Consider the following 57,671-nt stretch of genomic DNA (forward strand, 5'->3'; position numbering starts at 1 on the left):
GCCAAGACCACGACCAACGTTATCGCCGATAGCCTGCATCACCATGGCAGCGACCACTGCACTGAGCACGATGCCCTGCACAAAGTTTCGCGAGTACGAAAGTCCGAGGAACGTCTTTTCGTAAGTCCATGCAATCGTCGAAGACAGGACGAACGCGAGAATCAAGGTGTATGCAAGCGTAATAATCGTTGCGTTTGTTGAGCTGGACTGGACAGCAAGAAGGTCAAGCATAATAACTCCGTTAATTAATTCTTTTTTTAGCCCGTTTTCCCAAAATCTACTTAAAAACAAGGCTTTCACACTCGCTATTATGTAAATAATGGACTAACAAAAAAATTACAATCCGCTTGTGAATTTCGGATTTGGGCGAATTTCACCCAATTTTTTTATTCCAGGCTGTAGAACCCACGCTAAAAATAATAAAACTAGTTTTTTCGTTCTTGAAAAAAATAATTACATGTTGGTTACCACAACAACGCATTGAGTCAGTCGCAACGTATGTTTATTTTCGGTAACAGAAACGCGGTTTGTCGGCGGCAGATACCGGCAATTCGCTCGGCATGCGTTAATAGAAAGTTACAAAAAAGTCTCCGTGGAGCAATGGCGAACAGAATGGAGTGATTGAAGTATTTTGGAAGAAAAAATCATATATTTTTTGTAAGAGTTGGAGACGTTATGCGCAATGTATTCTTTTGTCTACTTATTGGGATTTTATTTTGGGGTTGTAGTGACGAGAATCCCTCTAGTTCTTTTGCAGAAAATTCATCATGTTCCGCTATTGAAGCTTTTTCTTCATCGATTGAAAACGTAGAATCATCGTCATCTGTTGTTGAATCAAGTAGTTCCGAAATCATAATTTCAAGTAGTTCCGGCATATCATACGGAGAACTTGTCGACGAGCGTGATGGACAAGTGTACAAAACCGTGAAAATCGGGGACCAATGGTGGATGGCGGAGAATTTGAATTATGCATATACAGAGCCCATTAAAGTTGGCTACACGACTATAGATTCTGCAAGTTTTTGCAATAACAATGAGCCCGATAGCTGCGCAAAATATGGAAGACTTTATGTTTGGGAGGCCGCAGTAGGTTGCACAAACGAAAACATAAAATCCAGAATGACCGATACAAAATTCAATTCCCGCGGAATTTGCCCTGACAACTGGCACATTCCATCAATTGACGAATGGGAAATTTTAATCGAATACACGAACAATTTGACAATGGATTTAAAGTCAACAAGCGGTTGGGAACACGAAGTAAATGGATCCGATACATGGGGATTTAGCGTGTTACCAGCCGGTCTTTACGATATTACCAACTCTAAAGAAATACACTTAAAATACAACTGGTGGTTCAACGAAGATGAGGTATGGAACCCTGCGGAATCCGCTGGTAAATACACATGTTTTGGAACGCATATGCCATGGACTCAATCATTGAGTTCTCATCATTATTGCAATCATTTTCAAGGTTACTATGCTGTCTGTTTTTCAAGTAAAGAATTCGATGTCATATACCCAGAAGAGATGGAAAAATTTTTTGCTTTTTCCGTTCGTTGCGTGAAGGATTCCACAGAAGCGGAATGATAAAAGTCCTCGCGGAGCGAGGACTTTTGGGGGTGTTAAGGAGTGAAATCTTTAAAGGCCGTTTTTGTTGAATAGCGTGTAGCCGCGAACGAGGCCATCTTGGAAAAGGCGAACAATGTAATTGCCGTTCTTGAGGCCTGCAATGTTGACGTTAAACTCGCTTGCGCCTGCGGGGAGCATTTGCGTGAGTTTCAGGCGCCCATCCATTGAATAAATTTTTACGTTCATCGTGCGGGCAAGAGCGCTCGGAGATGCGATTTGAAGCGTCTGACGGTCTGCACGCACGCGAAGGCCTTGTTTTGCAACCGCCACAGGCTTGATAGCGACTGGTTCCGGCTTTGGCTTGTTGCGCAGCAGGCGCACGCTATAGATGCCGCCCACCATTCCAGAGCTTGCCGAGAACGAGATGCGCACAATCTTTTTGCCCTTTACCATTTTGTCTGGAATCGGGTACGTGACGTTTACGAATTCATCCTTTTTCCAGCGATTCGAAATCGTCTCGGTCGTGAGTTTTTCATCGTCAATCGTGATGTCGAATGTGCGGGTGCAGCCTTCGTTGCCCCAATAGCGCACCATGAGGCTCAAGGAATCTTCGCTATTCGTCTCGAATTCGTAGCTGATGAGGCCGCCATCGCCGCCAGAGCACTTGCCTGCGTCGCGGTAGAATTCTCCGTTTGCCGTGCCCTTGGTGGAATTTTTCTCTTCCATCTTGTGATCGACTTCCGGCTGTTGCTCACCCGGTGCGACTTTATCAACCGTCTTTTCATCAAGCGCCAAGGCTTCTTTTTGCTCTTTTTCAAGGCGGTCGAGAATGCTCGGGTCCGTGAGCACCATCCAATACATCATGTAACGCGCATCGTGAACTTCGTAGAACGGCTGCAAAAGCAGGCTCGCGTCCTTTTGCTTTGCGAAGAGGTAAGGTGCCTTGAAGTGCAGCGGTTCGCCCTTCACCGGTTCCACCTTCGAGGGGATATCCTCTTTTTTGCTCGCGAGCATCGGCGCCTGATCGAGCGCTTCGAGCGCTCCGGACGCGATATGGCTCCAGCGGCCATCATCGGCAACAAGACCGTTCAAGTTCGCAGTACCCGTCTTTGCAGAGAGCACAATCGGACCGTGCAAAAGCGCCACGTAATCCGTCACGCCCGGCAAATCTTCGACATGCGTGTACATCGGGTAAAGCACTTCGACGACATCGCCCGACTTCCAAGATTTACCCGCAGAAACATAGCTCGACGGAGTCGACTTTTTCACGACTGTATCGCCATTGACAATGACTTTAAACGCATCTTCCTTGACCCAGTACGGATGACGGATTTGCATATCGAATTCGCCAGAGCCCGTAATCGTGAACTTGGAAGATTCACCCTTCGGGAAGGCTGTCTCTTGCTTGATTTTTACGCTCTTGTCTTTCCAGTTCAAGACGGAAGCCGCAAAGAGGTTCACGTAGAGAGCGTCCTTGTCTTTCGTATAAATAAACTGGTTGTACTTTGCCGGGTTTTCCATGCCCGAACCCACGCAGCACCACATGCCCGCATTGACCTTGGAATACACGCGGTAATGGCGCGGACGTGCCGGAGTAAAGTAAACGTAGCCGCCATGCGTCGGGTGAATGGTCGAAAGGATGTGATTGAAGAGGGCGCGTTCATAGAAGTCGGTGTAATGCGCATCGTGCTTGATGTTGAACAATCGTTCCGTCAACTTGAGCATGTTGTACGTATTACAGGATTCTGGTCCTTCACGTTCTTCGATGAATTTTTTGTGATTGTTGAGCGCCGGGAAATGTTCCGAAATGCTGTTACCGCCAATCGCGATACTGCGCTTGTTCACGACAGTCTGCCAGAAGAAATCGGAGCCCTTCTTGAAATTCTGATCGCCGGAAAGTTCAGCAATGCGGGCAAAACCCACAACTTTGGGTACCTGCGTATTGGCATGCACGTTCGTCAAGTTATCGTTGCCTTGCGACATCGGGTCCAAAAGCCACTTGTGCGACCACTTTTTCGCCGCATTCAGGTACTTCTCGTTTTTCGTGAGATAGTAAGCGTCCGCATAGACTTCGGGCATGCCACCGTGTTCCGTACCGAGCATCTGCTGCATCTTGGAATCGTTGAGACCGTCCGTAATCGTAATGCCCCAGTCGCAAAGCGCCAAGAACATCGTCTTTGCCTGTTCGTAGCCCGCATAAACGTAAGCATCACGGAGGCCCGCATAGAGCTTGTGGATATTGTACCACGGCACCCAATAGCCGTTCTGGGCGCCCGCATTGCCGCTCTTCATGCTGAGCCACATCTTTTTGCCGTTGGGAACGCCACTGATATAGCCCTTGAAATTGTTGTCCTTGGAATTCTGGTCCTGAATCGTCTTAAGTTCTTTCAAGATGTATTCGAGGCGATTCTTGACCTGGACGTCATCGTTATCGGCATAATGCATTGCCAAGGCGCTCAGATAATGGCCCAAAACGTGGCCATCGAGCCCCGCCCAGTTCGGAAACTTGCTCGCCTTCGGCTTCATGCCCGCTTCTTCGTAAAAAGGCGCGAGCAAGCGGTCCACATCGTAACTGAGGAGCGTTTCGACGTTCAAGTCCTGGCGTTCTTTGAGCACGCCGTCCAAAAGCTGTACATCCGACAACGCAAACATGTCGGGGTAAAGCACATCCTGTGAAAATCCGAGACCGCACGCAAGCCCCGTCAAAGCGAGAGCCGTGCGAAATTGTTTACCAAACCATCCTAACTTCATAAGAGCCACCTTTTTCTAAAGTGAGTCACGGGAACGCGCGGTTCCTTCCCTACCCTAGAAAATAGATTGGCGAGCGGGCATTAGGAATGGGGCTTAGGCAATTAGTTTTGCTGATTTGACAAAGGGCTAAATTCCAAAAGAATCGATATGGACGCTGTTGTCACCGCAGTTGGTTGTGGATTCGGCGGAAAAATCTTCCAAAAGAGTGTCGAAAACGGCAGACTCATCTACGTAAGCGCAATAAGCCTCGAGAGTTCCATTGTCATCGCAGGCGCCACTGAGTTCATCATTTGCGTTTTGCAGCAAGCAAAGACTCTTAAATTGCTCAAAAATTTCATCACAACCACTACCGAAATTTTCCAGTTTTACACTTCTTTCCATGCGGTTATTTCGACCAAGCTTAAACTGAGACGAGTACTTTTTTGCACCATTTTCACAAGAAGCCGAGGCACCTTTTTCTTCGGTGTACACATCTATTTGACCTTTATTTATTACAACCGCACCACCATCCGCTTGGACAATTGTATACGTTGCCGAAGCACTGTTTTTAAAACTCACACAGTAAGTTTCTTCTTTTTCAACGGCCCCAGCTTTCTGAGCCTCATATACAATGAAAATTTCACGGGCAGACGAACTACTACCAGAGTCGCCATCCGAGCCCGGCTCACCCTCAGCGGAGCTGCTCGAAGATCTGTCGTTTTCTGCAATTTGCGGGCCTGCATTCGGGTCCACCGTTCCGGTAGCATAGTTATCTCCAGAGCAAGCAACAAAAGCGAGCAATGAAAGGGTAATCAAGTATAAATTCTTAAGCATGGTTCTTCCCCGTTATTTTATCGGTGAGTGGGAAAAATTGAAAGTTGACTCGGCAGACTTGATCAAAATTACTGCTTTCATTGGCGATGGCAACGACCTTTTTGCAGCAAGCCTTGATTTCTTCAACGATTTTATTGTAGGCATCCTGATTGACGCTGAGAGTGGCACCGTTAAAGAAGCGTTCGCTTGTGGAATAGCGGTCTACGGCACGAGCCGCCATAATCGCCATTTCTTTGTGCATGGCACGGATGGCTATAGGGAGCGATTCCTTGGAACCGATAACGGTCTGTTCCGTTTGCACATAGCTTTTTTCGCCATCCTTTTTCAGGAACCCCGCCTTGACGAGAAACTCCAGAACGTCACGGATTTCTTCGGCAGAGACATATTCCTTGCACACTTCGGCAAGGTCACGAGGCGTTGCGCCAGGCATCATCGGAGCTAGCTCACGAATGACCGGGTATTTCCAGGATTCATAATACTGGAACGCATCCTTATCGACAACGCGGACCTGGTGTTCCAAGGAAATTCGTTGCATTTCAAGATACGCAGCCCGCTGTGCTTCGTTATTTTCGGCATTGCCAAAAGCGACAAGCTGGTAGAAGTATTCTTCTTCGTAATCGACGAGTCCCATCGATTTGGCCACCTGACTTGCCTTGATTTTGCTGAGCTTGCTCTGCCCCATGGAAACGAGTTTTAAAAAATTCGGGGACGAAAAGCCTGCCTTGCGGCAAAATTCGCGCCACGAGAAGGCTCCAAGACGTTTGCGTTCGTCGTAATAATCCTGCAAATAGAGATGGTAATCGCGGTACTCAAAAATCGACTTCATAATACATAAAATAAATTTTTACAATACAGAAGTCAATATCCGTATTATACGGGAAAAGTTATTTAGCGATCATTAAAGCAATATTTTTTAGTTTTTATAAGTTGCGAGGGCTATATTATACAAAACGTATAATAGCGAAAAAGGACGGTTTAGCACCATCCCTTTTAAAGAAGACGAGAACAATCCTACTTACTGCTGTAAGTCGCCCTAGAATCTCGTAATTCAAGAATTTTGCTTTCGGGCAAGTGCGAGTACTTGACGATTTTTTCAATCGGTTCATTGTCGGCGAGCATATCAAGAGCAACCGCCGTTCGTTCATCATCGCGACCTTCAACGCGACCTTCGGCAAGGCCCTCTGCGCGACCTTCGGCAAGGCCCTCGGCTCTAGCGTTTTTCTTTTCGACATAAAGTTCATAATTGTGATCGCTCATTTTCATAGCCTCGCTTACAATACACGAATCAATATACACTATTCAAAAAAAGTGGTAAAGGGGGCCTCTTGCCGGCGAAAAAAGACTGTAAAGAGTTCCCGGGAAAAAAAATAAAGGGGCGGTTTATGCCGTCCCTTATTATACCGAAGCAAAATTTAAACACCTATTCTTCGTCAGGATTGAAATGATTTTCGAAGCTTTTGAAAAGCGGACCCCAGTAATAATTATAAATATCATCAACCTTCACATAGGTTGCTTCGTTTTCGTTATTCCATGCCTTGTACTTGGTCACTTTTATGGTGCATGTTTTTTCATCGCCCTTCACATCAATATAATAGCGGTGCGTTATTTTGCCCATGCCTCCACTATAGTTAGTCACATTCCCTGTACGGTAGCCTGTATATGTGGCATAAACTAAAGCGTCATGACGTTCTGTCACAATTCGCCCGTTTTCGGCATCTTCTTTAGTCAGCGCAACCTTTTTCTCGGCAAACGCTCCTTTCACCGCATTGAAGCAAGTTCCAACAGGCTGGTTATAGCTTTTAGTGAGGTACTGGTCATAGAGATTGGGATCATCCAATTGCATGGTTTTAGCACATCCAGTGAGAAGCGCAAATACAACCGTCAAAACAGGAAAAAGGTTTTTCATAGGGGGCTCCCTCTTTATATTTGAATATCCTACAAAATAATATAAATAAATCCCCGCCGATGAGGCGGAGATTTTTATTCAAAACGATGTCAGGAAATATCCGCGGGGTGGTTTTGTTAGCGAATCTTGACTTGCAAAACACTATTCTTGCATTTGGCGATGTAGTTGCCTTGGCGGAGGCCATGCAGTTGCATTTCGACCTGCCCAGCGGACACGTTATTCGTGGAGCGGACAAGATTTCCGTTCATATCGAACAACATAATATCGCCGGATGCATAAAGCGTATTGCCGGCACGATGGAGATTCACTTGGGCACCCGCGAGAACAGTCGGCAAAGCGATGGTCACCGAGCTGCTGGACTGTGTAATTTCACTTGAACTTGAAACGGCTACGCTAGAACTGGAGGCGGGCGCGTCGTTACCGCCATTGATAAAGTCTTCAACGTGCGTGACACCATTGTTCACGTAATTGCCGAGGCTATATACACTACGCATAGCGTTGATAACGTCCGTTTCGAGGACCTTCCCCACCGGTGAAGATTGACGGCGGATGTAAGCCATATTGTCATAACCAGTATTGCTTTCGTTACCCATATCCCAAAGAATCGGGGTGAGCCCGTACTGCTTCGCCGCCGAGACGACATCCTTGTGCCACTGCACGCGGCCCTGCTTGTGGAGATTCAGGTCGGAACCGCTCAATTCCGGAGAGCGGACGTTTGCACCGAATTCGCCGACAATGACCGGGTAACCTTTGTCCACGTAATTCGTCTTCATCTTGGCGAACTGTTCCTGCGGATGCACGATGCTCCCAAGTTTGGAATCGACAGAGCCTGCCCAGGCGTTATAACCCGCATTGCGCTTGGGTTCGCTAGCCTTGGTGTAATTGCCATAGTAGTACTGCGGCTGAATCGGTTCACTAGCGCCCCAGTCCTGTTGGCTCGTCATAAGCGTGTACTGGTACGGATCGTAGTAGTGCACTTCGAACATCAAGCGGCCTTCGACCTTGTCTTTCGGGAAGGTGCTTACTGGAGCGTTTGCAACGGACTTGTCGATATCAGTGTTGAGGCCCTGGATAATCAAGGTACGGGTTTCGTTGTTGCCGCCCGTAGCGCGGACAGCATCAATAAACGTCTGGTAGTAGTGCATGAGCGTCTGCACATGCTGCGATGTCCACGTGTTCACATTCGGGCCGGGTTCATTTGCACCCGCAAAGAGCAACCGTTCGTTGTAATCCTTAAACTTGTTCGCAATCTGCGTCCAGTAAGTCTTCATCTTGTTATCGATGTTGCTATTGACGCTCGTGCCGATGTTGCTCTGGAACCAGCCACCTTCACCTTCGTGGTGGATGTTCAAAATCGTGTAGAGGCCTGCGCGCATGGCGTAATCAACGACCGTCTTCACGGAATCGAGCCAAGTTTCGGTGACCTTGCCGCCACTCGTGTGGCTATCCCAAGCGCAGGGAATGCGCACCGTGTTAAAACCTGCCGCCTTCACGGAATCAAGCAAAGCCTGAGTCGGGTAAGGGTTGCCCCACAAAGTCGGGTTGTTCGGCACTTCCATCGAGTTGCCGATATTGAAGCCCATGCCCATCTTGGCCTGAACATCCTTTGCGGTCGGAAGAGTCGCTGCAGAAACTGCACCTGCAAGCATCGCTACGCCACAGGCAATTCCAAAAAATTTTGATTGAACCATAACATCTCCTTAAATACCCCCACTATGAATATAATCAAAAGATTCGCAAAAAGGCGATGTCACAAAAAAGGAAGAATTGACAAAAAGGAACGAAAGCAAAAAAGGATGGCTGAAGCCATCCTCTTTTAAAATGCGTAAGGCGATTCCGGCACGGAGGCCGGAATGACAGTCCAAGCAAGAATTACTTCTTCAAGAACTCATTGATGCCTGCAGCAGCACGACGACCTTCGCCCATGGCGAGGATCACGGTTGCAGCGCCGAGCACGATGTCACCACCGGCGTAGACCTTTTCCATAAAGGTCTTGTTGGCGGTTGCATCTTCGAGAAGGATGTGACCCTTCTTGTCCACAGAGAGTTCCGGAGTGGTGTTGCTGATAAGCGGGTTGGAACCGTTACCGATAGCAACGAGCACGGTGTCGCATTCGATTTCGAAGCTTGCGCCTTCGACCTTGACCGGACGCGGACGGCCCTTTTCGTCGGGTTCGCCGAGTTCGTACTTGTCGACGAGCATGCCACGGACGTGACCGGCTTCGTCACCAAGAATCTTGGCCGGGTTCTGCAAGACGCAGAATTCGACACCTTCTTCCTGAGCGTGGAGAACTTCTTCCTTACGGGCCGGAAGTTCGTTCATGCTACGACGGTAAATGATGCGGACCTTTTCTGCACCGAGGCGGAGAGCCATACGGGCAGCGTCCATAGCGACGTTACCACCACCGAGGACGACAACGTTCTTGCCCGGCCACATCGGCGTATCGGCATTTTCCTTGTCGTAGGCGCGCATGAGGTTTGCGCGGGTGAGGTATTCGTTAGCAGCGAACACACCGACGAGGTTTTCACCTTCGATGTTCATGAACAACGGAAGACCGGCACCGGTACCGACGAACACAGCGTCAAAGCCATCCTTTTCGATGAGGTCCTTGAGCTTGCGGGTACGGCCAATCACAAAGTTCGTTTCGAACTTCACGCCCATAGCGGCGAGAGATTCAATTTCCTTGTCCACAATCTTCTTCGGAAGACGGAATTCAGGAATACCATAGCGGACCACGCCACCGAGCTTGTGGAAAGCTTCGAAGATGGTCACGTCGTGGCCTTCGCGGCGGACGTCAGCAGCGACGACCAAGCCGGCAGGACCGGAACCGATCACAGCCACCTTCTTGCCCGTTGCAGGCTTAACAGCCGGAACCGTAGCACCACCGTTGTTGCGTTCATAGTCAGCAGCAAAGCGTTCCAAGCGACCGATTGCGACAGCCTGGTTCACGTCCTTGTGCATCTTGCCCATGGTGCAGTTCATCTGGCACTGACGTTCCTGCGGGCAAACACGACCGCAGATAGCCGGGAGCAAGCTCGTTTCCTTAATCTTTGCAATAGCAGCCTTGAAGTCGCCTTCGGCAATCTTTGCGATGAAGGCCGGAATGTCGATGTGCACCGGGCAGCTTTCGACACAGAACGGCTTCTTACAGGCGAGGCAGCGGTTAGCTTCGACGATAGCCTGAGCTTCGGTATAACCCTGAGCCACTTCTTCCATCACGCGTGCGCGATAGGACGGTTCGAGCTGCGGCATCGGCTGAGCCGGGATAGCAGTCTTGTCCTTCGGCTTGAGCGGCTGCGGAAGAGCCTTAATCTTTTCAAGTTCCACCTTGGCGGCGGCGTCCAACTGTTCGCGAGTCATATGTTCAGACATTATTTGCTCTCCTTAGCCTTGGCATCAGCCATCTTGTCGATGTTGCACTTGTGACCGTCATTGGCACCGAAGCGGTGCAATGCTTCCTGTTCCTGGGGCTTGAAAGCGCCCATACGCTGGAGCATGTTGTTCCAGTCGACTTCGTGGCCGTCGAATTCCGGACCATCGACGCAGACGAACTTCGTCTTGCCACCGATAGTGACGCGGCAACCACCGCACATGCCAGTACCATCGACCATGATGCTGTTGAGGCTAACGACAGTCTTCACACCATACGGCTTGGTGGTGAGAGCGCAGAACTTCATCATGATCGGAGGACCGATAGCGATGACCATGTCCGGCTTGCCCTTGGTGTCTTCGCAAAGTTCCTTAAGCGGTTCGGTCACGAGACCCTTGCGGCCATAAGAACCGTCGTCGGTCATGAAAATGATGTTGTCAGCGAGAGCGGTCATTTCTTCCTTCATGAGGAAGAGGCTTTCGTTACGGGCACCCATGATGATGGTGACCTTGTTACCTGCAGCCTTGAGAGCCTGGACAATCGGGTGCATCGGGGCAATACCGACACCACCGCAAACGCAGACCACGTGACCAAAGTTGTCGATATGGGTCGGAGAACCGAGCGGGCCAACCAAGACCGGGATATCGTCACCGACTTCGAACTTGGAGAGTTCAGTCGTCGTCTTGCCAACCGTCTGGAAAATGAGGGTGATAGAACCTTCTTCAGTATCGGCATCGGCGATGGTGAGCGGAACGCGTTCACCATTGTCCTTGTTCGTCTGGAGGATGATAAATTGTCCTGCCTTACGTTCTTGCGCGATCAGCGGGGCGTGGACGCGGAATTGGAATACCGCGGGAGATAACTGCTTTTTAAAGAGAATTTTTGCCATAATGCGAGGCAATATAGAAATTTTTTTTGACCACTGATAGTAAAAAAATATGTAAAGGGAGGCTGTAGAGCTGAAAAAAGCCAACTAAAGTTGTAGGAAAAAATTTACAATAATTGTAATTATATGTATATTATGGTTCAAAGGAGTCAAAGAATCATGAGAGTATCTACGAAAGGTCGATACGCCATTCGCGTTATTATTGATATGGCAGAAAACGGCGAAGCCGAATTCCACCCACTGCACAACCTGGCAGAACGTCAGGGACTTTCCGAAAAATATCTCGAAGCGATTCTTGGAGTCCTCGTAAAGAACAACGTGCTCGAAGGCGCACGCGGCAAAGGCGGCGGCTACAAGCTTGCAAAGCCAGCGGCTGAACTCACGGTCTGGGAAATCCTGAGTGTCATTGAGACTTCCATTAGCCCGGTGGAATGCGTTGCTGACGGGAAAAACGGTTGCGACCGTGCAGACGTCTGCCCGACACTCCCAATGTGGAAGGACTTGGCCAAAATCATCAAGGACTACTTCACGGGCATTACGATCGAGCAATTGGCCCGCAAAGCCCCCAAAATTGCGCGCCCGCTCTGCAATGAAAAATAAAAAAGTGAAATCTAGTCACTTTCCGGACTGAACATCAGCGCTGCGCTCTGCGCTTTTTAATTTCGTCCAGAGAAATACCGGAAATAATAGCGATTTTTTCAATAGGAATATCATTAGCAAGCATCGCATCGACCATTTCAAATCGAGTCTCAATCTTGGCACCAGCCAAACGACATTCTATTTCTTCTTTTGCAATCATTTCTCGCTCCAGTTCGTTCAGAGTGGTTTTGTCCAAGTTTTCAATTTTGATGCGGTTCAAGGCGTCGTTGACGATTCCATTCCCAAAGTCAGGAAGCGGTTCGCCCTCATGCGCGTGTTTGAGCACATAGAGCCAAGCGTCAACAGGATCTTTTACCTCGTCTGCGGTTTTATTAAACTTCGGCAGACTTACAATAATATACTTATTTTTGGGGAATAACGTCTCGACGACTCCTCCATTCAACACTTCCTTGCTATAAATAGCCCATTCATCAATGTATTTTTCCATGCAGTACGGCAATTCAAAATCACAAATCCAAATGGATATTGTTTCGGGAATTTCATAACGCCGGTATTCCTTTTCTTCTTTTGTGAGCGTTTTAAATTCTTCTGATTTATCCATTTCATGCTTGCCTTTTATAATCAAGAACGCTTTGTACAATATGGTTCGGTCGATAAAGAAACTGTGGTCTGCCTTCTGCATTTCAATATTAAGGAAACGCTTAGAACCCGTAGTCGCGAAAGCATCCAAAATGACTTTCCGCTCTTCGGGAATCATAAATCTTAACGTATGTTCAAACGAGTAATTCAGATTCTTGATTTGGTCGTCGCCTTTCAGGTGCAAGATTCCATCAACGAAGTCCTTGATGGCATCCTTGCTAGCGAACAGGCTCTTGAATCCGGTATCGGTTCTCGGGTCGATGTAGGTTTTGCCTTTTAGCTTTTCAGGAATAGATTGATTCATAATTACACCTCCATTAAGTTTGGAGGTTCTAATCTACAATAGAGAATTTTCAAAAAGCGAAACTTTGCAAATTTTGCAAACAACCGTTAGCAAAATCGTTTATTTTGTCAACTATGGATTTCAACACTTCACTAGCAAAAAAGTACAAAGCCTCCCCAAAATTGGCCCAAAATACAAGAATCTATTCAATTTTTCTGATTTTTCCAAAGCAAAATCGTTTGCGAAGCCGCATAAAATAAGGTATATTCAGAAGCAGGTCTTATAGGGGCTCTTTTTGAGCGGAGTTAAAACCTATCTTTGCGCTCGGAGCCTTAGCTCAATCGGTTAGAGCGTCGGACTCATAAAAATTGTGGCACCAGCTTGAAAGAGCTGGATGCGAATGGGAAGAAATCGGTGAAACCTAACCAGCGGAAACGCTGCACGGCAACGCCGAGCCGAGCCAGGGGTACACTCCTGGAAGGTGTAGAGACTAGCGGAGCAGTAGAGCCTGCTTAATGACCGCACAAGCCTCCCACGTCTAAACCCGCAAGGGCATGGCGAAGACATAGTCCACGGAGGTGCGAAAGCATCACAAACGTAAACCCGTTGGTTCCCGGTTCAAGTCCGGGAGGCTCCACGAAAGAGGATGAGTTGGAAAACTCACCCTCTTTTTGTTTATCTTTAGGGTTGACCGAATCGGTTATTGGTGTTATATTATAAATAACCGATTCGGTTATTTCGTTGAAAGGCAGGGATCAAAGTGGAAAAATTTTTGGCGCTGACGGAAGAAAAGAAAATGACGATCCTGAACGCAGCACTTCAGTGCTTCGGAAAATTTGGTTATGAAAAAGCATCCGTCAATGATATTGCAGTGGCTGCTCATATCTCCAAGGCATCCATGTTTCAGTATTTCGGAAGCAAAAAACAGCTCTATATTTATCTGCTGGAATACTGTAAAAAGGTCATTGAAGAAATATTTGAAAAAGCACATCTGGATTCCAAAACGGATTTGTTCGACAGGATCCTGGCATCCAGCCGCATGGAAATGGAGAGCTTCCAAAATCAGCCCTTCACCCTGCAGTTTATTACCAGCGTCTGGGAAGAAACTTCTCCCGAAGTAGCCGATGCGCTGGTGATTCTGACAGAGGAAGCCTGCAGCTTCAGAAACGATATGGTTCTTCGGGAGGAGGACGCTTTGAAATTCAAAAACCCGGAGGATGCCCGGCCGGTATTTCAGATGCTGCTTCTGATGGGCGAGGGATATGCGGCCCGGTACCGTGGGGCAAATGCTTTTGACTTTGAGACCGTCATGGATGATTTTGAGAAGAACATCGCAATTCTGCGGAAAAATTTTTATAAGGAGGAGTATCTGAAATGAGCGAGCCAATCATTGTTTTGGAAAAGCTGACCAAGCACTATGGGAAACATCGGGGAATTGACGGACTTAGCTTCTCTGTTGACCAGGGCGAGTTTTTCGGCTTCATTGGCCCAAACGGTGCGGGAAAATCCACCACCATCCGCACCCTGATGGGCCTGATCCATCCCAGCGGCGGCAGCGCATCTATTTTCGGCCTGGACTGCCAGACCAAGGCCAGTGTCATTGCCAGAGATGTGGGCTATCTTCCCAGCGAAAACAGCTATTATGAAAACATGAAGGTGCGGGAACTGCTGCAATACAGCGCAGACCTGTACGGCATGAATTGCGAAACGAAAATGTATGAGCTCTCCGAGCGCCTCAATCTGGATCTGACCCGGAAAATCGCAGACCTGTCTCTGGGCAACAAGAAGAAGGTGGGGATCGTGTCTGCCGTCATGACCTCGCCCAAGCTGCTGATCATGGACGAACCCACCAGCGGCTTAGACCCGTTGATCCAGCAGGCTTTCTACGATATTCTGAAGGAGGAGAACAGCCGGGGAACCACCATTTTCTTCTCCTCCCATGTCCTCAGTGAGGTGCAGAAGCTGTGTGACCGGGTGGCGATCTTAAAAGAGGGCAAGCTCGTGGGCATTCAGTCCATCCGAGAGCTGCGGGAAAGCGGCTATAAAAAGGTCAGCCTTACCGCTGAAACGGCCATCCCCCGTGAGTTCTGGGGCCTGCCCGGCATTGCCAACTACACCGAGAGTCCTGACAAGACCTCTGTTTCCTTTGTGTATAACGGCAATATCACGGCGATCATTGACAAGCTTCACCTGCTGCATTTGGACGATGTGCTTTTGGAAGAACCCTCTTTGGAGGAGATCTTCCTGCACTACTATGCGTAAGGAGGTGTCAGGCATGGTCATTTTGAAATATGAACTGAGAAGGCATCGAACCTATATCCTGGGCTGGGCCATCGCCTTGGCTGCGTGCATCTTTTTCATGACACCGACTTATTACAGCTTTCTGGATGCGGCCTCCGTGGAACTCTTTGAAACCATGGGCACCACGGACTTTTACAGGAGCGTCGGCGTATCGATGGAATACCTGACCTCTCCGCTGGGTATTTACGGGTTCCTGACCAGCTTTTTCATGATTGCCTCCGGCGTTTTCGGGATGCACTTCGGCATTTCCATTCACACCAGAGAATGTACGGAAGGAACCTCGGAATACCTGTTTACAAAGCCCTTTCCCCGGAAAGCAATTTATTGGGCAAAGGCATGGACGGTGTTTGTCGGCGTGGCGATCGTGGGTGCGGCGTATCTGCTGGCTTCCCTTTTCGCCATGGCAACATTCCGTTCCGGAACTCCTTGGGGAGAGTTTTTCCTGATTGCCCTGTCCCTGACCCTTGTGACGCTGTTCTTCGCTGCAATGGGGCTGATGGTGGGAGTTTTGTTTTCCCGCAACCGCAGTCCGCTGCTGACTGCCGGTTTGGTTGTGTTCGTTGAGTATTGCATTACCAGCTTCTCCAACATCGTCAGTAACCGGGCTATCAGTTTTCTGTCTCCCTACTCGTTCTTCGGAGCCGCCGAGATCTCCAAAGCCGGCTTCTATGACCTCCGGTATCTTGGGTGGTGCGTGCTGCTGTTTGCCTTGTTTTTGGTGCTTTCTTACGGTGTCTTTCTGAAAAAAGACATTCAGTTCCGCAGCTAAGGAGGTGTGAACATGAAAACATTGATTAAAAATGAATTCCGCCAAACCAGAAGACTTTTGCTGATCTGGCTGGGAATCATGCTGCTTCTGTGCGGTTTCTGCTATTTTGAGCTTCTGTCCCTACGGGACAGTCTGGATGAAATGGCAGCGATGGTCAGCCAATTTCCGAGACTGATCATGATCATGTTCGGAGTCAAAGGCGACTTGACGACATCCACCGGCTGGTATGTGTGCATCTATTTCTGGGAGGGACTGCTGGCGTTTCCTTATGCCATGTCTTTGGGACTGTCCTGTGTGGCAAGGGAAAAGAAATTCGGAACATCGGAATACCTGTTCACAAAGCCTGTGAAGCGGAAAACCATTGTTCTGGCGAAGGTGATCGTTTCGGCAGTGAACCTGCTGGTGTTCGCCCTGTTCAGCGGCGTGTGTAATTATTTCACGATCGTTCTTCCTTTGGGCGGTCTGGATCAGCCGGGAGCGGTGCTTTCCACAACGATGGGAATGTTCTTTACCCAGACTCTCTTTTTTGCCCTGGGTCTGCTGTTTTCCAGTGTGCTTCGATCCTATAAGGCTGCGGTGCGGACAGGAACAATTTCCATGCTGGCTGCCTATGGGTTGGCCTTTACTGCCGAGTACACAGGAAATCATTTCCTGGACTACCTGACCCCATTGCGTTATTTTGATGTGTACGAGGTAGCACTGCACGGTTTCCACCTTCCCTATCTCGTCTTAACGATCGTTGTGGCAGGTATTTGTGTCGCAGCTGCCCTGGATCAGTGGAAACGGCGGGAATTGTGATGTTACATGAATCGTGTATCTTGAAAACAGCAGCTAACGATATATGGAGGAAATATTTATGTTACGGCCAAAAGAAATAGTATGTAAATGGGTAGATGCCTTTAACAACCATGATGTAGAGGCAATTATGAGCTTGTACCATGATAACGCAACCAATCATCAGGTGACCAATGATCCCGTGATTGGGATAGATGCAATCCGTGAAATGTTTACAGCAGAATTTGCCACTGCCGATATGACTGCCATTGTAGAGAATATCTTTGAAGATGGACAGTGGGCGATTTTAGAATGGAAGGACCCTCTGGGACTGCGGGGATGCGGCTTCTTCCATGTTGTGAATGGTAAAATTCTGTTTCAGAGAGGATATTGGGATAAGCTGTCTTTTCTGAAGCAGCATAATTTGCCTATTGAATCGTTGTGAAAAGGTGAACAGAGCACGAAGTTGAAGGAAGGGCGAAAATGGAGCGAGGAAGAATTATTGTAATTACAGGCCCTCCGGGAACTGGAAAATCGACAGTATGGATGCCATGGAAGGAATATTCTTCTTCGTCGATGCGGGCGGCTTCCTGAAGCCAAACATACAGGTCGTTGCTCTCTGGGTTACAAGGAAGCTCTGAACCACGCCTCTGACGATACAATGCGTACAAGAGAAAAGAGGGAAAGACCGCTGACAGCATTAAAAAAGATGCAATTTTTTCACAGCATACTTTCCGAACCATGTGTGGTGTATGGCACCGCATTTCTCAGCAACACAATATACCAAGTTCGAGGCGGAGAGTCTATTGAAATAAAAAAATCCGAGGAAGAGAATATCTCTCTGCCTCGGATTTTTCGTTTCATCCCTCAATCGGCTGGTGTAGTACCTTCAATTTCAAGATGTCCCTGTGCGGACACGCCCTTCGGTTGTCGCTTTTGATTACAGCAAAAAAATGATAGAATTGGCTAAAAGACGGCAATCACAATATGCAAAACAAATTGAATTTTGTGTGGCGGATGCGACCGATAGAAAAAGTATATTAGAATTAAAAAGAAATCGAGCCTTTACGAAAGCAGTTTCTAATATGGCAATTATGGATATTACGGATATTGAACCACTTCTTATGGCTGTTTATGAACTGTTGCAGGAAAGCGGAATTTTTGTCTTTGCAACGCAACACCCTTGTTTTGTCACGTTGACTGAAAAATATATGACACCGCACAGTTACTATGATATAGCGATTGAAGGGCAACCGAAAGAGCAGATTTATTATCATCGTTCCATACAAGGTATATATGGATAAAGACTTGGAAAAGCTCATGGAAAAATATAACGTTCCATGCAAAGTCAAGAAAGTCAAAAAGCAAACTTTAGACTTGAATCCTCAAGATAAAGTCATTGACTGCGATTATGTTGACCCGGCTGGTTTTCCCCATTGGGACAAAGATTAAATCTTGAATGTCATAAAGGCCCTTTATGCTAAAGAAATTTCTTTCAGTGTATCTCCTTTTATCTGCTTGTCTTTATGCAACGGATTATGAGTGCATAGAGCTTTATGGAGATTATAGAGTTGTAATTGAAGGGACTAAAAATACAGCGAATCAAGTCAGTACAAAACGTTATTCAAGCTATAAATCCTGCAATCGTGATTTGGAAAATTACCTAAATGGTAAAAAGACTCCTATCGCATACGAGTGCATAGAACTTTATGGGGATTACAGAGTCGTGCTCGAAGGAACTAAAAATCCAGCAAATCAAGTTAGCTCAAAACGCTACTCAAGCTATAAATCCTGCAATCGCGATTTGGATAATTACCTAAATGGTAAAAAGACTCCCGTTGAATATGAGTGCATAGAACTTTACGGGGATTTTAGAGTTGTGCTTGCGGGAACTAAAAATCCGGCAAATCAAGTTAGTTCAAAACGTTATTCAAACTATAAATCCTGCAATCGCGATTTGGATAATTACTTAAATGGCAAAAAGACTCCCGTTGAATACGAGTGCATAGAACTTTATGGAGATTTTAGAGTCGTGCTTGCGGGAACTAAAAATCCGGCAAATCAAGTTAGCTCGAAACGCTACTCAAACTATAAATCCTGCAATCGCGATTTGGATAATTACTTAAATGGCAAAAAGACTCCTGTTGCATACGAGTGCATAGAACTTTATGGGGATTACAGAGTCGTGCTCGAAGGAACTAAAAATCCAGCAAATCAAGTTAGCTCATTGCGTTATACCAGCTATGGGTCTTGCAATAAAGCCTTGAATGAATACTTGTCTAAGCAAAGACAATAATCTGCAACTAGAGCTTCTCCAGCTTGCCGTTTTTTATGTAAAAAACCTCTGTTCCGATGGATTTCCACTTTTGGGCGAAGCCTAGATACTTGGACTTCGCCTTTTCTGTTAGGTCGTAAGGGAACGTCAGCGACTCCACGCAATCGACCGTCACATCGCCGTGAAATTGCAGTTCAAGATAGCTGCTGATGTTGTCGCTGCGGAATTTCGTCATGTCGTTCGTCTGCGTTCCCTTCACTGGCAGCTTGCTTTCATACATGTCGTCGTAGGAAACCGCTTTCGGGTCGGTGACGAGACTGGGCTGGTATCTTTCGCTTAGGCTGTCGCCAGCCGTCCATGTGCAGGTCACTTTGTCCTTCTTGAAACGTACCGCGACATTTCCGTATTGGGTGGCGCGGTTGTGCGTCGTCGCCTCACGTAGCTTGTCATGGTCGAGAAGGTTGCCGTACTTTTCGTACTGCGAGATATTGAGCTGGTTCGCCTTTTCCGTTGAACCCAGGTCAAAGAGCTTGTGTGCTGCGGATAGTCTCAAATGGCTCTGCTTGATTGAACCGTCCGCGTTTAGCGACGGGCCGCTATACCCGCCGGAGCTTCCTGTCTCGAAGGTGTTTTTGAAATGGCTGTTGAAAACCTTTTCAAGCAGGTCGTCTTCTATGTGCATCCCCAAGTCGTGCTTCTGGAACAGCTCGCGCATCGTCGCCTCGATTTCTGCGTCGTGTTTCTTTGTCGCCGAGCCGTAGTAATGTCCCTTCTTATATTTCTCGATGGCTGTATCAAGGTGTCCGAGCGTGGGAGGCAACTTGTCGCCCTTGAGGGCGCGAAGGTCGTCGATGCTGATGTTTGTCGAGAACGGGACGCTTGAGCCGGACTTGATGCCAGCCTTGATTTTCTTGAGGCGTTCGAGTCCTTCCTTGTATTCGATTTCCTTCCTTCTCGTTTCCGCTTTCTTGAGCAGTTCCTTGATTTCCGTTTTCGCGGCGTTGTCGCCCTTGGCGATAAGCGCGTCCATTTCGGTCGTGAGCTTCTTGAGGACTGCGGACTTGGGGTGGTTCTTGAGGAATATCTTGATGGAGTCCACGCGGCCAAGTTCCGTTTCCCAGTCGATGAGGCGTTCCACTTCGGCGAGAGCTTTCTGTCTTATAGTGGCTCTTTTTGAGCGAAGTTAAAACTTTAGTAATTCCTATGGCTTTGGGAAAAGCTGTATAATCCCAATTTTAAACCACTCGAATCCGAGTGGTTTAGAAAGGAAGACGGACTCTACGCCTTTACTTTGTCGCCACCCAAAAAAACTCGCCCGTTCTGCAAAGAGAACATAAAAGAGTAGAGTTAAAAATTTCGAACATTCACGGCGGCAAAACCGCCGTTTTTTTTTGCGAACATTTTCAGAAAAATCTTGACAACCATCTCTAAAAGGATTACATTCATTAGTGAACAAATGTTCTAGTGCTCAAATTTTTCAAACACTGTGGTTTTTATGTTTGTCCGCAGGGAGGCGACGATGAAAATAAAGGTTATGGATGCAGAAATTTCCGTACAGAGAATCGGCAATGACGACTACATTTCGTTGACCGACATGGCCCATAGTCAAATGCAAGAACACATCATATTCAAATGGCTGAGCAATAAAAACACCATTGAATATCTAGGAGAATGGGAGTCTTTGTACAACCCGAATTTTAATTATACCGAATTCGGTACAATTAAAAATGCTGCAGGAAGCAACAATTTTGTTCTTTCGGCTAAGCAATGGATACTCTCAACAAATGCTCAAGGAATTGTAGCCAAAACAGGACGATATGGCGGAACTTTTGCACATAGAGATATAGCGTATCATTTCGGAATGTGGATTAGCCCCAGATTTCAACTATTATTGGTTCGCGAATACCAACGCCTCAAAGAAGCTGAACAAGCCAAGTTCGGCTGGTCTGTACGCCGTGAGCTCTCTAAAATCAACTACCACATTCATACGGACACCATCAAACAGAATTTGATCCCGGCAACACTCACAAAACAGCAAGTGAATATGGTTTACGCTAATGAAGCAGATGTTTTAAATGTTGCTTTATTTGGATTTACTGCTAAAGAATGGCGCAATGCGCATGACGATTTGCAAGGCAACGTCCGCGATTATGCAACAGTAAACCAGCTAATTTGCCTTTCGAACATGGAGTCGTTAAATTCAGTTCTGATCAAGGAAGGCTTGCCACAACCAGAGCGGTTGCAAAAACTGAATCAGATTGCGATTTCGCAGATGACCGTGCTAGAATCTATCGGAGAAAATAAACTGCTAAAATAATCCACTGCGGCCATTCACTTTCCGGACTGAATTTCGAGCAAGTCCGCCGTGAGAGTGGCGTCGTCAGGGAAATATTTTAAAGCGACATTCAAGAGGCGCACGGATTCTTCTGTGCGTTTTTGCGCGTGGACATCGTAGGCCATATTCTTGAAACCAAAGACGGCTTCGGCATTCCCGTTTTTAGCAGCAAGCTCGTAGGCATATTCGGCGCGATCATAGAACTTGGCATCGTATGCGAGGTTTCCCATGAAGATGGCGGCATCGGAAAAAACGGGCTTGATTTGCAAAATGTTATTTAAGATTTCCATGGCGATGTAGGGCTTTTTGTCTTCGGCAAGGACATCGGCAAGCTTGTACATAATTTGCGTGTCGTCAATTTTCACGCTGAGGGCTTCGCGGTAGGCGTTGGCGCTTTCTTCAAAATTCTTGTTCAGGCGGTAAACATCACCAAGATAAACTAAGAAATCGGATTCTTCGGGATGGAGCGTGTAGCCTTCGCGAATTACGGCAACGGCTCGGTCAAAGTCATTCAGAGCAATGTTCGCTTCGGAGAGCTGGTAAACGATGCTGATGTCATTTTTGTCGAGGCGGTAAGCATTTTCGATGGCGCGGAGGGCTCCGACTTTGTCGCCGGTTTTGGAGTAAGCCTCACCGAGGTAAAGCCAGCCGGAAATGTTATCGGGGTCGAGTTTGAGCGCACGGTGGTAAACGGCAATGCATTCCGGGAATTGTTTTAAGCGGAAGTAGACGCTAGCCATATTGAAAAGTGCGGGTGCAAAATTGCCTTCGGAATAGTCCACAGCCTTGCGGTAGGCGGCGGCCGCCTCGGGATATTTGTCCATCTGGTAATAGCTATTGGCGATGTTGAAACTCACGGCAACGGGATCGGCGCCGCGGTCTTCGGCCTTGCGGTACAAGAGGATAGCTTGCTTGAATTTTCCACTGCGATAAAGGGCGTTTGCGCGTTCCATCAAGTCAAAAGACGATTGCGCCGCAAACGACGAAATTACAAAAAGCAAAACAAGAATAAACACTTTCATACTAGTCTCTAAACTTCACTTCGAAGGGTTGTTCCATGCCACAGAAAGCAACGGCTTTGCCGTCCTTTTCAGCAGGGGCAAAAGTCATACGAGCAATAGCATCCTTCCCCGCTTGCGCAAGTCCAGAGCCTGCGGGAGACTCTTCGATGACTTTGATATCATACGCACGACCGCCAACATCCACACAGAAACTGAGGCGGAGCATGGCATCTATTTCGCGGTCACGGATTTGCGGCGGCACCTGAAAGTTTGCGACAGAGCGGCTTTCGGGCTTTTTATCGACATCGCCTTTTTCAGCGGACAGAGCACCACCTCGAAAATCGGCAACGAGCTCGCTGTTAATGGCAGCACCCGCAGTTCCTGAAACGGCGCCAAGAGCCATGGCAAAACGCGGTCCCGCTTTGGGCGAGCGCGAATTGGACTTTTGACGGTTCGGCTTGCGTGCCGTGCGTTTTTTCTCAATCTTCTTGTCGACTTCTTCAACTTTTTTCACAGAGACTTCGGTCTTGACGAATTTCTTTTCGTGGAAAATTTTACCCGTCAAGAACAAGTTCGCCATCGTCACGGAGAACACGAGAACCATGCTCGCGAGAATCGCCGCGAGAAGGATTGTAAAACGCTTTAAAAACTTTTTTACAAACTTTCGCATTATTCACTCAGTTACTCTGCTTGGGCGGCGATGGAGACTTTTTTGACGCCGGCCAAATTGCACATATCGATGACCTGAACGAGCACGCCGGTTTCGGATTCCTTGTCCGCAATCACGACGGCTTCGCGGTCGGGCGCTTTCGCAAGAGACTGTTTCAAGATGTCTTGCAGGCTCGCCAAATCCACCTGGCGTTCATTCATGTGAATCGTCCCTTCGCGCGTGATGGCTATGAGCAAGTTTTCTTTTTCAAGTTGGCTCGCCGATTGCGCCTGCGGTTTCGTCACATCCACACCCGTTTCGCGAGTGAACGACGACGTCACCACAAAAAAGATGAGCAAGATGAACACGATATCCATCAGCGGACCCATTTCAATGCCCACGTCTTTCTGTTTTCTTCTCGGTAAATTAAATTCCATAACAAATCCTTTAGATTGCTTCGCCTACGGCTCGCAATGACGTTGTCCAGCTCGGGTTGCAAAATAGTTGTCGATTACCGTTGCGCCAAGTTCCATTTCCTGCTTCAAGATTTCAATGCGTTCGTCCAAACGCTGTTTCATAAGAGTCAGCGGGAACGCAATCAAGAGCCCGCTCTGCGTCGAAATCAAGGCTTCTGAAATTCCATCCGCCATCAGCACCGGGTTCTGGTTTCCATACAACGTGATCACCTCAAAAGTCGAGACCATTCCCGTGACCGTTCCAAGCAGGCCCAAGAGCGGAGCGGCTGCAGCCATCACAGAAACAATGTGGTTCCCTTGTTCCATGTAGCGCACACTTTTCATCATGCGTACTTGCATGTAATCGCGAAATTCGTCATAATTTTTTTGCGCAATTTCAATCGCGTAAGAAAGTTCTCTTGAAAGAAATCCACCGCGTTTGCGAAGGTTTGTCAAAGTCGTCTGCACACGCTGTTCATCAGAGGAAGATTCGGTTCCAACAACAGCTCTTTCGCCGGTCAAGCCGCGCTGCATACGCCTCACGACTTTAGTGATATCCTTTCTGAAAAAATCGCTACCGATGCGAAACCAGCTCGAGAAAAGGAAATAGAATCCAACAACGCCCGACAAGAGGATGGGTAGCATTACTACGCCACCCGCCTCGTACGTATTCCGCAGAGATTCTATGAATATGTAATGAAAATCAGTCATAATTCATGATTAGATTGCTTCGCCTTCGGCTCGCAATGACGTATTTTACTTACTTTCCTTTCCAAAGACTTTATTCATAAGAGAAGTACTTTGCACGTAGAGTTCGCTGGTGATTTTTTCAATCTTTTCGCTCAGGAGGCCATGCAAAATCATCACAGGGATTGCAATGACAAGGCCCATTTCCGTCGTCACAAGAGCTTCGGAAATACCGCCCGCAAGTACGCGAGCGTCATTCGTCCCAACTTCGGTAATCACGGTAAAGAGCGTGATGATACCGGTCACCGTACCGAGCAAGCCCAAGAGCGGAGCAATCGTTCCCATCGCAGCCAGAAGGCCCATGCGGCGTTCGAGTTTCGGCTGTTCACGGAGCAAAGCTTCTTGCAAGGAGCGTTCCGCATTTTCACGCGTGTCGTTTACCTTGTTCAGCACGGCAAAAAGCACCATTGCAAGACTCGTCTCTTTCTTAAGGCAAAGATTTGCGGCTTCTTCGTACTTTTTCTCAGCGACAAGCGCATCCATCTTCTTGGTGAAGCGACGGCCGAGATGACCACGGTAAGAAAGCACCACGAAACGTTCAAGGAACAAGAGGAGCGCAATGATCGCCACGAGCATCAGCGGATACATAACGATACCGCCCTTCTTGAAGAACACCTTGAATTCTTCGGTCCAAGTGAGTTCTTTCGTATCGGTGATGGAATTCTTGATGGCCTTGTTCTGCAGCACATCGAGCGGAATTGCGATAGTTGCAGACTGAGCGTCCGTTGCGTTACCAGACACCGTCCCAGCCTGGTTCACGGCAGCCTTGATGTTCGCCGCCATTTCCGTGGGCAAATTTGCATTCCATTCAAAGACCTTGCCCTGCAAAGCACCAGAGCGCAATAGCGCCTGCACATCGCCATTGTCGTTTGCAACTTCGCCGAGGAACACCGTTCCCAAGCGCAAACGATTCACGTTCACATCCGGACGCGTACCAACCTGCGAAAGTTCAGCACCGTAAGACTGCGTGTAAGTGACTTCGTGACGGGCAAGCAAATCAGCCATATAGCCCTGCACCGCAGCAATCGTATTCGGCACATTTTTTTCGGCTTCAGCACTGGCGCGTTTCAAGTTCAAAAGGCGCTTGTTCATCCCGACCGGATAATCGCCAGCGACATCGCCAAGCGTCTTTTCAATGGAAAGCTTCACTTGCGTGTTGAGCGCGTCGAATGCAATTTCTTCGCTCTTGGACTTTTCTTCCGCTTCTTCGGTGACATTTTTGTTTGCCATCACTTCTTCGGTGACGCGGCCAAGATCTGTCGAAAGCTTAGAATAACGACCGTCCAGTTCACGCGTTTTATTCTGGTGTTCTTCGGTCAGCTGCGATTCGGCATAGCGATTGCTCCAATGCTTGGCATCGAGCTTTTCAAGGGAATCGGCTTTTTGCATGCGGATTCGGGTAAGCGTTTCGACTTCGCGCTGCAAATTGCGCACTTCGACTTGCAACAAGGAATCCTTGATGCGGGCTTCGTCTTCGGCGCTTTTCTTGTCGCTCGACCACGGCCATGCAAAAGCAGAAGAGGCGAGCATTAAGACAATTGCAAAAAACTTCACTAGATCCTTCGACTTCGCACTACGTGCTCCGCTCAGGATGACTCCATTTCTTTCGTCTCTCGTCTGTAGGACCATGCCCGTTCTTTCGTCTAAAATCATCTCACGCCTCCCACAACAGACAAACTTACAGGCAATTTCACAATCTGAGGAGGCTTTTTCGCCTGTTTCACGTCGATAGCAAGTTTCACAGCGGCGCGTTCCTCAAGATTCAATTCTTCGTTCCATTCATAAACAATCTTATCGTTTTCCAGCTTACGTTCCAGGCGACCATAAGAGGCTCCGTTTTCATCGACATAGACCATCCACTGGTTCCCTATGCGGAGAATTGTCGCATTCACAATTTCGCCGTTTTTGCGAGTGAGCGGGCTGTTGACCACAGAAACTTCATCGCCAAACTTGATTTCTTCATTCACGAGCGACTTCATGCGAGAAAATGCTTCTTCTTCGGTCACGTTTCCGCTTTCGATTTCACGCGTCAAAGATTTTGCACGATCAAGGCGCTTGTCGCGTTCCCACGGGAGCGTCTGCGCAATTTGGACTTCGAGCTGTTTACAGATTTTGGCAAGTTCACCGCGCAATGCACGGCGTTTTGCGGCCACGTTATCGCTCTTGTTCTTCGCGCGAGCCTGCTTGTTGCGCTCCTGCTGGAGGCTAGCGGCCACCTTGCGAATCTTAGCATTCAAGCTATCGATTTCCAGATTACGGCGTTCAACATCCGCCTTGTAGCGCTGTTCAAGCAACTGGCGGTGTGATGCATCTGCACGTAGCATCGAATCCGTCGACGCGATTCGAGTATTCAAATTTTGAATTTCAGAATTCAGCTTTTCCTTTTGCAGTTTCAAATCGCGAATTTCGGACTCGTAGTCTGCAAAAGCTAGGCCCGAAAGCGAGAAAACAAGGACCGCAAAAGGCAATATATTCAATCGTTTCATAACTATTCCAAATAGGTTGTCTCTAAATTACATTATTTAAACACCTGACCCCATCAAAAGTGTCACCGTGTTTGATGATTTATTCAAAAAATTATTGACATTTCACTTGATTGTCCTCGACTTTGCACCAATTCCCGCACATACGATTACGGAAAACAACGTCTTCTCCATAGTTCAACCAATAACGACATTCGTATTCCACTTCACGATGAAGAACACTAGATTTAAGATTTTGAAGGTAATAGCGGCTCACAAAAGCGGAACGGCATTGATCGTATCTATAGAAATCCCAGCCACGATCCGCACACCAGAGCCATAGATATTCCTTGCAATTATTTCTTTCAGGGTCTTCCATGCATTCTTTTTCCAAGCTAGAACAGTCTGCAATGTGATTGCTTTCGAAATTACTTGCGACACAATAACGTTTTAAGCCATCGGCATACGCATTAGCCTTATCTTCGGCATTAATCGTATCGGGCAAGAAGAGAGACCATTTTGTAGTATCCAGCGTCATCGCCGCTTTGACATTAGACGCATAGCAACCTTTTTCACCTCTATTGTAGACCGAATCTCTATAAATTTCGGCAGCACGTTCATTGGCATCAATCAAATCCGTTTCAAGCCAACCATCAAGCATCAATTCGCTTATTCCACCAGAACAGATTACGTCCTGATAAAGTCTACACCCGCGAGAGTCCCAACTTTCTGCATTGTCCCCTTTTTCATTGGCACAGTTGCGATTTGCGATATGATAAAAACCAACACCATCACCATTGACCATAATACTTATCTGTGTTTTTGCCATTCCGCTAAACACGCCCATTCCATTTTCAATATTCGATTCCGGGATAACGCGCGAATCCTCCACAGACTGTTTTACCTTATCCACATAATCAACATACGCATCATCCGTCGAATAAAAATCTACCGTAATTTTTCCCAACGGAAGCATCATATTCATCAGGTAAAGAGTGTCAAGATTCTTAACTCCAGCAATAGTGCGATTTGACGAAAAACCGAGGTTTTGCTGTTTTTCCAACGGGTCATGCATAGAAATTCCGCGATAACCTGTTTCATCGGCATCAGTCATACCCTTAAACATCTGGTTCATCGTCGTGTTTTGCGATTCCCCATTATTGATATCATAATTCATAATGGAGAGTACTCCACGTACTGAATTATCATATTCCATAGAAACCTTTACAAATTGCATATCCATTGGATATTCCAAAAAATCAATCGTAAAATCATCAATGGGATAAAGACGCCTTGACGCATCGTTCCATGGATTTTCAATCCACTTGTAGCTTCCATCCTGTTGGGGAGCACTCATGCCATTTACTTTAATTCTATTCGGAACAGTAGCCACAGCCTTATAGGTTGAAGCCACCGTTTGTCCAGCGCTATCCCACACAAAATAAGCGTTCATCGTATAGGATTCGCCAGCAATTCCTTCATAACTGCTTTGCGAGAAACAATTCGGTCCATGATGATAAAGTTCTATCGTGGCGTCTCTATTTTCCTTGCGGTTGTAATTAAACAAGCCACTAACCGTAACATAGGCGCTATCATAGAAACTGAAGTCCTGAGATGAAGCTTCATCAAGTTCATAGACTTTCGAGAAACAAATTTTGGTTTCTCCACTTTCAAGAATGTATCCGTACGTATAAATGCCCGTATAGACTTCACGCTCTTCGGGATAGTATTCCCATGGGCCATGAAAATCGCAAGCCACAAAATAAACAGACGAGAGAATCCAGACGAGAGACGAAAGGAATCGCCTACAAGATCCATCGACTACGTCCTTACGGACTTCGCTCAGGATGACACAATTTTTCTTTTGTCTAGAAATAGTATTCATAATTCAGCATAATCGGTAAAAAGGGGAACTGAGTAATTTCTGTTTTCTTCGGAGGATTCTTACGCGTATCGTAGAAGGTGTAGAACATGTTGTCGTGATTCGTCAAGTTGATAATCGTCCAGCTAAAGTTCCATTTGCCTTCGCGACCCATATCAACAGCCTTCAAGTCAATTCTAAAGTAGTCTGTCTGGCGGCCCGCATTGCGGCTTCCCGGGAGTACTACGATATCGTCAGAATACTTTTGCGTTCCGATTTCCTGTTGCAGGTAATATCCTTTGTACTCACTAATCGGCATTCCCGATGAATACTTGAGCGCAAGTGACGAACGGAAATAGCGGCCTTTTTTCTTGTGACGCCACAAGGCATCGTCACCACCTTTCCAGTTAATGCCCAAATCCAACTTTAAAGCATACGGCTGATGCCAACTCGGGAAATACGGCTTAGAACCATCATTCGCGCGAGCTACGCTAACACTTTGGCTCCAGTTGATTCCACCAAACCACCAACCATTATTTTTACGCAACGAAAGCTCATAACCGAATGAATAACCATCTGCCGTGCCAAAATTATCCGCAAGTACAAGCTCCTCAGAAGACGACGAATTATCGCTAGTGTCCTGTTTCATCGCAAACGTATTCAAGTTATTTTGCGTTTTATAATAAACGCCTGCGGTAAAATCATAACCTTCAAAGAGGTCGCGATGGCTGTACTCCGCCGCCATTAGCCAAGAGGAAGCGGGTTTGATGTGTTTTCCATCCGTCGTTGTCGTCGCCGGGTAATAGAATTCGTTGAGTGTTTCCTGATCGGTATAGACAATTGAATTCATGTACTGCAAGTAGTAACCGCCGTAAAGTTCCAGCGATTTCGATTCATCAAGATTGATGGACAACGAGGCACGCGGTTCAACACCAAAATGTTTTGAAGCAGTCTGGTAATTGAAACGCAATCCATATTGCAACAGCAAATCTGGCGAAATTTTCCAGGCATCCTGCACATAAGCGACGTGATGGAACGCATTTTCAATATCAGCAACGCTAATTGAAGCCATTTTTTCTTGATAGCGTTCGTAATCGTATTCAAGTTCATAACCCAAAGTAAACGTATGATTGTCGATACCGCGATAGTTCAGCCACTGTTTACCCGCAAAGGTATAAAGCAGCATTTCAATCGACATGAGATCGCTCACTTTCATCGTCTGGTAGAATTTGCTATAGGCAAGCGTTGCATTGTAATCCCAGTTGCCATTGATGCGGTGGTAAATACCAAGCGGAATAGCGATGTTACCCCAGTCCATATAAAGCGGGTCAAATTCCAAGCGGTCCTTACCCATATAGAAGCTGAGTTTCAGGCGAGTATCTTCAGAGAAGTTGTACATAAACGTTCCCTGCAAGTCCGTAAATTCATAGTCCAAATCCAAATCTAAAAGACCAATCGCATTGCACAAATCGAGAATGTAGCCAATGTAAGTTGTACGGCCTGCAAGCACCCAACGCGCTGGACCTTGATGGCCTTCTGTATGGAGCTGGGCTGCAAAAGTGCTTATCTTGACGCTCGTTTTGCTAAACCATTCATCTACAGAATCCTGACCGCCCGCACGACCATCCATCTTGAGCACAGAACTCAAACGATTGCCGTACTGCGCCGGGAATCCGCTCTTGTAGAATTGCACATCGTCAATGCCTTCAACGAGAAACGTGCTGAAAAGTCCAAAGAAATGCACCGGAGAATAGACGACAGCGTTATCGAACAGGAAGAGATTCTGGTCGGCAGCGCCGCCGCGCACATAAATCTTGGAACTGAAATCGGAACTTGCGACAACGCCCGGGAGCGCCTGAATGCTCTTGATGACATCGGCTTCAGCAAGTCCCGGCATGCGTTTGATGGACTTTGCAGAAACAACAGATTCACCCGGCTTGCGTTTGGGGCGGCGGCGCAATTGCACCACAACTTTTTTGAGCTCGGTCACTTTGGAATTTGCACCACCCGAAGCGAGAAGCTTTTCTACATCAACATCGGAAGTGCTATCGGAGATTGCCGCCGGATCCTTCGACTCCGCTTGCGCGTCACTCACAATGGCACCCGCACCTCCGTTCGAAATCGTTTCGTCAACAGTGACTTCGTTGGGGCCAAGCGTTTTGCTGAATGTGCTATCGTTACCGAAATACAGGAGTTCATAACATTTTTCCTTCTCGGCACCAGAAGTATCCGAGTTCGTCACGCAAATGTTCCAAAGCGTATCGGCAGGGAGAACAACGCTAAAAGGCGTCCCCACGGTCGTCTGCAGAGCCTCGCCCGTTTCAAGAATTTCAACATTCAGCTTTTCGTGAGCTTCAAACGAGTCATCCTGAACAATTCCATTGAAGATAATACTTTCGTGGGCTGCGGCAAACGCAACCATCATCGACAAAAAAACAACAATTCGCAGCATAAAATTCATTACAATTTCGGTTCCTTTCCCCAATGGAACACCTCAAGGTACAAAAAGTGTTACCACATAATTCAAAAAATAATTTTTTTCGTTTGTTAAACAGGAAATGCCCGCTCAATGGCGGGCATGACAGGTTAATAGTACAACGTTTTTAGAATCGTCCGATGGTAAAGCCAGCGTAGAATCCCGGCCACCAGCGACCTTTATGATCTTTGTAGCTCACGTCATCGTGATAATCGCCAAGCGGTTTGAGCAACAGCTTATTCAAATAGCCTTCGCTCGTCAAGTTCAGCGTGCCACCCACCGAGAGGCCAAAGCCCGGGAACACTTGGTACACATAGCCCACACGTCCACGATGGTGATACCCAAACTTGCCTTCATCTTTAAGGCGGAATTTGTCGTAGACCGTCAAGAACATGTATTCCAGTTCCCAGTGGCTTCCGTACTGCCCGAATTGCGTACCAATACCAAAGCCATTTTCGTACTTCTTCTCGAATTCGCTAAAGCCAGAGCCCTTCTTGAAGAACCAAGCCCATTCCAAAGCGCTATAGAAGTACGCTGTACCCAAATGGACTGATCCGCCGAGCGCTCCCATTTCGTTGATGTAAGGGGTCACGCTCCACACGCCGTTTCCGACGATGTTGATGATACCGACCGGAGTCTTTTCGCAATGGGCACAGACGTTAACAATACCCCACTGACGGCCAGATTCCTTTGTCGCATAGTTGACAACACCGACTTGGAGCTTGTTGTTCTCGTGAGCGGCATTCACACCGGCAACCACCTGAATATCGCTCTTCTTAGCTGCATTGACACCTGCAGAAACTTGGACATCCGTTTCTTTGGCAACGTTAACACCTGCAACGACTTGCAAATTCGAAGATTCCGCAGCATTCACACCAGCAGTGATCTGCATCTTGGTCGCCTTTGCATAGTTCACGCCCGCGGAAACCTGGAATCCTTTAAGCGTGTCAATCGCCAAGTTCACAACACCGATCTGAGCGCCAGAAGACTTGTCTTTAGTAAAGTTCACTGCTGTACCAATCTGCGAACCCGAAAATGAGCCAGCATAGTTTACTGCACTAGAAATCTGCACACCTTCAAAATGCTTTCTCGCCACGTTGATAACCGTCGTCGCTTGCAATCCATGCATTTCCTTTTTCGCGATATTTGCGATCAAGCTTACCTGCGTACCGAGCATATAATCGTTAGCATGAGTTGTGAGCAAACCCAACTGCAATCCCTTACGAGGTTCCTTATCGCGATCCACGAATTTAAAAGTGGTACGGAAGCGACCATGATGATCCAAGGAATCAAGCGAGCATGCAATTGTATCTCCGCTGGAGCACATTCTATTGCCACCGATTTCACCGCGCAACACAGTCTGTTCGGCCATGACGCTCTTGAAATTTTCAGCCGTAATCTTTTCACGCTTGCCGTTCACAAGCTTCACAGAAGCGCCCATGTAATCAAGATCGTGCTGGAGATTCACCGTGTAATTGCCCGGCGGAAGCCCCAGACTCATGGCGCGTCCGCGCTTCTTGTTGAGTTCTGCAACGAGTTCACCATCGGCATCGCGGATGTACAAGCGACCAGAAACATTTTCATCGACATCAAGTCCAGCGCCAGTCGCACGCAAATCGGTCATCACCACGTCACCCGTACCCGCAAGATTCATGTCGCGGCTCGGATGCTGAGCGCCACCCAGCGTTGTTTCCGTTTTCTGGAGCGTTTCGTTAAATGCAAACTGGTACGCTTCCGAGAGCGTCACGCGGCCATCGCTGCTCAAGTCGCCTGCGCCACGGAGACCGCTCACAAGCGAATGCGTAAAGAACGAGCCCTTGAGCTTATCGCTTTCCTGGCTAGATTCATCTTGCGTGCTGCTCGTGATAAACGCATAGCCCTTCATGTCACTGCTCTGATCGACCATAAAAGCAGGCACCGCCTTACCACCTTTCACGCGGGTAATTGCACCAGAACCGCAAGCATCAATCACAGCAATTTTCACATCGGCACTGAGGGCGTCAATGCGATTGCGCAAGTCCTTCCAGGCGTAAGTTTCTTCGCCCAAACGGAGACCCTTTTCGTCGGCGTGACCGCTGTAATAGACGAGCACTTCGTCGCGACCATTAGAGGCCTTGTCCTGCAAAATTTTTGCATCGAGATTCGCAAATTCCTTTTGCAAAGCAACAACAGAAGGTTCCTTCACAAGAATCACGTTCTGCGGAAGCACGCCACCCATTTCCTTGAGCACCTTGGCAAACGATCGGGCATCACTTTCCGCATAGCGAAGCATCGGACGGCCAGCCCCGCCGTTATTGGCACTCACGGCCACTACGTAGCGATTGATACGGCCCGATTCTGTTGCAGCATCGGCATTAGAAGCCAAAAAGAGCAAAACAAAAAGAAATGCAAAAGACAAACCAGACAACACCCCAAAAGCCTTATTCGAAATCATAAACATTATTTACCCACCTTCTTGAGAGTAAAACCAATCACCTTCACGTCGCTTCTCTTGAGCAACTTATCGACATCATTTTCTTCAACCGCAAATTCCTTGGGAGAAGTCACGAAGAAGAACTTTTCAAAGTACGGAGCATCATCAAGCTTGTACGCAAACGGGAGTGAATTCATCTTACCCGGTGCAAGTTCAATTGCCTTCACGCCGTCGCCCATGTGGAGAGTCAGAGCGCCATTGCCGTCCATGCTAAAAAGGAGTCCAAAGCATTTCTCGGGGACGGCATAGCGCAACTGGATTTCATCACCTTCGCCGACAGAATCAAGATCGTTCAGCTGGACAATTCCGACCGAAGTCTTTTTCCAGACTTCCATGCGGGCGTCAAGTCCCTTGATTCGCGTATCGGATTCATTTTCGGCAAGCGCAACCTGCGTATTTTGCGAGCCATTGACATTAGCGACATCGCTACCCACGCGTTCGTTCATCACGGAAGTTTCGCTTTGGGCAAAGAACGCCACCAATGCAACCGCAAAAACGAACATCGCCGCAGCCGCAAATTTCACGAACGTAAAGCGCGGCGCATTTTTCGCAGCAGTCCCAGCAGTTTTCGTTACCGTTCCAAGATTCGCGGCAAGCGTTTCAAACGGCAACTTGCTCAAAATCGCCTTATTGTCTTCACGGAGCATTTTTACGCGATTTGCAAATACCGCATCATTCGCTTCAAGCTCGCGAAGCTTATTCATTTCTTCTTCCGGCAAATCGCCAGTCAGGAATCGTTCTAATTTCCAATCGGGAATCATCACTGAACCTCCAGAGTTTTAACTTTGGCCTGCAACCCGCGCAAACGCTTGCGCACACCGCTTACCGAGAGTCCGACTTCACGGGCAGTCTCTTCGAGCGTCATTCCATCGACAAAATGGAGGACTGCCATTGTGCGGCTAGATTCGGGTTCCTTCGAAAAGAGCTTTGCCAGCACATTTTTCGTTTCGTAATCGTCATGCTCGTCTTCGGCACAGGCGATGCTCAAAAGCAGGCTAGAAGAATCTACGTCAAGTCCACGACGGCGCTTGTCACGAATGCGGTTGAGGCAAAGTCTCGTTGCCGTATTCCACAAAAGGCTGCTCGGCGATTCCATATCCAGGCGTTCCGATGCAGAGTAAATCCGCAAAAAAACGTCTTGCATGAGGTCGCTAGCATCAGCGTCATCGCGAAGGAGTTGCAGGCAGCGCCTATAGACCATAGGCGCATACTTCTCGTAAATCTTTGCAAATCCTGCTTTTTTTAAGGTTTCTAGGCTTTTCACGTTTATGTAACACCGGAGGTATTCAAAAGTGTTACCTAAAAAATAAAAATTTTGAATTATTCTCTATAAATAAGAAGTCGATCCCGGCACAAGGCCGGGATGACAAAGCAATGCGGCCGGGATGACAGCGCTAAATCGTGTCTGAACTGCGCAAAGTTTGCATGGAACGGCGGAAAATTTCCTTGCCAGAGCCAATTTCAAAGAAATACTTGAAAATTCCAAGATCGACCTTGCTAAAAAAGCCCAAACGCTTCTCCGCAAAAACACGACCGCTCTCATCAACGCTAAATTTAGCCTTGAACTGGTTCAAAGCCGAAGGCGCAAGCATCACACAATCAATCCCCTTCTTAAACCAATCCGGAGATTGATCGTAATCCGGCGCAATTCGCGTCACAGGCTTCATCGGGTGCTGCACACCCTGCGTCTCCCCATTGCCAATCGCAATCACGAGTTCCAGCTTTTCGCCATCGTCAATTTCAATCGTCGGAGTCTTCTTGAACGTAAGACCGACCACGCAAGTATTGAGCCCAATCATCTGCGCCAAAAGCACGATATCCGCCGTCGCATACCCCACGCGTTCATCGAGCGAAGCTTCGCACCCCGCCACAGACTTTTGACCCGCAATCGCAATGTAATTTTTCACATTTCGAAACGAGCCGTAATGCGCCAAGCGACCGCTAAATGCCACATCGTCATTTAAAACAAGCTGCATGTGGAGTGCAAAATTTTCATTCAACCAACGAATCCGCGACTGCAATTCTTCGACCTGCTCTTTGGTCAAAGGCGTCGAAGCATACCTACGCACAGAATGTCGTGCTAAAACAGCCTCTTCAATAGTCATAAAGCCTCCTTCTCTAAAGCTCCCCAATCTTTTCTGTTCTAAACTACAATTTTACAGCTCAATTGTCTCGTCATCACTCTTGATAAAATCAATTAAGCGCTCCAACGTGAGGGCTGCCCCCATATTCCCCGCATCGGCAACACCTTCTACACGCAAGGAACACTCCCAGACAATCGCCACGCGATACCCCAAGAGCGAAAGTTCGTGTTGCGTTTTAATATCGCGCACAATGTTGCGGTCGAACTTGTCGTTCCAAAATGCAGAATTCGACTTCGGACGGCTCGTGAGCTTGCAACCGTGCTGGTGCCAAAAACACCCGTTCACAAAAATCGCAACCCCATACCTTTGTACGAAAATATCCGGCGTCCCCGGCAAATCCCGACGGTGAAGCCGATAGCGGAACCCAGCCTCAAAAAGCGCCTTGCGCACAATCATCTCGGGCTTTGTATCCTCCGAATGGACCGCCTGCATCATCTGCGAGCGGGTCATCGGCTTGCGAGACCTGCGCCTTTTTGCCGCCTTTTTCTTGGCACTCGATTTTTTTGAAACTTTATCCACTATCGTGATCCCAATTACATTAAAAAAGATAAATTTAATTGCGTAACAACAGTGTAATTTATTTTGATTTTTTAATAGCAGGCACAAAATGAAAGTTCAAGACCGCTTTTTAAAATACGTGAGCTTCACCACCACCTCCGACGAGAATAGCGAAAGTTGCCCGAGTACCAAGCAGCAACTCGAACTCGCCAAGTTTTTGACCGAGGAACTTGAACAGATTGGACTTTCACAAGTGAAGATGGATGAGAACGGCTACGTCTACGGACTTCTGCCCGCCACCGAAGGCCGCGAAAGCGACACGCCCATCGGATTCATCAGTCACATGGACACGTCACCGGATTTTTCGGGCGTAAACCCGAAACCGCAAATCATCGAAGATTACGATGGCGAAGATGTACCCCTCAAGGGCTCGGGAGCTGTGCTCAAGGTCGAAGACTTCCCCACGCTCAAATGGCTCAAGGGCCGCACACTCATCACGACTGACGGCACAACGCTCCTCGGCGCCGACGACAAGGCAGGCATTGCCGAAATCGTGACCGCCATGGAAGAGCTCATCGAAATCGACCGCCACGCCGAAAGCCGCGGTTACGAGAACCTCTCCGGCCACGGAGACATTTGGGTCTGCTTCACACCAGACGAAGAAATCGGACGCGGCGCCGACCGTCTGGACTTGAGCTATTTCACGGCTAAATACGCCTACACCGTCGACGGCGGATACGAAGGCGACATCGCTTACGAGAACTTCAACGCCGCAAGCGCCACCTTCAAGATTCACGGCAAGGGCGTGCATCCCGGCGAAGCCAAGGGCATCATGAAAAACGCAAGCCTCATGGCCGCCGAAATTGCGATGGCGCTCCCCGAAAACGAAACACCCGCCACCACCGAAGGCCGCGAAGGATTCTACCACCTGACCGACATGCAAGGCGACGTGACCGAAGCGACACTCAGCTACATCGTCCGCGACCACGACCAGACGCGATTTGAAGAACGCCAAGAATTCCTACGCGAAATCGCCAAAAAGTTTAACGAAAAATTCGGCGAAGGCTCTATCGAGCTCGAGCTCAAGCATTCCTACAGCAACATGCTGCAGATCATCGAAAAAACGCCTGAAGTCCTTGAACGCGCACGCACCGCCATTGCTGCCGAAAACATCACGCCGGTAAGCGACCCTGTGCGCGGCGGCACCGACGGCGCCAAACTCAGCTTTATGGGACTCCCCTGCCCAAATCTCGGCACGGGCGGCTACGGCTACCACGGTCCCTTCGAACACGTGACCGTCGAAGGCATGGAAACAGTCGTCCGCATCATCAAGAGAATCGCCACCAGCAGGGGTTAAAAGCCCCGAAATCATTCCAATTTGAAATAATTAGCCGTTTGAAATCCTTGTAATATTATTATAGATTTCCCCAGTGGAGGGAAGAATGTTACAAGGTTTACTTTCTTTTGAACTATTGGGACTCTCGGGAAATGCGTGGTTTACAATAGCTGTAATCCTCGCACTTTTTGCGTCCATGATGTTTTCAAAATTGCGCACCGACCTCATCTTTGTCGCCGCCATGTCCGCTTTATTCATAAGCGGAGTCCTTGATGTCAAGAGCGCATTTGGCGGTTTCTGCGCACCGTCCGTCCTCGTCATTGGCGTCCTTTTCGCAGTCATTGCAGGTCTCAATCAGACAGGCGTTTTGAACTGGATTGTCAAGCACCTGATGGGCACCCCAAAAACTCTCACGGGAGCCATCACGCGCCTCATGCTCCCCGTCGCCCTTTTAAGTTCTCTCCTCACCAACACGACCATCGTCGCCTTGTTCATCAACATCGTGAAGATTTGGTCCAAAAAGCTCGGCATTTCGCCGTCCAAGCTTTTGATCCCACTCAGTTACGCTTCTGGAATGGGCGGCATCTGCACCTTGATCGGAACTCCACCAAACCTCATTATTTCAGGGCTCTACACCGACGCGACCGGCATCCATCTCGGGATTTTCACGACAACGATTTGCGGGCTATTCTGCCTTGCTGTTGGCATTTTGTCTGTCATCGCACTGCAGAAGCTCCTCCCCGAACGCAAGTCCCCGTTAAGCGGGCTCAGCGATGACGAAATGACACTCGAACTCTGCGTGCCCTCAAAGCATAACTTTATCGGCATGACTTTGCGAGAAATCTACGACAGCAATCCGCGCGGTTTCGAGAAAGACAAGAACGGCATTCTCGCCATCCGCCGTTTCGATAACGAAGTCGAAGTTGCTACCCCCGATTCCATCATCATGGGCGCAGACCACATCATCGTATCGGGCAAGGCGGAGCAACTCCAGTGGATTTGCAACAACCTCAACTTGAAAAACGAGCATCTGGAAGGCGTCATTGAAAACGCAGCCGTCGGAAAAAAATTTGGAAAGAAAACCGTTATTTCCGCAGCAATCATGATTGCCATGGTGCTCCTTTCGGCATTTAATATAATGCCGTTACTTTCGTCTTGCATACTCGCTGCCGCAGCCATGATCCTTTTCCGTTGCTGTTCAAGCACGCAAGCAATGAACGCCATCAACTGGGAAATCATCATCGTTTTTGCAGGAAGCATTTGCCTTGGCAAAGCGCTTGAAATCACCGGTGTCGCCTCAAAAATCGCAAACAGCATTCTGAGCGTGAGCGGGAGTAACCCCTACATTACACTTGCCATCATGTGCGTTGTCGCAACCTTCATCACCGAATTCATCAGCAATACAGCAGCAGCAGCACTGTTCTGCCCCATTGCATTGAGCGCCGCGAGCGCCCTTGGCGTAAACCAGCTCACATTCTGTATCGCACTCATGATTGCCGCAAGCAGTAGCTTTGCTACCCCGATTGGCTCCCCCACCCACATGCTCGTTTACGGCCCGGGCGGTTACCATTTTACAGATTTTGTTAAAATCGGCCTTCCAATGAATTTTATCATCCTAGCCGCAAATATATTTATAACAACTTTGATTTTTCCCTTTTAATAATATAAGTTAAAGTTATCAGTTTCATCAAAAAAGATTATACATTAAACATACGGAGGTTACTATGCATATTTCATTCATCATATTCAATATCTTTGTTCTCATTGTCATCGTCGTTGCTGCATACGCACTAGGGCGTAGAATCAGCAAGGAAACCAAGCAGAATGCGCCCGAAGCTTTGAACAACACGCCTTACGAAGACTGCGTCAAGGAAAACGAAGCCAAGTTCAAATACGGGACATTCACGGACGCCCGCGATGGAGAAACGTACCGCACCATTCAAATCGGAAACCAGGTCTGGATGGCAGAAAACCTGCGCTTCAAGACCGAAGGTAGCTACGCTCCGAACAACGATGAATCGAACGTCGCAAAGTTTGGTCGTTTGTACACATGGACAAAGGCTTTGGACATTCCTGATGAATACGCTGAACAGTCTACGGCAAAAGACATCGAGATGCACAACAAAATCAAGGACAAGAACTACAAAGGCATTGCCCCAGAAGGTTGGCATATTCCGAGCAACAAGGAATGGGAACAGCTCCTCAGCAATCTTGACGCAAAGTCCGATGGTGGTGAGTTGCGCGGCAAATTCATGTGGAAGAACAAGGGCAAGGATACGTTCGGATTCTTCGCGCTCCCGGCGGGTTACCGCTTTGACAACGGCAACTTCTGCCATTTCAGCAGACGCGCCCGTTTCTGGAGCAAGGATGAATACGGCAAGGCTAATGCATTCCGCCTGAGCATTACCAACAATTCCGTTGATATCGAAGGCGTGTACAGATCCGACGCACTTTCAATCCGCTGTGTGAAGAACGTGTAATTGACGGCGAAGCCTATACAAAAGTCCCTCGCGAGTATTCGCGAGGGCTTTTTGTGTTCTTGTAAGTGCGTTTCCGTTCCGAGGAGGGGTGTTAGTTGGATGAATCGTTGCCGTGAACGTAACTTACAAAAGCAAAGCGTTTGCTGTCGGGAGCCCAGGAATTGACATTGATAGTTCCTTGACCGCCGAAGAGTTTAAGAATCGTTTGCGGTGCAGACCAAGAATCTGCAGGGAGTGCGCGGCGCATCAAGCGGAGTTCCACATTTTTGTTAGGCACATGCTCGCCCGGTCGCACATCCGTTTCCGTGTATGCCACCATCACGACCTTTTGATGGTCCGGCGAAATATGCGGGAACCAGGTATTCCAATGCAAGTCATGCGTCATCTGCGTTTGTTCGGAGCCATCCGCCTTCATGCAGAATGCCTGCATACGCCCAGAGCGTTCGGAATTAAACCAGATATATTCGCCATTGCAATCATATTCAGGACCGTCATTCAGTCCAAATGCAGTTGTGAGGCGAGTTTCGTTACCGCCCGCCGCCGGAATTGTGTAAATGTCATACGAGCCGTTGCGTTCGGCACAGTACGCAAGCGTTTTCCCGTCAGGCGTGATTCCATGCAAATAGCTTGGCGCAAGGGGCGTCACCAATCGCGGTTCGCGGCCATCAAAATAAATCTTGTAAATGCGTGAAAGTCCGTCTTCTTTGGAGTGGTGGCTCACGTAAATGCCGCTGCCATCCGGATCAAGAACGTGGTCATTATTGCAGTTATCCACATAATGACTTTCGATTTCTGTCACCTCACCTGTTGCAAGCGTGTACTTGAAAATGCGACCATTGCTATTGTACGTGAGGAACGCTCCGTCAGCGCTCCAGTTTGGGGCTTCAATCACGCAGTCGAATTCCTTGAGAACCTTCGCTTCGCCAGTTTCGATATCGAACACTTGCAAAATAGACTTGTCGCCGTTACGATTCCACGTTTCACCCGGAGAAATTTCAAACGTGTAACTCACGCCAAACTGCTCGCGAATCTTGTCCATGAGCGTCATGAATTCCATCGTTTTGGCATGAGTCATTTCCGGGCGTTCCCAAACGACGGAGTACGCCGGGCCATCGCAAATTTCGTGCCGGAATTGCGCGGGATTTTCAATCGCTTCCTTGCAAGCGAGAACTTCGTATTCGTAGCAGTTGCAAAGACGCGAAGGCTCAACGGTTTCAACGACATTTCCGGCATCGTCAAGCAATTCCAGTTTCACCATATCATTCAAGTTCTGCACGCGGATTTGCCCAGCCGTTCCGTAAATCACGCCCTCGTTATGCGTCGGCGAAACCATTGAAGTCTTAAGATATGCTTTTTGGCCGTTTTCGTACGTGAGATTTATCCAGTCGCTCGCATCCACGCCCGTCTTGAACTTGACGCATTTGCAATCCATCGACGTGATTTCGTTACGGACGAAATTGCCATCAGAAGTTTCGCGTGTGCCAAGGAACAAGTCCGCAAACGTAAGGCTGTAAATACCGATATCCAAAAGCGCACCGCCCGCAAGCGCAGGGTCATGCATACGGTCACGATTGCTAAGTTTCATCGAGAAATCAGCTTCAACCGATTCAACATTTCCAATGCGACCGTCGCGAATCCAGCTACGAATCGTCTCTAGCGCAGGCAAGAATCGCGTCCACATCGCTTCGCACAAGAAAACGCCCTTATCATGCGCGAGCGAAATCACTTCTGCCGCAAGTTTTGCATTCGCCGTAAAAGCCTTTTCGACAAGAATATTTCGGCCATGTTCAATACAAAGTTTTGTAAATACATGATGATGCGAATGCGGCGTCGCAATATAAATCAAATCGATTGCAGAATCCGCAACAAGTTCCTCGTAACTGCCATACGCTTTTTCAAAGCCATATTCCTTGGCAAAAGCAGTCGCCTTTTCCAAATCGCGGGATGCCACAGCGTAGCATTCCACGCCCATTCCCTGATTTTCCAAAGTTTTAACAGCAGCGGCCATCTTTGTCGCAATATGACCGCACCCAAGAATCGCAAACTTCAAATTTTTCATACCATAAATATAAATCGATCGCGCCCGAAACTTCAAAAAAAATTTTGCACCCCCTGTTTACCACTGTAGCCGAATAAAATCAAACCCGTTTTTCAGTTGCCGCCCACATTCAAGTCTGTCATGCCCGCCACCGCGCGGGCATCACCCTCACCGTCAAACGCTCTAGAATTTGATATATTTCACAGCATGAAACAGATTGAAACAGTTGCAGTTGTGGGTCTCGGGGCTGTCGGTGCCGTTGTAGCAGAACAGCTCTTGAGCGTTCTCGGGAACAAGCTTTATTGCGTGATGGACGCCGAACGCAAGACGCGATACCAAGCTAGCGGAATCGTCATCAACGGGAAAAAGGCGGACTTCAACTTTGTCACGCCGGACGAAGTCCCGGTCGTTGACCTTGTGATTTTTGCGACCAAGAATTTGCAATTCAACGAAGCGCTTGCAGAAGCGAAAAATGCAGTCGGACCGAACACAGCGTTACTTTCGCTTTTGAACGGAGTGCATTCCGAAACAGAAATCGAGCGCGTTTACGGTACTGAAAAGACGTTGTACGGATTCATCGTCAATTTGCAGTCCATCAACAAGCACGGGAACATTGACTGCGCTGGCCGAGGCATCATCCTCTTTGGCGAAAAAGACAACCACCGTTCCGAACGTATCGAAGCCATCCACCAGCTTTTTGAAACAGCGCACATCGTCCACAAGATTCCAGAAAACATCCGCTTGGAAATGTGGAAAAAACTCTTAATGAACACGGTATTCAACTCGATCGGAGCCATTTGCCGTTCGACATTTGCGGGTTTCAATTTCCCAGTGATGCAATCGCTTGTGCGTAAAATCGGGAACGAAGTCATTCAGGTGGCGAACGCCGAAGGCTTTGCGCTTACAAACGAAGATCTTGAAGAAAACCTGCGACTCACATGCAACTACACGCCGCTCGGCAAGTGTTCCATGCTGCAGGATATCGAGGCCGGACGCAAAACGGAGAACGCGTATTTCTGCGGAACCATCACTAAGCTCGGGAAGGCTCACGGGATTCCGACGCCCTACTGCGAATTCTTAGGCGAACTCCTCGAAGGGACTGAGCTCGCGCGAGATCTTATCAAATAAGGTGTTTTACGACTTCCACGTCAGCGGGGAGCCAGCTGACAGTGTTTAAGTTTGTGTGGTCAAGCCATTTGGCGTCTTCGTGTTCCAAAAGTTTCGGCTTGCAGCCTGCAGCGAGCGTGCAATAAAAGCAATGCATCGTCAGGTGAAATTTCGGGTAATCGTATTCCACCGTGCAAATTTTTTCGCCAACATTTACTTCAATGGCGAGCTCTTCCTGAAGTTCGCGAACGAGCGCCTGTTCCGGAGTTTCACCCGGTTCCATCTTACCGCCCGGGAACTCCCAGCCATCTTTTTGGTCGCCATACCCGCGCTGCGTGGCAAAAATGCGCCCGCCATCTACGATAACACCTGCGACAACTTCTATAGATTTCATGGTGTAAAATGTAGAAATAACAAGATTTAACGTCAAAATTTGCCTAAAATCAAAAAAATTACGCTTATAAGAATTTTATATAGCCAAACCTCTTGACTTTTCAAATTAAATTTTATAAAATTTAATTGTGTAAAACAAAATAGTGTATATGGAGAAAAAATATGACAATCTACGACTTCACACTTACCGATGGTAAAGGCAACGAAGTTCCACTCTCTAAATTCAAGGGCCAAGTCATGCTCATCGTGAACACGGCGACCGGCTGCGGATTCACCCCGCATTACAAGCCGATCGAAAAGATGTACACAGACTTCCACGACAAGGGCTTCGAAGTCATCGACATTCCGTGCAACCAGTTCATGAACCAGACCCCAGGTTCTGACGAAGAAATCCATGAATTCTGCACGCTCAAGTACGGCACAACCTTCCCGCAGATGAAAAAGTCTGACGTGAACGGCCCCAACGAGCTCCCGCTTTACACCTACCTGAAATCCAAAATAGGCTTTGAAGGTTTCGGATTCGGCGTCAAGGCGGCAGCAATGGCCATGCTTCTGAAGAAGATCGACAAGGATTACAAGAACAATCCTGATATCAAGTGGAACTTCACAAAGTTCGTCATCGACCGCGCAGGCAACGTTGTCGCCCGTTTTGAACCCACTGCCAAAATGGAGGACGTACGTTCTTGCGTTGAAAAGCTACTTTAGGAGGTGCAATGATTTGTCCTCAACTAAAACTTGAAAATCAACTATGCTTTCCGTTGTATGCAGTATCCAAGGAAATCACGCGCCGTTACTCGCCATTCCTGGAGCCGCTAGACCTCACCTACACGCAGTACATCGTGATGCTCGTGTTGTGGGAAGAGAAAAAATGTAACGTCACTGAACTCGGACAAAAGCTCTACCTTGATTCAGGAACGCTCACACCGCTCCTGAAAAAGCTCGAGAGCAAAGGCTACATCACACGAACCCGCGAAGCAAGCGACGAGCGTTGCCTTTCGGTAAGCCTGACCGATGAAGGTGAAAAGTTGCAGCACAAAGCAGCGAGCGTTCCTAAGTCCATGGCAAGTTGCGTAAATTTGCCCGAAGACGAGGCCAAGGCGCTTTACCACACGCTTTACAAAATCTTGGAAAGCTTTAGGAAAAACGCATGATAAAAATCTTGTTCGTATGTCACGGGAACATCTGCAGAAGCCCGATGGCAGAATTTGTAATGAAAAAGTTGGTACGCGACATTAGTTCGTCCGCAAAACAAGTCACGACGAACACAGCGTTAACCGCCACAGACTTTGAGATTGCATCTGCAGCGACAAGCACCGAAGAAATCGGAAATCCGGTGTACCCGCCTGCAAGGCGCATGCTCGCCAGTCACGGCATCGACTGCAGCGGGAAAACGGCCCGACAAATGACCGTCGCTGACTACAACCATTACGACTACATCGTGCTCATGGATCAAAACAACCTGCGGAATCTCCATTGGATTTTGCCCCGCGACATTTACGAACGAGAACTCGCACAGTATCAAGAAGCCCGAGAACCTGCACAGAAACAAGATGCGCGTGATTCCCAAGCTCACAAAGTTTCACTCCTTATGGATTGGGCGGGCAAAAACCGCGACGTTGCAGATCCTTGGTACACAGGCGATTTCAACGCCACTTGGCAAGACGTCAACGAAGGCTGTACCGCCTTGCTACAGCACATTTTGAAAAATTCATAGACTCCTCATAGACTCCTACAAAGAAGCCGACTCCATAAGGAACCGGCTTTTTGGCGCAAGTTTTAAACAAACTTTAGCGAATAAAGTTTTCAACCTATTTCACCGAAATTCGCAACATTTTTCCGTCCGTTTGAGGCTTTGCAATGTAGGTTCCAGGGCGCTTCACCGTAGCTGAAATTTTTGAGCGCAAACTTTCGGAGCCGAACGCCTTCAATTTTGCAACAAGGCGACCTTGCATATCGAACACATCATAACTAGCCTCATGCAGAACAGCGTGCATCGCAGGCTTTCCAATCGCAATCGTCTTTTCGCTTTCAAAGTTCAGCCAGTCGATATTGACGTAGTTTCCGACAATTTCAAGCTTGAGCACATGCTCGCCCGCCGAAAGGCTCACCTTCCCGGCATCGACCGTCGAATAAGTTTCCCAGCCCGCGCCTTGCGGGAACGCGACATTGTCCAAGGCGACCTTGCCATCGACATACAGCTTCATACCCGTATTTTCCGAAGAAGTCGCATAGCAGACTGAAACCGCGTAATCTTCTTTTTCAGCAACCTTCACAGTGTACTCAAGCCATTCGCCCTCTTGCGTGTAACCAACGGCATAGCCATTGCCGGCCTTCACGATATCAACAGCGTCTTCGCGATATTCACCACCCTTGTTGTCATCATCCAAATCAAGATAAGCCTTGCCCGAACCGCCTACATCGTAATTTTCGACTTCGACTTTACCAGGAATCTCCATAGCCGTATCCTTGTAAGGGGCTTGCGGAATAATCGGCGTGATATACACACGATAGCCATACTTTGTATTCGTGATATTTACAGGCACCGTAATCTTTCCGCCACTTACATCGTAATCCTTATTTGATACAGTCGTGGTCGAAGGCACTGCCTTGTCCTTATTTTCCCATACAACATATTCTACAGAGACATTTACCTGACTGCCAAATTCTGCAGGGATGCCCGAAATATTCACATTCACATCGCCCTTGGTGTTGCCGCCAAGCACGATACTTGCAAAGCCCTTCTTCTTGTCGAGAGCGGCAAAACCGTCCACGCCATCGCTCTTGTCGTTCGGCGGGGTCACTTTAGCCATGTAACCGCTCATGTCGCCATACCACTTATAAAGCCACCAGCCACCGCCACGTTCATTGTCCTTGGTGAGAAGGCTCCCCAAACGACCTGGAAGCGGTACAAACCACCAGGAAATCATTGCGCTTTCGACGCCGTGACGTTCAAACTTTGCAATAAACGGCACCGACAAACCCGGACAACCTTCTTCGGAATGCTCCGTCGAAGAATATTCGTTGATGCTCAGCGGACGCGGAGTCACGTTATACTTTTTTTCAAGCGCGCGGTAGGTTTCGACAGCTCCAACAAAGCCACCACTCCCCCACTGGTGCCAGCTCACGACATCGGGCAAGCAGTTATTCTGTGCACAATACTTGATAAACGCTTCCATTTGCGAAGCGTGGTAGAAAGAGTACGAAGGGCCGATAATCTTTGCACCAGGGTCCATCTGCCGAATCAAATCGTAAGTCTGTTTCCAGAGACCGGAATTGAAGTCGATATTCGATTTCCAAGTGTCATTCGGCTCGTTCCAGATTTCGTAACCGTCAAAATTCTTGTTGTTTGATTTAAGCTTGTCGTTGATGACCGATTTTACTTCATTTTTCCAGTGGTCCATATTCTGGAACTTGTACGGCCATCCCGGCAAAACGTCAGCAAGGCGAATCTGAATTTTCGCACCGATGCTTTCGACACGGGGTGCCACAAGGAAAGCCCCACCAATCGGCTGTTGGCGACCGTTACCGCTGCGCGCCGGAGAAAGGAACACGTTCGGCTTGAGCGGGGCGACATCACGCTCGATATTGCTCGGAAGACTCTCAGTAAGGCCATAAAGCGAGCCCGTCGCCACATGCGTCACCGGCTTGATGCTATCGCCAAGACTTACACCCAGATTCACCGCGGCCTGAGAAGCAGAAACCGCCAAAAATAAAAAGAGAAATTTGTTTTTCATACCACATCCTTTTTACCACAATAAAAAATACCCCCATAAAGGGGGTATTTCACAGCAATTTGAGCGTTTTTTATTGTCGGATTGACAAAACTACTTGCAAGCAAAACCTTGCAATTCAAGCCCGGCCCGCATCTCGCCATAAGTCGAAGTGCGCTTCATGTCCATCGCCTTCATGAATCGGCAATCATTATCGATATGCATCTGGAACCCCGTCATCGTCGGGACCACCTCGCCCTTGCCACTTGCACGGATATGTTCCATCATCTGGTCGCGCCTGTCGAACTGTTCCGGTGGCACAAACACATCCGTCACGATATCGACATTTTCAATTTCTGAATCGCCGAACACAAACGAAATCGTCACAAGATTCTTGAGTCCATTGAACTGGCCATCCACCTTGCAGACAAGATTCTTGTGCGCATTCTTCTTTTTCGATTTGTTCTTCGTCTTTTGCGCAGCACTTGGCTTTGGGGTGTAATCCAACGCGCTCAGAAGCTCCGGTTCCTTGACAACGCCCACGCGCTGGTTTATAATGCGACCATCCTTGATGAAAAAGAACGTCGGAAACGCCCGAATCGGGAGCGTATTCTTGATTTTCTCGATATTCGGTTCGTCAATCCCGATAGACGCAATCTTGATATCGCTGTAATTTTTCGCAATACCGATAAGCGTCGGAATCATGACAAGGCACGGCGGGCAGCTCGTCGACGAAACTTCCAGAATCACAGGCTTCTTGGATTGCAGAATTTCCTTTTCGAAATTGTCATCGTTGATTTTAACGATTTTAATATCTTCGGACGCCCCCGCCGCAAGAACCGCAGACACAACAAAGATAGCAACCTTCATCGCCAAATTTTTTCTTAAGCCGATCATTTTCGTTTCCTTAATTTTTTATCGACAAGATACAAAAAAGCCGACCCTGCGGCCGACTTTTCCATCCATTCTAAGGATTTAGATTACTTTGCGCAACCCGTGCCGAGAGTCCCCATCATCACACTCACACACTGGGCTTCTATCGCCGCCGCTTCTGCACTGCCTGCCGGATATTCAAGGCATTCGCCAAAGACACCCGGGACATCGCAAGAAACCATCGCGCCCGTTGCCGGAGTATCAGTAGTGGGCGTGCCTGTAGCAGGCGTATCAGTTGCAGGAGGATTCGTGGCCGGAGCTGCATTTTCGCAACCCGCCACAGGATTGCCCAAAGTCTGCATATCCCACTGAGCGCCATTGCATTGAGCCAATTCAGAATAACCCGTGACAGCGACAGTTGCGCACTTGTTCACAGTCTGGGAACAAGTGTAGTTGTTATCCAGATCAAAGAACTTATCAACACTCGCCGGGAGCGTATCCTGTTTCGGACCTGCAGCCGGAGCGTTTGGCGAACTATCGTCACTACAGGCTACAAAAGAAGCCATAGCAATGGCAGCAATAGGAAGAATCAATTTTCTCATAATGTGTACTCCTTAAAATAATTGGTAGGGATAAACTACAAAAAATACAAACAAAAAAAACAACAGATAAAATATTGAATTTTTAATTATGGCAAATTCGCCATAATTAGCCTTGAGTATGTCAATTTGATCCTAAGAAATAGAGTTTATTTCAAAAATGTCAAAATACGTCATTTTTAATATATATATTTGATATTACAGAAAAATCTACCCTATTGCGCATTATATAGGAATAGGATATTTTAGAGAAGAACAAAAAAAGAATGTAATGCGTAAAAAAAATTGGACCAGGAGGAAGTATGAAGGTCTTGCTAGATACAAACATCATCATTCACAGAGAAGCTAGTCATGTGGTTAACCAGGATATCGGCATTCTCTTCAAATGGCTAGATCGCACCCACTGCGAAAAAATCGTCCATTCTAAATCAATTGAAGAAATTCTCAAGAACAAAAACACTACAATCGTTGAGTCTTTCAAGGCAAAAATTCAGAACTACGAAATTCTGCAAAATCCTTCACCTATGGCAGAAAAAGTCCTCGTCGTATCAAAAATGATGGACACAACCGAAAATGACTCCGTAGACACCATTTTGCTTAACGAAGTATTTTGCAATCGTGTAGACTTGCTGATCACCGAAGACAAAAAGATTCATACAAAAGCAGCCGCTCTAATTATTTCAGACAAGGTCTTCAATATTGATCGATTTCTAGAAAAGATTTTCTCCGAAAATCCGGAATTGGTCAATTACAAAGTCTTGAATGTTCAAAAGGTTCCTTTTGGAAAGATTGATTTGAACGATCCATTCTTTCAGTCCTTAAAAAATGACTATGCGGGATTTGATAAATGGTTCCTGCGAAAATATGACGAGTCCGCTTATATCACCATCAATTCAAACAACGGCAAGTTGCTCTCGTTCCTTTACGTTAAGAAAGAAGATGTATCAGAAAGCTACGCCGACATCACTCCACCATTGCCACCAAAGAAGCGTTTAAAGGTCGGTACATTCAAAGTTATCAGCAACGGCTTTAGACTTGGTGAAAGATTCTTAAAGATCATTTTCGACAACGCCTTGAAAAACAAGGTCGAAGAAATCTACGTAACGATTTTCGACAGGACCGACGAGCAGAAGCGGTTGATCGCCCTTATGGAAAAGTGGGGCTTTGTCTATTGGGGTAAGAAAGGTGACGAGAGCGTATATGTTCGCGATTTTAATCCGAATTTCGCTATAGACGATGTTTGCAAAACTTATCCCTATATTTCAAAAAATCGCGATACATTTATAGTTCCCATTTATCCCGATTACCATACGGAACTGTTGCCAGACTCCATTTTAAACACGGAATCGCCGAGCGACTTTGTGGAGGATTCACCTCATCGGAACAGCATTTCGAAAGTGTATGTTTCGCGAGCCTATGAACCGCACCCCAAGATGGGGGACCTTCTTGTGTTCTATCGAACGGGAGGATTATACAAAAGCGTCATTACCACAATCGGTATTGTAACTGAAATTAAGGAAAATTTCAGCAATAAAGAAGAATTTGTTGTTTACTGTCGCAAGGGAAGCGTGTTCCCCGAGAAAGAACTCGAGAAAATGTGGGATTATCGACCTCAAAGACCTTTTGTGGTGAGTTTTCTTTATGTATATTCTTTCCCAAATAGAATAAACATGAGCAAGTTGATTGACATGGGCATCTTTAACGGAGTCAATGACGCACCCCGCGGTTTTAGATTAATCTCTAAAAACCAGTTTGAATGCATTTTAAAGGAGACCGACAGTGAAGGCTGTTTTATTGTCGATTAAACCGGAATTCGCTCATAAGATTTTTGAGGGCTCAAAAAAATATGAGTTCCGCAAGCAGGTCTTCAAGGATAAGTCCGTAAAGAAGGTCATCGTGTATTCCTCGTCACCGGAACAAAAGGTTATCGGAGAATTTGAAATCGAGACCATCCTAGGTGACTCGCCTGATAAAATTTGGATTCAAACAAGACTGTATTCAGGGATTTCGCAGGAGATCTTCAAGAGTTATTTTGAAGGACGGGACAAGGCCTATGCGATCAAAGTGGCCTCGACCAAAAGATACTCCAAGCACAAATCCCTAGCGGATTTTAACATTCATACTGCACCACAATCTTTTGCGTACGTGAATGTGTGAGGAAAAGACAAAGACGCCAAGCGAATTTTCTCATGCATAAAAAAATATATAAAGGACTAAATTTAATGAATTTTTCTGCGCTTTCTCTTTTTGCTAGTGCTGGTGTAGCTGAGACATATTTCGAAGATCATGGGGTTCATATAAAGGTCGCTTCAGAGTTGCTTCCACAAAGAGCTCGTTTTCATGAACATTTATATCCAGACGCAAAAATGTTTCAAGGCGATATTACGGATGAAACAGTTTATTCTGAAGTAATAAATGCAGCCAAGAAAGCAAAATGCGATTTTATTCTTGCGACTCCCCCATGTCAAGGAATGAGTACTGCAGGACTGCAAAAAAAAGATGATCCTCGTAACCGCCTTATATTGAGTGTTCTGCGGGCAATAAATGACCTTAAGCCCAAATATGTTATGATAGAAAACGTGCCTGAACTTTTACAAACATCTATTTATATAGATGGCGAATGGAAATCCATAAACAACTATATCCATGAACAACTAGATGCTAATTATTTTTTTAATGAAAAAAAAGTTGTTAACGCGATGTACTATGGAGTACCCCAATCAAGAGAACGTTGCGTTTATCTATTGTCAAGAAAATCTACAAGAATCCATTGGGAATTTCCTAAACCGGCAACTCAAGTATGCACAATGAGAGATGCAATTGGAAACCTTCCTTCACTGGATCCGAATGTGACTGACATATCTGAGGAAGAACGAAAAAAGCTTTTTCCCCACTATTATGAAAAAGAGGCTGCTGGACTTAAAGTGTCAAAATGGCATTATCCACCCAAGCATAAACTCCGCCATGTCATAGCAATGATGCATACACCAGAAGGGCACTCTGCTTGGGAAAACAAAAAATTTTATCCAACTTTGAAAGACGGCCGAAAATCAAAAGGATACAAAAATACATATAAACGGCAATGGTGGGATAAACCAGCTTATACAATAACAATGTTCACAAGTCGATTAGGCTCCCAAGAAAATGGTCATCCAGGACATCCTATAACAGAATCAGATGATGAAAATGAAAGAATTTGGTCGGATGCTAGAACAATGTCCATTCTCGAGTTAATGCGATTGTCTTCGCTGCCAGATAATTGGAATATCCCAGAGTGGGCCAGTAGTAATGTGATTAGGGAAATTATCGGAGAAGGAGTTCCTCCAAGATTATTGGAGGCAGCACTTATCTCATTGGAGAATTTGATTGGTGAAAGAGATGCTTAAATTTAAGGAACCCCTTAAAGCATTGTCGCTTTTTTGTAATGTCGGAATAGCAGAAAGCTATTTTAAGGAGATAGGCGTAGACGTAAAAGTAGCGAATGAATTACTTCCTGAAAGAGCAAAATTTTATAGTCATTTGTATCCAGACGTCAACATGATTAATGGGGACATTACAGATCATAATATATTCCAAAAAGTGATATCGGCAGCCAAAAGATCCAAAGTAGATTTTGTTATGGCAACACCTCCTTGTCAGGGAATGTCTTGCGCTGGCCGAAAAGACCCTAAAGACCCGAGAAATATCTTGGTCTATTATGCCATTGAGGCTATAAAAATAATTAAGCCTAAGTTTGCACTAATCGAAAATGTACCAATGCAACAGCATACGAAAATAAACTATAAGGGGAAGGATGTTTTCATACCAGAATATGTTGAAGCAGAATTAGGAGATTCCTATACTTTTAATACAGAACGTGTTGTAAACGCGGCTGATTTTGGAGTTCCGCAATCCCGGAAAAGATACATTTATCTTATGGCTAGAAAAGATCAGAATCTAATATGGAACTTTCCGAAAAAGGAAAAGCACCAAATAACAGCACAGGAGGCTATAGGTCACTTGCCATCATTAGATCCTCTACTTAGAGAAGAGTCGGAACGTTGGAGATTCCCAGACTATGAAAAAAAGAAAAAAGCAGGATTGAAAATTTCAAAATGGCATTATGCAACAAAACAAAGTTGGAAACTTGTTGAGCTCATGATGCATACACCTTCGGGCAAGTCAGCTTTTCTTAATGACCATTTTTTCCCCAAAAAAAATGGTCGCCGAGTAAAGGGAGCTCCAAGAACCTATATGCGAATGTTTTGGGATAAACCAGCAACAACGATTATGCAAAATAGCGATGTCATTTCAGCTTTTATAAATGTTCATCCAGGAAGAGTTGTTGTTGATAGTGATGATGATCGAGAAAGGATTTATTCCGATGCGAGAACATTAAGTATTTATGAGTTGATAATTCTTTCGTCTTTACCAACGAATTGGAACATTCCTGAATGGGCTGATGAAAAATTAATCCGCCAGGTTATCGGTGAAGGAATTCCACCCTTGCTGATAAAAAAGGCAATCGAATCATTAATAAAGGAGTACCAGTCATGTTAGGAAATATAACCATTGACAAATCAAGCATGGTGCTTAATTATTTCTTGCACACCATCCATCTAATAAAGAAAAATGGAGGAAAACTAGAACGAACCAGATTTGAACGAGAAATGGCTCATTTTGTGGGAGTATCTGTTTACAATGATGATGGAACAACAAATAGGACTCCGTACAACAAATCTAAATTTCCTCGTTACTTTGGTTTTGTTGAAAGTGTAGATGTGGGCGGTCAGGAATTCTTATATTTGACGGGACGAGGAATAGAACTGAGTTCGATTATTGGGGAAAGAGCTCTTTCGGATGGATCTACAGAGTATTATATTACTAATAGAAATTATTTTATAACATTAATATTTTATAGTCTTTGGTTTGACACCTTTGGAAAAAACAATTGCGGAGCGGAGCAATCATGCACAGATATTGAGCCACCCAAAATAGTGTTTAGAGCGTTACAAGAACTAGGAAAAGCGTCTGCAGAAGAAATATATTATGTTATATATGGATTAAATGGTTTTCCCAAGCAGAAAAAACAACCAATTCATTCTTCTTTTGAAGACGCTATTGAAAAGGTTAAAGAAAAAAGGAACAACCGCTATGATTATAAAAATTGGATTCGGTCATGGAATCTAAAGAATCTTGTTAGCGATTGCAAAATCATAAACATCTTTACCGAAAAAGGATTCGGTCTTTTATCTTCTAATGAAAATAAAAACGGAGATATAGAATATTCTCTATCTAGTAATTTAAAACAAGAACATTTAGAATTCATCCATAAACTAAATCCATATTATAAACCTTTATTCTTTATTCAGGATTCGGACAATTCAAAAGATTACGTTCAGGAATGGCTAAAGTATTCTGTTTACGGTAAGTTTTGTTCAAATAGAAACATATTCCATATTCATACAAAAAATATTATCAAATCAATTTTGAACGACAAAAACTTTGTTCAAGCACTAAAGGCTGCCTACATCAATCCCAAAGAATCTTTTTATTTAGAATTTGACACTGCTGATTACAATGAAATCATCGATTGTTTTGCAGACAATGCGACGTTACTAGATCGCATAGATGATGTAATGGATGATTTTAATGGCTGGTCTAGTGTTGGAGTTCATAGTATTTCTTTATATAGTGAAATCGTTGCATTAGCAAAGAAATCCTATAACGGGCACAACATCAAAGAAATCTTAAGCCCAAACACAATTCGACTTCCGGCAAATCTTAATATCATAGGAGTGTAATAACATGCCTCTAGACATCACCGTTGGCCATTTAAACATGCCAAACCAAACAAACATTCCTACAAAAAAAAACATATCAGAAAGAAAAGACTTGTTGTCCTTCTCACCAACCCAAATCATCTACTATGGTGTTCCCGGCAGCGGAAAAAGCCATACAGTCGATGACGAAATCAACAAGAAACTAAGTAAATATAACGAAAGAAAAACAGAGGACAACAAGATTACGTATGACAATCAGGTAACCCGTGTAGTCTTCCATCCTGATTACGGAAATGCGGATTTTATTGGGCAAATAATGCCGAAAATCCGAGAAGGTCATGGAGTAGATTATGTGTTCAAGCCAGGTCCATTCTCGCAGATTTTGCGAAAAGCATATCTTAATTCAGACAAACCCTATTTCCTTATTATAGAAGAAATCAACCGAGGAAACGCGGCCGCTATTTTTGGCGAAATGATCCAGCTGTTGGATCGAATTAAAGAGAACAAAGATAAAAGTGGATATAGTACAGGTTGGAGTTCCTACTCTATATGGAATGATGATGTTAATGACTATATCCGAGATATCAATGCTTATAACAAATTTGAGCATAGCGGTTGTGTAAAAGTCAACCATCCTAAAGATATGCTAGATGGCAACGGAAATCCAGCTGACTCTCCTGATGAGAACGGCAAAAAAGAAATCGATTTTTCTTCAGCGACTTCTTACAGTTCACTAGAATTAATTCTCCAGGGATTTGATTATAAGCAAACATTCCGGGAATCTACAGCAATTCGCCTCCCGCCTAACCTCTCTATCTACGCAACAATGAACACTAGCGACCAGAATGTGTTTACGCTTGATAATGCGTTCCAGCGTCGTTGGGAAATGAAACAAATATCTAACGATTTGGCCCATGATGATTCCACCGCAGACACAACAAAACAGTATGATCAAATCATCGGCGATACAAATGTCAAATGGGGAGAATTCCGCGAAGTAATAAATGAAATAATCATGCAGTCTGCCGAAGAAAATGGTTTATCCAGTATGGAGGACAAACGCCTTGGCGGGTGGTTTATCACACCCAAGAAACTCGATGATAATGAAAATTCAAAGGCTGTTATCACAAAAAATGCTTTTGCAGAAAAGGTTCTCAAATACCTCTGGGATGACGCATTTAAGTTTGACCGAAAAGCGCATTTTGGCAATGTGAAAACACTTGAAAAACTTATTGAAAACTTTGATACAAAAGGCTTCAATATTTTCGCTGATACAGATATAAAAAAACTGCAGGAGATAGCTTCGACTAAGACCAACAATGATGGTTCTATAAATAATTCGACAAGTACCCCCACACAGAATGACAACAACGGATAAATACATTCCTCAACAGGAACGCCCGAAACTTAGCGAAGTTTGCGTCTATGGAGGCAAACAAAGCGATGAGTTCGCTGGGATCCGTTATGAAAACGGATCGTTAAAGGTGTATTTTCCTTTTGGTTATTCTAAGCCAATAGATGACGAAAAAGAATATCGCAAGGATATATTGAATCTTATTTCAGTTCTTGCAGCCTATTCCAAAGAAAGTAAAAGTGTTGACCAGAATCGTCAATTAAACGAAGACGAAGTTCAATTTCCGATTCATGCTTACCTTCATGTTTTCAATTATTTCCTAAACTTTGGTTACTACATTGAAAACGAGATGACATACAAAAGGGCTTCGAGTGGGAAAATTAATTGGCCAAGAACGATCAAACAGATTCGCCCCAAAATTGCGGGCGAGCGTCCAAACGAATCGGTTGTTTATCTCGATTTCATAACAAAAAGGTCGAGCAACAACGAAAATGAAATCATAACGCAAATTCATCAATATTGTGTTTATGAGAGCTACGAGAAAGTCGGATGCTTGTTCGGGTATTTCCGACCAAAAAAGCCAACCATTCCCTTTAATGCAAAGATGTTCGCCGCCATTTTGAAAAATAAGATTTCAAGAACATTCAACGAAAAGCACATCCTACTTTTTAGAAATATGCTTGACATCGTTTGTTACATGGGCAAACGGAATGACAATCGAAAAGCAAGTTTCGGCACTAATGATTTTGAATATGTTTGGGAAGGCCTGATTGATGATGTTTTTGGTGTCAAAAAAAGTGAAAAAGAAAAATATTATCCGCATTGTGCTTGGCATATCAGTGATAAAGATAGCGATGCAGAATGGAACGAAACAAAAAGAACGGCATTACGCCCCGACACAATAATGTTATCCGCAAACAATGATGCAAAAATTTTTGTTCTCGACGCGAAATACTATCAATATGGGGAAAATCGCGAGTCCAAGAGATTACCCGGAACAGGTTCAATCATTAAGCAAATCGCTTACGCAGAATTTATAGAAGCAATGCGCCAACAGAAACCGAAGATTGCCCAAGGCGATATCTACAACGCATTCATCCTACCTTACGCAACAACATTTAGCGAATCAAAATATCCAATGGAAAATTTCGGATATGCAGATTGCAATTGGAAAAATACAGAAGCAAAAACATACCATAAAATCTATGGAATATTGCTAGATGTCCGATCCATCATGCATCGTCACCCGAATCATTCCGACAAAGACATAGCCGAACTCGCCGCAAGAATTGAAGGCAGAATTTAATACACTAATTCCGTTATGTAAAATTTTCTTACTCCCCTAGCCAGACTTTTCGATATTAGGTACATTAATGCAGCACGTGATTCTCTGTCAAATGGAGAATCGCGTCTTTTTTTATTCCGAAAATTCTGAATAAGGGGACGCCTCTAACATCAAACGGTCACAAATGGTGACCACTCGGAGGCAAAAAGCACCTATCATGAATGAAAATATTGACAACTTGTCAAAATTTGATTACATTATAAAAAGATACACGGTCAGAATAACACATAAGGCTTTAAAGAACCTTGATAAAATGCCCAAGCCAGAACAGGAAAAGTTCTTCCGTTTGAAAACGGCTTTGGAAACAAGAGGTCCTGAACAGCCCTCGTTTATGAATTATTCTAAACTCGGTATGAACATGTATCATTGCCATTTGTCAAGAAAATGGGTTGCATGTTGGAAAAATGAATCGGGAACTTTAACTATAGAGGTCTACTATGTTGGCAGTCGTGAAAGCGCCCCCTACGCACGGCACTAAGAAGCCGGTATCCTTCAAGATCGAAGGAGAACAGATTCCCGACTTCGTTTTGGGGATGCTCAAGTACATGTTTCCGAAATGTGTCAAGATTTATGAAACGCCGCTCAAAAAACGTCATGATATGGATGAGGAATCGGTTGTGCTCGAAAGTACCGA

At 46.4% G+C, this 57,671-nt stretch carries 55 protein-coding genes and 3 pseudogenes (2 of these 58 only partly in view); 28 read left to right on the forward strand and 30 right to left on the reverse strand.

Translation table 11 applies throughout. From position 1 onward, the window contains the following. Positions 1–231, reverse strand: partial view of a DUF4956 domain-containing protein gene (locus B9Y77_RS08125; protein ID WP_014545640.1) — the 5' portion only. It extends 453 nt beyond the left edge of the window; only the first 231 of its 684 coding nucleotides appear in the window; the start codon lies at positions 229–231; its stop codon lies beyond the left edge, outside the window. Between the two features lie 444 nt (positions 232–675). Between B9Y77_RS08125 and B9Y77_RS08130 the strand changes: the two genes are divergently transcribed. After that, positions 676–1,590: an FISUMP domain-containing protein gene (locus B9Y77_RS08130; RefSeq protein ID WP_085491161.1), complete on the forward strand. Its 915-nt coding sequence runs from the start codon at positions 676–678 to the stop codon at positions 1,588–1,590. 51 nt (positions 1,591–1,641) lie between these two features. Here the strand turns inward: B9Y77_RS08130 and B9Y77_RS08135 are convergent, their stop codons facing one another. The 8 genes from B9Y77_RS08135 to B9Y77_RS08170 form a co-directional block, all read right to left on the reverse strand. Next, positions 1,642–4,323, reverse strand: coding sequence for a beta-L-arabinofuranosidase domain-containing protein (locus B9Y77_RS08135; protein WP_085491162.1), 2,682 nt, complete (start codon positions 4,321–4,323; stop codon positions 1,642–1,644). Between the two features lie 126 nt (positions 4,324–4,449). Beyond that, positions 4,450–5,136, reverse strand: coding sequence for a hypothetical protein (locus B9Y77_RS08140; protein ID WP_085491163.1), 687 nt, complete (start codon positions 5,134–5,136; stop codon positions 4,450–4,452). After that, positions 5,129–5,962 carry a TIGR02147 family protein gene (locus B9Y77_RS08145; RefSeq protein ID WP_085491164.1) on the reverse strand — a complete coding sequence of 278 codons (834 nt, stop codon included), beginning with the start codon at positions 5,960–5,962 and terminating at the stop codon, positions 5,129–5,131. The genes B9Y77_RS08140 and B9Y77_RS08145 overlap by 8 nt, the downstream gene beginning before the upstream one ends. 185 nt (positions 5,963–6,147) lie before the next feature. Next, positions 6,148–6,393 carry a hypothetical protein gene (locus tag B9Y77_RS08150; protein WP_139829282.1) on the reverse strand — a complete coding sequence of 82 codons (246 nt, stop codon included), beginning with the start codon at positions 6,391–6,393 and terminating at the stop codon, positions 6,148–6,150. Positions 6,394–6,556: 163 nt separating this feature from the next. After that, the gene (locus B9Y77_RS08155) at positions 6,557–7,042 is read right to left on the reverse strand and encodes a hypothetical protein (protein WP_073423615.1); all 486 of its coding nucleotides are present in this window, start codon (positions 7,040–7,042) and stop codon (positions 6,557–6,559) included. 116 nt (positions 7,043–7,158) lie between these two features. Beyond that, positions 7,159–8,733, reverse strand: a complete 1,575-nt coding sequence (locus tag B9Y77_RS08160) for a glycoside hydrolase family 5 protein (RefSeq protein ID WP_085491166.1) — start codon at positions 8,731–8,733, stop codon at positions 7,159–7,161. Positions 8,734–8,914: 181 nt separating this feature from the next. Then, positions 8,915–10,414, reverse strand: coding sequence for an NADPH-dependent glutamate synthase (gltA, locus tag B9Y77_RS08165; protein WP_085491167.1), 1,500 nt, complete (start codon positions 10,412–10,414; stop codon positions 8,915–8,917). Beyond that, complete coding sequence (locus B9Y77_RS08170; RefSeq protein WP_085491168.1) at positions 10,414–11,301, reverse strand: sulfide/dihydroorotate dehydrogenase-like FAD/NAD-binding protein; 888 nt, start codon at positions 11,299–11,301, stop codon at positions 10,414–10,416. The genes gltA and B9Y77_RS08170 overlap by 1 nt, the downstream gene beginning before the upstream one ends. Before the next feature lie 156 nt (positions 11,302–11,457). Here B9Y77_RS08170 and B9Y77_RS08175 point away from each other — a divergent pair, with 156 nt between their 5' ends. Then, entirely contained in the window at positions 11,458–11,898 is a 441-nt protein-coding gene (locus B9Y77_RS08175; protein WP_085491169.1) for an RrF2 family transcriptional regulator, read from the forward strand. A 34-nt stretch (positions 11,899–11,932) separates the two neighbouring features. Here B9Y77_RS08175 and B9Y77_RS08180 read toward each other — a convergent pair whose 3' ends face one another. After that, positions 11,933–12,841: a PD-(D/E)XK nuclease family transposase gene (locus tag B9Y77_RS08180; protein ID WP_085491170.1), complete on the reverse strand. Its 909-nt coding sequence runs from the start codon at positions 12,839–12,841 to the stop codon at positions 11,933–11,935. 739 nt (positions 12,842–13,580) lie between these two features. Here B9Y77_RS08180 and B9Y77_RS08190 point away from each other — a divergent pair. From B9Y77_RS08190 to B9Y77_RS08220, 8 genes and pseudogenes are all read left to right on the forward strand, one after another. Continuing rightward, positions 13,581–14,198, forward strand: coding sequence for a TetR/AcrR family transcriptional regulator (locus B9Y77_RS08190; protein WP_073053488.1), 618 nt, complete (start codon positions 13,581–13,583; stop codon positions 14,196–14,198). Continuing rightward, a complete protein-coding gene (locus tag B9Y77_RS08195; RefSeq protein ID WP_073053486.1) occupies positions 14,195–15,082 on the forward strand; it encodes an ABC transporter ATP-binding protein in 888 nt (295 codons plus the stop codon). The genes B9Y77_RS08190 and B9Y77_RS08195 overlap by 4 nt, the downstream gene beginning before the upstream one ends. Positions 15,083–15,095: 13 nt before the next feature. Continuing rightward, on the forward strand, positions 15,096–15,890 hold the full coding sequence (locus B9Y77_RS08200) for an ABC transporter permease subunit (RefSeq protein WP_035769273.1): 795 nt from the start codon (positions 15,096–15,098) through the stop codon (positions 15,888–15,890). Between the two features lie 12 nt (positions 15,891–15,902). Beyond that, a complete protein-coding gene (locus tag B9Y77_RS08205; RefSeq protein ID WP_026667057.1) occupies positions 15,903–16,688 on the forward strand; it encodes an ABC transporter permease subunit in 786 nt (261 codons plus the stop codon). A gap of 58 nt (positions 16,689–16,746) precedes the next feature. Further along, positions 16,747–17,109 (forward strand): nuclear transport factor 2 family protein, encoded by a 363-nt coding sequence (locus tag B9Y77_RS08210; RefSeq protein WP_072831146.1) that lies wholly within the window; start codon positions 16,747–16,749, stop codon positions 17,107–17,109. A 478-nt stretch (positions 17,110–17,587) separates the two neighbouring features. After that, a pseudogene (locus B9Y77_RS08215) lies at positions 17,588–17,962 on the forward strand (class I SAM-dependent methyltransferase); the annotation flags it as partial. Then, positions 17,961–18,116, forward strand: a complete 156-nt coding sequence (locus B9Y77_RS15950) for a hypothetical protein (RefSeq protein ID WP_170861496.1) — start codon at positions 17,961–17,963, stop codon at positions 18,114–18,116. The pseudogene B9Y77_RS08215 and the gene B9Y77_RS15950, both read left to right, overlap by 2 nt. A 25-nt stretch (positions 18,117–18,141) precedes the next feature. Then, the gene (locus tag B9Y77_RS08220) at positions 18,142–18,960 is read left to right on the forward strand and encodes a hypothetical protein (RefSeq protein ID WP_073053485.1); all 819 of its coding nucleotides are present in this window, start codon (positions 18,142–18,144) and stop codon (positions 18,958–18,960) included. A gap of 7 nt (positions 18,961–18,967) precedes the next feature. On the opposite strand, the gene B9Y77_RS08225 is transcribed toward B9Y77_RS08220, so the two are convergent. Continuing rightward, positions 18,968–20,077 carry a hypothetical protein gene (locus B9Y77_RS08225; protein ID WP_085491172.1) on the reverse strand — a complete coding sequence of 370 codons (1,110 nt, stop codon included), beginning with the start codon at positions 20,075–20,077 and terminating at the stop codon, positions 18,968–18,970. Between the two features lie 60 nt (positions 20,078–20,137). On the opposite strand from B9Y77_RS08225, the pseudogene B9Y77_RS16325 reads away from it, so the two are divergent. Continuing rightward, positions 20,138–20,245: pseudogene (locus tag B9Y77_RS16325) on the forward strand (KilA-N domain-containing protein); the annotation flags it as partial. Positions 20,246–20,458: 213 nt separating this feature from the next. Next, positions 20,459–21,256: a KilA-N domain-containing protein gene (locus B9Y77_RS08235; protein ID WP_073423624.1), complete on the forward strand. Its 798-nt coding sequence runs from the start codon at positions 20,459–20,461 to the stop codon at positions 21,254–21,256. A gap of 14 nt (positions 21,257–21,270) precedes the next feature. On the opposite strand, the gene B9Y77_RS08240 is transcribed toward B9Y77_RS08235, so the two are convergent. The 13 genes from B9Y77_RS08240 to B9Y77_RS08300 all read right to left on the reverse strand — a co-directional run bounded on the left by B9Y77_RS08240 (position 21,271) and on the right by B9Y77_RS08300 (position 36,061). After that, positions 21,271–22,296, reverse strand: a complete 1,026-nt coding sequence (locus tag B9Y77_RS08240) for a tetratricopeptide repeat protein (RefSeq protein WP_085491173.1) — start codon at positions 22,294–22,296, stop codon at positions 21,271–21,273. 1 nt (position 22,297) lies between these two features. Further along, a complete protein-coding gene (locus B9Y77_RS08245; RefSeq protein WP_085491174.1) occupies positions 22,298–22,945 on the reverse strand; it encodes an energy transducer TonB in 648 nt (215 codons plus the stop codon). An 11-nt stretch (positions 22,946–22,956) separates the two neighbouring features. Next, entirely contained in the window at positions 22,957–23,361 is a 405-nt protein-coding gene (locus B9Y77_RS08250; protein ID WP_014545652.1) for an ExbD/TolR family protein, read from the reverse strand. 24 nt (positions 23,362–23,385) lie between these two features. Then, positions 23,386–24,090, reverse strand: a complete 705-nt coding sequence (locus B9Y77_RS08255; RefSeq protein ID WP_014545653.1) for a MotA/TolQ/ExbB proton channel family protein — start codon at positions 24,088–24,090, stop codon at positions 23,386–23,388. A gap of 45 nt (positions 24,091–24,135) precedes the next feature. Continuing rightward, positions 24,136–25,779 carry a MotA/TolQ/ExbB proton channel family protein gene (locus B9Y77_RS08260; protein ID WP_254899967.1) on the reverse strand — a complete coding sequence of 548 codons (1,644 nt, stop codon included), beginning with the start codon at positions 25,777–25,779 and terminating at the stop codon, positions 24,136–24,138. Next, on the reverse strand, positions 25,776–26,612 hold the full coding sequence (locus B9Y77_RS08265) for a DUF3450 family protein (protein WP_085491175.1): 837 nt from the start codon (positions 26,610–26,612) through the stop codon (positions 25,776–25,778). The genes B9Y77_RS08260 and B9Y77_RS08265 overlap by 4 nt, the downstream gene beginning before the upstream one ends. A gap of 91 nt (positions 26,613–26,703) precedes the next feature. Next, positions 26,704–28,473, reverse strand: a complete 1,770-nt coding sequence (locus B9Y77_RS08270; RefSeq protein ID WP_085491176.1) for a DUF4249 family protein — start codon at positions 28,471–28,473, stop codon at positions 26,704–26,706. Continuing rightward, on the reverse strand, positions 28,457–30,901 hold the full coding sequence (locus B9Y77_RS08275; protein ID WP_254899968.1) for a TonB-dependent receptor plug domain-containing protein: 2,445 nt from the start codon (positions 30,899–30,901) through the stop codon (positions 28,457–28,459). The genes B9Y77_RS08270 and B9Y77_RS08275 overlap by 17 nt, the downstream gene beginning before the upstream one ends. A 151-nt stretch (positions 30,902–31,052) precedes the next feature. Then, entirely contained in the window at positions 31,053–33,365 is a 2,313-nt protein-coding gene (locus B9Y77_RS08280) for a caspase family protein (protein WP_085491178.1), read from the reverse strand. Continuing rightward, entirely contained in the window at positions 33,365–34,162 is a 798-nt protein-coding gene (locus B9Y77_RS08285) for a hypothetical protein (protein ID WP_139829283.1), read from the reverse strand. The genes B9Y77_RS08280 and B9Y77_RS08285 overlap by 1 nt, the downstream gene beginning before the upstream one ends. Beyond that, positions 34,159–34,662 carry an RNA polymerase sigma factor gene (locus tag B9Y77_RS08290; protein WP_085491180.1) on the reverse strand — a complete coding sequence of 168 codons (504 nt, stop codon included), beginning with the start codon at positions 34,660–34,662 and terminating at the stop codon, positions 34,159–34,161. Before B9Y77_RS08290 ends, B9Y77_RS08285 begins: the two co-directional genes overlap by 4 nt. A 130-nt stretch (positions 34,663–34,792) precedes the next feature. After that, on the reverse strand, positions 34,793–35,503 hold the full coding sequence (locus B9Y77_RS08295) for a nitroreductase family protein (protein ID WP_085491181.1): 711 nt from the start codon (positions 35,501–35,503) through the stop codon (positions 34,793–34,795). A 51-nt stretch (positions 35,504–35,554) separates the two neighbouring features. Beyond that, a complete protein-coding gene (locus B9Y77_RS08300) occupies positions 35,555–36,061 on the reverse strand; it encodes a very short patch repair endonuclease (RefSeq protein ID WP_085491182.1) in 507 nt (168 codons plus the stop codon). 88 nt (positions 36,062–36,149) lie between these two features. On the opposite strand from B9Y77_RS08300, the gene pepT reads away from it, so the two are divergent. The 3 genes from pepT (at position 36,150) to B9Y77_RS08315 (ending at position 39,856) form a co-directional block, all read left to right on the forward strand. Then, positions 36,150–37,397: a peptidase T gene (gene pepT, locus B9Y77_RS08305; protein WP_085491183.1), complete on the forward strand. Its 1,248-nt coding sequence runs from the start codon at positions 36,150–36,152 to the stop codon at positions 37,395–37,397. Positions 37,398–37,482: 85 nt separating this feature from the next. Then, on the forward strand, positions 37,483–39,036 hold the full coding sequence (locus tag B9Y77_RS08310; protein WP_085491184.1) for an SLC13 family permease: 1,554 nt from the start codon (positions 37,483–37,485) through the stop codon (positions 39,034–39,036). A gap of 64 nt (positions 39,037–39,100) precedes the next feature. Beyond that, positions 39,101–39,856 (forward strand): fibrobacter succinogenes major paralogous domain-containing protein, encoded by a 756-nt coding sequence (locus B9Y77_RS08315; RefSeq protein ID WP_085491185.1) that lies wholly within the window; start codon positions 39,101–39,103, stop codon positions 39,854–39,856. A gap of 91 nt (positions 39,857–39,947) precedes the next feature. On the opposite strand, the gene B9Y77_RS16330 is transcribed toward B9Y77_RS08315, so the two are convergent. Next, positions 39,948–40,868 carry a TolB family protein gene (locus B9Y77_RS16330; protein ID WP_369597153.1) on the reverse strand — a complete coding sequence of 307 codons (921 nt, stop codon included), beginning with the start codon at positions 40,866–40,868 and terminating at the stop codon, positions 39,948–39,950. Positions 40,869–41,123: 255 nt separating this feature from the next. After that, positions 41,124–41,915, reverse strand: a pseudogene (locus tag B9Y77_RS16335) (Gfo/Idh/MocA family protein); the annotation flags it as partial. 186 nt (positions 41,916–42,101) lie between these two features. Between B9Y77_RS16335 and B9Y77_RS08325 the strand changes: the two are divergent. After that, positions 42,102–43,022, forward strand: a complete 921-nt coding sequence (locus B9Y77_RS08325; RefSeq protein WP_085491187.1) for a ketopantoate reductase family protein — start codon at positions 42,102–42,104, stop codon at positions 43,020–43,022. Here the strand turns inward: B9Y77_RS08325 and B9Y77_RS08330 are convergent. Further along, the gene (locus tag B9Y77_RS08330) at positions 43,015–43,395 is read right to left on the reverse strand and encodes a (deoxy)nucleoside triphosphate pyrophosphohydrolase (protein WP_085491188.1); all 381 of its coding nucleotides are present in this window, start codon (positions 43,393–43,395) and stop codon (positions 43,015–43,017) included. The genes B9Y77_RS08325 and B9Y77_RS08330 overlap by 8 nt on opposite strands. Positions 43,396–43,556: 161 nt before the next feature. Here B9Y77_RS08330 and B9Y77_RS08335 point away from each other — a divergent pair, with 161 nt between their 5' ends. The 3 genes from B9Y77_RS08335 to B9Y77_RS08345 are packed head-to-tail and all read left to right on the forward strand — an operon-like array spanning position 43,557 to position 45,108. Continuing rightward, on the forward strand, positions 43,557–44,099 hold the full coding sequence (locus B9Y77_RS08335) for a glutathione peroxidase (protein ID WP_085491189.1): 543 nt from the start codon (positions 43,557–43,559) through the stop codon (positions 44,097–44,099). An 8-nt stretch (positions 44,100–44,107) separates the two neighbouring features. Further along, entirely contained in the window at positions 44,108–44,545 is a 438-nt protein-coding gene (locus B9Y77_RS08340; protein ID WP_085491190.1) for a MarR family winged helix-turn-helix transcriptional regulator, read from the forward strand. After that, positions 44,542–45,108 (forward strand): low molecular weight protein-tyrosine-phosphatase, encoded by a 567-nt coding sequence (locus B9Y77_RS08345; protein WP_085491191.1) that lies wholly within the window; start codon positions 44,542–44,544, stop codon positions 45,106–45,108. The genes B9Y77_RS08340 and B9Y77_RS08345 overlap by 4 nt, the downstream gene beginning before the upstream one ends. A 94-nt stretch (positions 45,109–45,202) precedes the next feature. Here B9Y77_RS08345 and B9Y77_RS08350 read toward each other — a convergent pair whose 3' ends face one another. From B9Y77_RS08350 to B9Y77_RS08360, 3 genes are all read right to left on the reverse strand, one after another. Beyond that, positions 45,203–47,128: a carbohydrate-binding protein gene (locus B9Y77_RS08350; RefSeq protein WP_085491192.1), complete on the reverse strand. Its 1,926-nt coding sequence runs from the start codon at positions 47,126–47,128 to the stop codon at positions 45,203–45,205. A gap of 90 nt (positions 47,129–47,218) precedes the next feature. Next, complete coding sequence (locus B9Y77_RS08355; RefSeq protein ID WP_085491193.1) at positions 47,219–48,001, reverse strand: thioredoxin family protein; 783 nt, start codon at positions 47,999–48,001, stop codon at positions 47,219–47,221. A gap of 83 nt (positions 48,002–48,084) precedes the next feature. After that, a complete protein-coding gene (locus B9Y77_RS08360; protein ID WP_085491194.1) occupies positions 48,085–48,579 on the reverse strand; it encodes a hypothetical protein in 495 nt (164 codons plus the stop codon). A gap of 299 nt (positions 48,580–48,878) precedes the next feature. Here B9Y77_RS08360 and B9Y77_RS08365 point away from each other — a divergent pair, with 299 nt between their 5' ends. From B9Y77_RS08365 to B9Y77_RS08405, 9 genes are all read left to right on the forward strand, one after another. Continuing rightward, positions 48,879–50,381, forward strand: coding sequence for a PIN domain-containing protein (locus B9Y77_RS08365; RefSeq protein ID WP_085491195.1), 1,503 nt, complete (start codon positions 48,879–48,881; stop codon positions 50,379–50,381). Further along, positions 50,356–50,733, forward strand: a complete 378-nt coding sequence (locus B9Y77_RS08370) for an ASCH domain-containing protein (protein ID WP_085491196.1) — start codon at positions 50,356–50,358, stop codon at positions 50,731–50,733. The genes B9Y77_RS08365 and B9Y77_RS08370 overlap by 26 nt, the downstream gene beginning before the upstream one ends. A 65-nt stretch (positions 50,734–50,798) precedes the next feature. Beyond that, positions 50,799–51,962, forward strand: coding sequence for a DNA cytosine methyltransferase (locus B9Y77_RS08375; RefSeq protein ID WP_176221723.1), 1,164 nt, complete (start codon positions 50,799–50,801; stop codon positions 51,960–51,962). Further along, positions 51,946–53,115 (forward strand): DNA cytosine methyltransferase, encoded by a 1,170-nt coding sequence (locus tag B9Y77_RS08380; protein WP_254899989.1) that lies wholly within the window; start codon positions 51,946–51,948, stop codon positions 53,113–53,115. The genes B9Y77_RS08375 and B9Y77_RS08380 overlap by 17 nt, the downstream gene beginning before the upstream one ends. Next, entirely contained in the window at positions 53,109–54,359 is a 1,251-nt protein-coding gene (locus tag B9Y77_RS08385; RefSeq protein ID WP_085491199.1) for a hypothetical protein, read from the forward strand. The genes B9Y77_RS08380 and B9Y77_RS08385 overlap by 7 nt, the downstream gene beginning before the upstream one ends. A gap of 4 nt (positions 54,360–54,363) precedes the next feature. Further along, positions 54,364–55,716, forward strand: a complete 1,353-nt coding sequence (locus B9Y77_RS08390; RefSeq protein ID WP_085491200.1) for an AAA family ATPase — start codon at positions 54,364–54,366, stop codon at positions 55,714–55,716. Then, positions 55,700–56,998 (forward strand): LlaJI family restriction endonuclease, encoded by a 1,299-nt coding sequence (locus B9Y77_RS08395; RefSeq protein WP_085491201.1) that lies wholly within the window; start codon positions 55,700–55,702, stop codon positions 56,996–56,998. The genes B9Y77_RS08390 and B9Y77_RS08395 overlap by 17 nt, the downstream gene beginning before the upstream one ends. Before the next feature lie 196 nt (positions 56,999–57,194). Further along, positions 57,195–57,515, forward strand: coding sequence for a type II toxin-antitoxin system RelE family toxin (locus B9Y77_RS08400; protein ID WP_208854524.1), 321 nt, complete (start codon positions 57,195–57,197; stop codon positions 57,513–57,515). After that, positions 57,475–57,671: the beginning of a helix-turn-helix domain-containing protein gene (locus B9Y77_RS08405; protein ID WP_085491202.1), read on the forward strand. 220 nt of this gene lie beyond the right edge of the window; 197 of the gene's 417 nt are visible here — the first part of the coding sequence; its start codon is at positions 57,475–57,477; its stop codon lies off the right edge, out of view. Before B9Y77_RS08400 ends, B9Y77_RS08405 begins: the two co-directional genes overlap by 41 nt.

This window comes from Fibrobacter sp. UWB13 (assembly GCF_900177805.1).
In the GTDB taxonomy this organism is placed as follows: Bacteria; Fibrobacterota; Fibrobacteria; order Fibrobacterales; family Fibrobacteraceae; genus Fibrobacter.

What these genes read in the sequence shown, in the direction of transcription:
- B9Y77_RS08130 (WP_085491161.1), top strand. Translation starts at nt 676, where the DNA reads ATGCGCAATGTATTCTTTTGTCTACTTATTGGGATTTTATTTTGGGGT.
- B9Y77_RS08135 (WP_085491162.1), bottom strand. Translation starts at nt 4,323, where the DNA reads ATGAAGTTAGGATGGTTTGGTAAACAATTTCGCACGGCTCTCGCTTTG.
- B9Y77_RS08140 (WP_085491163.1), bottom strand. Translation starts at nt 5,136, where the DNA reads ATGCTTAAGAATTTATACTTGATTACCCTTTCATTGCTCGCTTTTGTT.
- B9Y77_RS08145 (WP_085491164.1), bottom strand. Translation starts at nt 5,962, where the DNA reads ATGAAGTCGATTTTTGAGTACCGCGATTACCATCTCTATTTGCAGGAT.
- B9Y77_RS08150 (WP_139829282.1), bottom strand. Translation starts at nt 6,393, where the DNA reads ATGAGCGATCACAATTATGAACTTTATGTCGAAAAGAAAAACGCTAGA.
- B9Y77_RS08155 (WP_073423615.1), bottom strand. Translation starts at nt 7,042, where the DNA reads ATGAAAAACCTTTTTCCTGTTTTGACGGTTGTATTTGCGCTTCTCACT.
- B9Y77_RS08160 (WP_085491166.1), bottom strand. Translation starts at nt 8,733, where the DNA reads ATGGTTCAATCAAAATTTTTTGGAATTGCCTGTGGCGTAGCGATGCTT.
- gltA (WP_085491167.1), bottom strand. Translation starts at nt 10,414, where the DNA reads ATGTCTGAACATATGACTCGCGAACAGTTGGACGCCGCCGCCAAGGTG.
- B9Y77_RS08170 (WP_085491168.1), bottom strand. Translation starts at nt 11,301, where the DNA reads ATGGCAAAAATTCTCTTTAAAAAGCAGTTATCTCCCGCGGTATTCCAA.
- B9Y77_RS08175 (WP_085491169.1), top strand. Translation starts at nt 11,458, where the DNA reads ATGAGAGTATCTACGAAAGGTCGATACGCCATTCGCGTTATTATTGAT.
- B9Y77_RS08180 (WP_085491170.1), bottom strand. Translation starts at nt 12,841, where the DNA reads ATGAATCAATCTATTCCTGAAAAGCTAAAAGGCAAAACCTACATCGAC.
- B9Y77_RS08195 (WP_073053486.1), top strand. Translation starts at nt 14,195, where the DNA reads ATGAGCGAGCCAATCATTGTTTTGGAAAAGCTGACCAAGCACTATGGG.
- B9Y77_RS08200 (WP_035769273.1), top strand. Translation starts at nt 15,096, where the DNA reads ATGGTCATTTTGAAATATGAACTGAGAAGGCATCGAACCTATATCCTG.
- B9Y77_RS08205 (WP_026667057.1), top strand. Translation starts at nt 15,903, where the DNA reads ATGAAAACATTGATTAAAAATGAATTCCGCCAAACCAGAAGACTTTTG.
- B9Y77_RS08210 (WP_072831146.1), top strand. Translation starts at nt 16,747, where the DNA reads ATGTTACGGCCAAAAGAAATAGTATGTAAATGGGTAGATGCCTTTAAC.
- B9Y77_RS15950 (WP_170861496.1), top strand. Translation starts at nt 17,961, where the DNA reads ATGGATAAAGACTTGGAAAAGCTCATGGAAAAATATAACGTTCCATGC.
- B9Y77_RS08220 (WP_073053485.1), top strand. Translation starts at nt 18,142, where the DNA reads ATGCTAAAGAAATTTCTTTCAGTGTATCTCCTTTTATCTGCTTGTCTT.
- B9Y77_RS08235 (WP_073423624.1), top strand. Translation starts at nt 20,459, where the DNA reads ATGAAAATAAAGGTTATGGATGCAGAAATTTCCGTACAGAGAATCGGC.
- B9Y77_RS08240 (WP_085491173.1), bottom strand. Translation starts at nt 22,296, where the DNA reads ATGAAAGTGTTTATTCTTGTTTTGCTTTTTGTAATTTCGTCGTTTGCG.
- B9Y77_RS08245 (WP_085491174.1), bottom strand. Translation starts at nt 22,945, where the DNA reads ATGCGAAAGTTTGTAAAAAAGTTTTTAAAGCGTTTTACAATCCTTCTC.
- B9Y77_RS08250 (WP_014545652.1), bottom strand. Translation starts at nt 23,361, where the DNA reads ATGGAATTTAATTTACCGAGAAGAAAACAGAAAGACGTGGGCATTGAA.
- B9Y77_RS08255 (WP_014545653.1), bottom strand. Translation starts at nt 24,090, where the DNA reads ATGACTGATTTTCATTACATATTCATAGAATCTCTGCGGAATACGTAC.
- B9Y77_RS08260 (WP_254899967.1), bottom strand. Translation starts at nt 25,779, where the DNA reads ATGATTTTAGACGAAAGAACGGGCATGGTCCTACAGACGAGAGACGAA.
- B9Y77_RS08265 (WP_085491175.1), bottom strand. Translation starts at nt 26,612, where the DNA reads ATGAAACGATTGAATATATTGCCTTTTGCGGTCCTTGTTTTCTCGCTT.
- B9Y77_RS08270 (WP_085491176.1), bottom strand. Translation starts at nt 28,473, where the DNA reads ATGAATACTATTTCTAGACAAAAGAAAAATTGTGTCATCCTGAGCGAA.
- B9Y77_RS08275 (WP_254899968.1), bottom strand. Translation starts at nt 30,901, where the DNA reads ATGCTGCGAATTGTTGTTTTTTTGTCGATGATGGTTGCGTTTGCCGCA.
- B9Y77_RS08280 (WP_085491178.1), bottom strand. Translation starts at nt 33,365, where the DNA reads ATGTTTATGATTTCGAATAAGGCTTTTGGGGTGTTGTCTGGTTTGTCT.
- B9Y77_RS08295 (WP_085491181.1), bottom strand. Translation starts at nt 35,503, where the DNA reads ATGACTATTGAAGAGGCTGTTTTAGCACGACATTCTGTGCGTAGGTAT.
- pepT (WP_085491183.1), top strand. Translation starts at nt 36,150, where the DNA reads ATGAAAGTTCAAGACCGCTTTTTAAAATACGTGAGCTTCACCACCACC.
- B9Y77_RS08310 (WP_085491184.1), top strand. Translation starts at nt 37,483, where the DNA reads ATGTTACAAGGTTTACTTTCTTTTGAACTATTGGGACTCTCGGGAAAT.
- B9Y77_RS08315 (WP_085491185.1), top strand. Translation starts at nt 39,101, where the DNA reads ATGCATATTTCATTCATCATATTCAATATCTTTGTTCTCATTGTCATC.
- B9Y77_RS08325 (WP_085491187.1), top strand. Translation starts at nt 42,102, where the DNA reads ATGAAACAGATTGAAACAGTTGCAGTTGTGGGTCTCGGGGCTGTCGGT.
- B9Y77_RS08330 (WP_085491188.1), bottom strand. Translation starts at nt 43,395, where the DNA reads ATGAAATCTATAGAAGTTGTCGCAGGTGTTATCGTAGATGGCGGGCGC.
- B9Y77_RS08335 (WP_085491189.1), top strand. Translation starts at nt 43,557, where the DNA reads ATGACAATCTACGACTTCACACTTACCGATGGTAAAGGCAACGAAGTT.
- B9Y77_RS08340 (WP_085491190.1), top strand. Translation starts at nt 44,108, where the DNA reads ATGATTTGTCCTCAACTAAAACTTGAAAATCAACTATGCTTTCCGTTG.
- B9Y77_RS08345 (WP_085491191.1), top strand. Translation starts at nt 44,542, where the DNA reads ATGATAAAAATCTTGTTCGTATGTCACGGGAACATCTGCAGAAGCCCG.
- B9Y77_RS08350 (WP_085491192.1), bottom strand. Translation starts at nt 47,128, where the DNA reads ATGAAAAACAAATTTCTCTTTTTATTTTTGGCGGTTTCTGCTTCTCAG.
- B9Y77_RS08355 (WP_085491193.1), bottom strand. Translation starts at nt 48,001, where the DNA reads ATGATCGGCTTAAGAAAAAATTTGGCGATGAAGGTTGCTATCTTTGTT.
- B9Y77_RS08360 (WP_085491194.1), bottom strand. Translation starts at nt 48,579, where the DNA reads ATGAGAAAATTGATTCTTCCTATTGCTGCCATTGCTATGGCTTCTTTT.
- B9Y77_RS08365 (WP_085491195.1), top strand. Translation starts at nt 48,879, where the DNA reads ATGAAGGTCTTGCTAGATACAAACATCATCATTCACAGAGAAGCTAGT.
- B9Y77_RS08375 (WP_176221723.1), top strand. Translation starts at nt 50,799, where the DNA reads ATGAATTTTTCTGCGCTTTCTCTTTTTGCTAGTGCTGGTGTAGCTGAG.
- B9Y77_RS08385 (WP_085491199.1), top strand. Translation starts at nt 53,109, where the DNA reads ATGTTAGGAAATATAACCATTGACAAATCAAGCATGGTGCTTAATTAT.
- B9Y77_RS08390 (WP_085491200.1), top strand. Translation starts at nt 54,364, where the DNA reads ATGCCTCTAGACATCACCGTTGGCCATTTAAACATGCCAAACCAAACA.
- B9Y77_RS08395 (WP_085491201.1), top strand. Translation starts at nt 55,700, where the DNA reads ATGACAACAACGGATAAATACATTCCTCAACAGGAACGCCCGAAACTT.
- B9Y77_RS08400 (WP_208854524.1), top strand. Translation starts at nt 57,195, where the DNA reads ATGAATGAAAATATTGACAACTTGTCAAAATTTGATTACATTATAAAA.